This is a genomic window from Streptomyces sp. ISL-10 (assembly GCF_018614575.1).
In the GTDB taxonomy this organism is placed as follows: Bacteria; Actinomycetota; Actinomycetes; order Streptomycetales; family Streptomycetaceae; genus Streptomyces.
The window spans coordinates 1-57671 of sequence record NZ_JAGGOJ010000013.1 but is presented as its reverse complement, the minus strand read 5'-3'; the positions used below and the strand labels follow the sequence as shown (position 1 = coordinate 57671).

Annotated in this window: 39 protein-coding genes; 19 read left to right on the top strand and 20 right to left on the bottom strand. The window is 71.3% G+C overall.

All coding sequences use genetic code 11. The annotated features are described in order from the left end of the window. Positions 1–105: 105 nt before the first annotated feature. Positions 106–300: a hypothetical protein gene (locus J7E88_RS16850; RefSeq protein WP_215181821.1), complete on the top strand. Its 195-nt coding sequence runs from the start codon at positions 106–108 to the stop codon at positions 298–300. An 84-nt stretch (positions 301–384) separates the two neighbouring features. On the opposite strand, the gene J7E88_RS16845 is transcribed toward J7E88_RS16850, so the two are convergent. From J7E88_RS16845 to J7E88_RS16830, 4 genes are all read right to left on the bottom strand, one after another. Next, positions 385–1308, bottom strand: coding sequence for an LPXTG cell wall anchor domain-containing protein (locus J7E88_RS16845; protein ID WP_215181819.1), 924 nt, complete (start codon positions 1306–1308; stop codon positions 385–387). 349 nt (positions 1309–1657) lie between these two features. Continuing rightward, positions 1658–2764, bottom strand: coding sequence for a peptide chain release factor 2 (gene prfB / locus J7E88_RS16840; RefSeq protein ID WP_215181817.1), 1107 nt, complete (start codon positions 2762–2764; stop codon positions 1658–1660). 92 nt (positions 2765–2856) lie between these two features. Next, positions 2857–4128, bottom strand: coding sequence for a serine/threonine-protein kinase (locus J7E88_RS16835; protein WP_215181815.1), 1272 nt, complete (start codon positions 4126–4128; stop codon positions 2857–2859). 170 nt (positions 4129–4298) lie between these two features. After that, the gene (locus tag J7E88_RS16830) at positions 4299–5924 is read right to left on the bottom strand and encodes a serine/threonine-protein kinase (protein WP_215181814.1); all 1626 of its coding nucleotides are present in this window, start codon (positions 5922–5924) and stop codon (positions 4299–4301) included. Between the two features lie 419 nt (positions 5925–6343). On the opposite strand from J7E88_RS16830, the gene J7E88_RS16825 reads away from it, so the two are divergent. The 6 genes from J7E88_RS16825 to J7E88_RS16800 all read left to right on the top strand — a co-directional run bounded on the left by J7E88_RS16825 (position 6344) and on the right by J7E88_RS16800 (position 18980). Continuing rightward, positions 6344–10273, top strand: a complete 3930-nt coding sequence (locus J7E88_RS16825; protein WP_215181812.1) for an FHA domain-containing protein — start codon at positions 6344–6346, stop codon at positions 10271–10273. Positions 10274–10544: 271 nt separating this feature from the next. Then, the gene (locus J7E88_RS16820) at positions 10545–11900 is read left to right on the top strand and encodes an ABC transporter substrate-binding protein (RefSeq protein ID WP_215181810.1); all 1356 of its coding nucleotides are present in this window, start codon (positions 10545–10547) and stop codon (positions 11898–11900) included. Positions 11901–11904: 4 nt separating this feature from the next. Continuing rightward, entirely contained in the window at positions 11905–13251 is a 1347-nt protein-coding gene (locus tag J7E88_RS16815) for a carbohydrate ABC transporter permease (protein WP_215181808.1), read from the top strand. Positions 13252–13348: 97 nt separating this feature from the next. Beyond that, a complete protein-coding gene (locus tag J7E88_RS16810; protein ID WP_215181806.1) occupies positions 13349–14251 on the top strand; it encodes a carbohydrate ABC transporter permease in 903 nt (300 codons plus the stop codon). 142 nt (positions 14252–14393) lie between these two features. Beyond that, positions 14394–16652 (top strand): bifunctional glycosyltransferase family 2 protein/CDP-glycerol:glycerophosphate glycerophosphotransferase, encoded by a 2259-nt coding sequence (locus J7E88_RS16805; protein WP_215181804.1) that lies wholly within the window; start codon positions 14394–14396, stop codon positions 16650–16652. A gap of 63 nt (positions 16653–16715) precedes the next feature. After that, on the top strand, positions 16716–18980 hold the full coding sequence (locus J7E88_RS16800) for a bifunctional glycosyltransferase family 2 protein/CDP-glycerol:glycerophosphate glycerophosphotransferase (protein WP_215181802.1): 2265 nt from the start codon (positions 16716–16718) through the stop codon (positions 18978–18980). Between the two features lie 82 nt (positions 18981–19062). Here the strand turns inward: J7E88_RS16800 and J7E88_RS16795 are convergent, their stop codons facing one another. From J7E88_RS16795 to J7E88_RS16775, 5 genes are all read right to left on the bottom strand, one after another. Beyond that, positions 19063–19434 carry a hypothetical protein gene (locus J7E88_RS16795; RefSeq protein ID WP_251022756.1) on the bottom strand — a complete coding sequence of 124 codons (372 nt, stop codon included), beginning with the start codon at positions 19432–19434 and terminating at the stop codon, positions 19063–19065. A gap of 37 nt (positions 19435–19471) precedes the next feature. After that, positions 19472–21046 (bottom strand): bifunctional glycosyltransferase/class I SAM-dependent methyltransferase, encoded by a 1575-nt coding sequence (locus J7E88_RS16790; protein ID WP_215181800.1) that lies wholly within the window; start codon positions 21044–21046, stop codon positions 19472–19474. Between the two features lie 28 nt (positions 21047–21074). Beyond that, on the bottom strand, positions 21075–22313 hold the full coding sequence (locus J7E88_RS16785; RefSeq protein WP_251022755.1) for a hypothetical protein: 1239 nt from the start codon (positions 22311–22313) through the stop codon (positions 21075–21077). 216 nt (positions 22314–22529) lie between these two features. Beyond that, positions 22530–25955, bottom strand: a complete 3426-nt coding sequence (locus J7E88_RS16780) for a bifunctional glycosyltransferase/CDP-glycerol:glycerophosphate glycerophosphotransferase (RefSeq protein ID WP_215181796.1) — start codon at positions 25953–25955, stop codon at positions 22530–22532. A gap of 284 nt (positions 25956–26239) precedes the next feature. Further along, positions 26240–26857 (bottom strand): TetR/AcrR family transcriptional regulator, encoded by a 618-nt coding sequence (locus J7E88_RS16775; protein ID WP_215181794.1) that lies wholly within the window; start codon positions 26855–26857, stop codon positions 26240–26242. A gap of 121 nt (positions 26858–26978) precedes the next feature. On the opposite strand from J7E88_RS16775, the gene J7E88_RS16770 reads away from it, so the two are divergent. Genes J7E88_RS16770 through J7E88_RS16760 form a run of 3 tightly spaced genes read left to right on the top strand, consistent with a single transcriptional unit; the run spans position 26979 to position 29650 of the window. Next, positions 26979–27902: an ABC transporter permease gene (locus J7E88_RS16770; protein ID WP_215181792.1), complete on the top strand. Its 924-nt coding sequence runs from the start codon at positions 26979–26981 to the stop codon at positions 27900–27902. After that, complete coding sequence (locus J7E88_RS16765; protein ID WP_215181790.1) at positions 27895–28674, top strand: ABC transporter ATP-binding protein; 780 nt, start codon at positions 27895–27897, stop codon at positions 28672–28674. The genes J7E88_RS16770 and J7E88_RS16765 overlap by 8 nt, the downstream gene beginning before the upstream one ends. 43 nt (positions 28675–28717) lie before the next feature. Beyond that, a complete protein-coding gene (locus J7E88_RS16760; RefSeq protein ID WP_215181788.1) occupies positions 28718–29650 on the top strand; it encodes a serine/threonine-protein kinase in 933 nt (310 codons plus the stop codon). A 397-nt stretch (positions 29651–30047) separates the two neighbouring features. Here J7E88_RS16760 and J7E88_RS16755 read toward each other — a convergent pair whose 3' ends face one another. After that, a complete protein-coding gene (locus J7E88_RS16755; protein WP_215181786.1) occupies positions 30048–34982 on the bottom strand; it encodes an NAD-glutamate dehydrogenase in 4935 nt (1644 codons plus the stop codon). 367 nt (positions 34983–35349) lie between these two features. Here J7E88_RS16755 and J7E88_RS16750 point away from each other — a divergent pair, with 367 nt between their 5' ends. After that, on the top strand, positions 35350–35922 hold the full coding sequence (locus tag J7E88_RS16750) for a DJ-1/PfpI family protein (RefSeq protein ID WP_215181784.1): 573 nt from the start codon (positions 35350–35352) through the stop codon (positions 35920–35922). A 48-nt stretch (positions 35923–35970) separates the two neighbouring features. Here the strand turns inward: J7E88_RS16750 and J7E88_RS16745 are convergent, their stop codons facing one another. Next, the gene (locus J7E88_RS16745) at positions 35971–36648 is read right to left on the bottom strand and encodes an HAD family hydrolase (protein WP_215181782.1); all 678 of its coding nucleotides are present in this window, start codon (positions 36646–36648) and stop codon (positions 35971–35973) included. Positions 36649–36705: 57 nt separating this feature from the next. Further along, complete coding sequence (locus J7E88_RS16740) at positions 36706–37212, bottom strand: hypothetical protein (protein WP_215181780.1); 507 nt, start codon at positions 37210–37212, stop codon at positions 36706–36708. Between the two features lie 278 nt (positions 37213–37490). Here J7E88_RS16740 and J7E88_RS16735 point away from each other — a divergent pair, with 278 nt between their 5' ends. Beyond that, a complete protein-coding gene (locus J7E88_RS16735; RefSeq protein WP_215181778.1) occupies positions 37491–37922 on the top strand; it encodes an Rv3235 family protein in 432 nt (143 codons plus the stop codon). A gap of 812 nt (positions 37923–38734) precedes the next feature. Here the strand turns inward: J7E88_RS16735 and secA are convergent. Beyond that, complete coding sequence (gene secA, locus J7E88_RS16730; RefSeq protein ID WP_215181776.1) at positions 38735–41554, bottom strand: preprotein translocase subunit SecA; 2820 nt, start codon at positions 41552–41554, stop codon at positions 38735–38737. A 241-nt stretch (positions 41555–41795) separates the two neighbouring features. On the opposite strand from secA, the gene J7E88_RS16725 reads away from it, so the two are divergent. Together J7E88_RS16725 and J7E88_RS16720 are read left to right on the top strand one after the other, a co-directional pair. Beyond that, positions 41796–42371: a GNAT family N-acetyltransferase gene (locus J7E88_RS16725; RefSeq protein ID WP_215181774.1), complete on the top strand. Its 576-nt coding sequence runs from the start codon at positions 41796–41798 to the stop codon at positions 42369–42371. An 89-nt stretch (positions 42372–42460) separates the two neighbouring features. Beyond that, positions 42461–43399: a DNA glycosylase AlkZ-like family protein gene (locus tag J7E88_RS16720; protein WP_215182157.1), complete on the top strand. Its 939-nt coding sequence runs from the start codon at positions 42461–42463 to the stop codon at positions 43397–43399. Positions 43400–43494: 95 nt separating this feature from the next. Here the strand turns inward: J7E88_RS16720 and J7E88_RS16715 are convergent, their stop codons facing one another. The 7 genes from J7E88_RS16715 to mtnA form a co-directional block, all read right to left on the bottom strand. Next, positions 43495–44250 (bottom strand): response regulator transcription factor, encoded by a 756-nt coding sequence (locus J7E88_RS16715; RefSeq protein WP_215181773.1) that lies wholly within the window; start codon positions 44248–44250, stop codon positions 43495–43497. A gap of 206 nt (positions 44251–44456) precedes the next feature. Then, positions 44457–45146 carry a ribosome hibernation-promoting factor, HPF/YfiA family gene (gene hpf / locus J7E88_RS16710; protein WP_215181771.1) on the bottom strand — a complete coding sequence of 230 codons (690 nt, stop codon included), beginning with the start codon at positions 45144–45146 and terminating at the stop codon, positions 44457–44459. Positions 45147–45490: 344 nt separating this feature from the next. Beyond that, positions 45491–46204, bottom strand: a complete 714-nt coding sequence (locus tag J7E88_RS16705) for a ComF family protein (protein ID WP_215181769.1) — start codon at positions 46202–46204, stop codon at positions 45491–45493. A gap of 83 nt (positions 46205–46287) precedes the next feature. Next, entirely contained in the window at positions 46288–48138 is a 1851-nt protein-coding gene (locus tag J7E88_RS16700; RefSeq protein ID WP_374196288.1) for an LpqB family beta-propeller domain-containing protein, read from the bottom strand. Then, positions 48128–50134 carry an MtrAB system histidine kinase MtrB gene (gene mtrB, locus J7E88_RS16695; protein ID WP_215181767.1) on the bottom strand — a complete coding sequence of 669 codons (2007 nt, stop codon included), beginning with the start codon at positions 50132–50134 and terminating at the stop codon, positions 48128–48130. The genes J7E88_RS16700 and mtrB overlap by 11 nt, the downstream gene beginning before the upstream one ends. 1 nt (position 50135) lies before the next feature. Continuing rightward, positions 50136–50825, bottom strand: coding sequence for a two-component system response regulator MtrA (gene mtrA, locus J7E88_RS16690; protein ID WP_215181765.1), 690 nt, complete (start codon positions 50823–50825; stop codon positions 50136–50138). Positions 50826–50829: 4 nt separating this feature from the next. Continuing rightward, positions 50830–51978, bottom strand: a complete 1149-nt coding sequence (gene mtnA / locus J7E88_RS16685; RefSeq protein ID WP_215181763.1) for an S-methyl-5-thioribose-1-phosphate isomerase — start codon at positions 51976–51978, stop codon at positions 50830–50832. A gap of 180 nt (positions 51979–52158) precedes the next feature. On the opposite strand from mtnA, the gene J7E88_RS16680 reads away from it, so the two are divergent. From J7E88_RS16680 to J7E88_RS16660, 5 genes are read left to right on the top strand one after another with little or no spacing between them, the layout of a single operon-like run. Next, positions 52159–53361: a glycerophosphoryl diester phosphodiesterase membrane domain-containing protein gene (locus J7E88_RS16680; protein ID WP_215181761.1), complete on the top strand. Its 1203-nt coding sequence runs from the start codon at positions 52159–52161 to the stop codon at positions 53359–53361. A 4-nt stretch (positions 53362–53365) separates the two neighbouring features. Continuing rightward, complete coding sequence (locus tag J7E88_RS16675; protein WP_215181759.1) at positions 53366–54055, top strand: DUF4129 domain-containing protein; 690 nt, start codon at positions 53366–53368, stop codon at positions 54053–54055. Then, positions 54052–55263, top strand: a complete 1212-nt coding sequence (locus tag J7E88_RS16670; protein WP_215181758.1) for a DUF4350 domain-containing protein — start codon at positions 54052–54054, stop codon at positions 55261–55263. The genes J7E88_RS16675 and J7E88_RS16670 overlap by 4 nt, the downstream gene beginning before the upstream one ends. Further along, a complete protein-coding gene (locus J7E88_RS16665; RefSeq protein ID WP_215181756.1) occupies positions 55260–56243 on the top strand; it encodes a MoxR family ATPase in 984 nt (327 codons plus the stop codon). The genes J7E88_RS16670 and J7E88_RS16665 overlap by 4 nt, the downstream gene beginning before the upstream one ends. Positions 56244–56251: 8 nt before the next feature. Next, entirely contained in the window at positions 56252–57562 is a 1311-nt protein-coding gene (locus tag J7E88_RS16660; protein WP_215181754.1) for a DUF58 domain-containing protein, read from the top strand. The last annotated feature ends 109 nt before the right edge of the window (positions 57563–57671 follow it).

The following is a 57671-nucleotide window of genomic DNA, read 5'->3' as shown; positions in this document are numbered from 1 at the left end:
TGGCACAGTGGTAGGGGAACAGCGGCGTTTCCCAGTGCGTTGTCGGGAGAGAAATGTGCTGACGGTCCGCGCCTGCGGCTCCGGTGCGCGGGAGGAGGAAAGCGCATGACCTACGACCGATTGGTGTGCGCCAACTGCGCGGCACCCGTTGCAGAGGGCCGCTGCCCGGTCTGCCGGGCCAATCGCGAGCGTCTCCAGCAGGAGGGCCCCTTCGGTGGCGTGAGCCCCGTGATGCTGCTGGCGCTGCTGGTGGCTCTGATAGCGACGGTGGCGATGCTGGCGGCCTACAGGACCGCGTAGCTCCTCCCCGAGGACACAGAAGGGCCCGGGTGCTCGGCACCCGGGCCCTTCATTGCGCTATGCGCTCGTTACGTTGCGTGTCGCTCAGACAGCAGCGCGTCCGCCACCGACGAGGCGCGGCAGCATACGGAAGCCGATGCCACCGGCGATCATCGTCGCGGCGCCCAGCAGCAGGAACGTGGTCTCGGCGGCGCCGGTCTCGGCCAGCTCCTCCTTGGCCTTGCCCTGCTCGGCCGGCTGCGAGCCGGCACTGTCGGTGTCGGTGCCACCGGTCACCGGGGCGTCACCGTCGATCACGCCGCCGTTCGGGTCGGTGTCGTTGCCACCGGTGCCGCCGCCGTTCTCGTTGCCACCGTCGGTGCCACCGTTCTGGTTGCCACCGTTCTCGTTGCCGCCGTCGGTACCACCGTTCTGGTTACCGCCGTCAGCACCACCGTCGGCACCGCCGTCAGCACCGCCGTCCGCGCCACCATCGGCACCGCCGTCAGCACCACCGTCAGCGCCGCCGTCCGCGCCACCATCGGCACCACCGTCCGCGCCACCATCGGCACCACCGTCAGCACCGCCATCGGCACCACCGTCAGCGCCACCATCGGCACCACCGTCAGCACCGCCGATCAGGCCACCGATGACGCCGCCGTCAGCACCGCCATCGGCACCACCGTCAGCGCCACCATCAGCACCGCCGTCAGCGCCACCATCGGCACCACCATCGGCACCACCGTCAGCGCCACCATCAGCACCGCCATCGGCGCCACCATCGGCACCACCATCGGCACCGCCGTCAGCGCCACCATCGGCACCGCCGTCGCCGCCGCCGCTCTGGCAGAGCGTCGGGTCGATCTCGCAGTCGTCGTTGATGCCGGCCTGGACCTCGACACCGCCGACCTCGGCCGAGGCGCCGAAGTCGAAGGCCTGTGCCGCACCCGCGGCGGTCAGCGACGCACCAGCGGCGATCACCGCGCCCGCGGCTATGCGCGCGACACGAACCCGCGTCTTGTTCGTCATATGTTTGCTACCCCCAGTAGCTCATCGTCATCAGGACAGCGTCCGTGGCAGCCGGACCAGGGGTTCGTACCGCTCCCCCGTTCACACGCGCCTCGGAAACACGCATGCCGCGCGCCAGCTTTCCCAGATTTCGCAACAGCGTCAAGGTCGTTGCGGGCGCGATGTCCGAAATACCGTCAGTTGACTGACCTGCGGGGATGCAACTGTGACATAAAAGGGAACTGCCGCCTCGGAGGCGGCAGTTCCCTTGTCGACAAAGCGCTGTTCTACTTCTGACGCTGCTTGCGCCAGCGAATTCCGGCTTCGAGGCTGTGCTGGACGTTCCTCTCGCAGGCCATCCGCAACAGCTCTACTTCTCCTGCTGCTTCCTCCAGCGGATGCCCGCCTCGAGGAATCCGTCGATCTCCCCGTCGAGCACCGACTGCGGGTTGCCCACCTCGAACTCGGTGCGCAGGTCCTTGACCATCTGGTACGGGTGCAGGACGTACGAACGCATCTGGTTTCCCCAGGAGTTGCCGCCGTCGCCCTTGAGGGCGTCCATCCTGGCCTGCTCCTCCAGGCGGCGGCGCTCCAGCAGCTTCGCCTGAAGGACGTTCATCGCGCTCGCCTTGTTCTGGATCTGGGAGCGCTCGTTCTGGCAGGAGACGACGATGCCGGTCGGCAGGTGCGTGATGCGGACCGCGGAGTCGGTCGTGTTGACGCCCTGGCCGCCGGGGCCGGACGCGCGGTAGACGTCGATACGCAGCTCGGACTCGTCGATCTCGACGTGGTCGGACTGCTCGACGACCGGCAGCACCTCGACGCCCGCGAAGGACGTCTGCCGGCGGCCCTGGTTGTCGAAGGGCGAGATGCGCACCAGGCGGTGCGTGCCCTGCTCGACGGAGAGGGTGCCGTAGGCGTACGGAGCCTTCACGACGAACGTGGTCGACTTGATGCCGGCCTCTTCCGCGTACGACGTCTCGTAGACCTCGGTGCCGTAGCCGTGCCGCTCGGCCCAGCGCATATACATCCGCTGCAGCTGTTCGGCGAAGTCGGCGGCATCGACGCCGCCGGCCTCGGCACGGATGTTGACCAGCGCCTCGCGCTCGTCGTACTCGCCGGACAGGAGGGTGCGGACCTCCATCTCGTCCAGCGCCTTCCGCACGGACTCCAGCTCCACCTCGGCCTCGGCGCGGGTGTCCGTGTCGTCCTCGGCCTCCGCGAGCTCGAAGAGCACTTCGAGGTCGTCGATACGGCTGCGGAGCGCCTCGGTCTTGCGGACCTCCGCCTGGAGGTGTGAAAGCTTGCTGGTGATCTTCTGCGCCGCCTCGGGGTCGTCCCACAGGGACGGTGCCGCCGCCTGCTCCTCGAGCACGGCGATGTCTGCCCTCATCCTGTCGAGGTCCAGAACGGCCTCGATCGACCCCATGGTCGAGGAAAGGGACTTCAGCTCTTCGGATACATCGACGACTGCCACGGGTCCAGCGTAACGGCTGAGCGGCCGAACCCGTGCTGGCCCCGGTTCCGCCCTGGTCCCCGGGCCTGCGGGCCCCGGGGACCGGACCTATATCAGGGCTCGGAGGGGGCGGACTGCTGGGTGTCGCGCGGCAGCGGCTCGTTCTCTTCGCCGCCGGTGGCCAGCCAGCCGCCGACGCCCACGGCCGCCGCCACGACGACGGCGGCCACGCCGAGCGTGATACGGCGCTTGCGCACCGAGGCCGACCTGTTGCGGGCGGAGCCGGGGCGGCGCTGGCCCGGGGCGCGGGGCGCACGCGCGGTGCCATGGGCGCCTCCCGCGAGCTCGTCCGGGGCGGGGACCCGCATCGAGGTGTGGGTGTCGCGGTTGGAGTCGGCCGGGGTGGAGCCGGGGACGAGCGGGACCGCGCCGCGGCGGCGGGGCTGGTTCCGCACAGCCGGCGCGACGTCCTCGTACGGCTCCGGTGCGGGCTCCGCGTCAGGCTCGTCGACGTCCAGCGGCGGCATGCCGGCGAGCATCGGCAGCAGGTCGTGCAGCCGGTGCGCCAGCTCCGAGGCGCGCAGCCGGGAGGCGGGCGCCTTGGCCAGGCACTGGACGATCAGCTGCCACAGCTCGTCGGGGATGCCCGGCAGCGGGACCACGGTCTCGGTGACGTGACGGCGCAGGACCGCTCCCGGGTGGCCGCCGCCGAAGGGCGTGAACCCGGCCAGGAGCTCGTACAGGACGGTCGCCAGCGCATAGATGTCGACCGCCGCGCGCGGCGGCAGACCCTCGACGATCTCGGGCGCGATGTAGTCGGGGGTGCCGATGATCCCCGAGGGGTTGGGGGCGTTGCCGCCCGTGGGACGCAGGGCCTTGGTGCGGCGCGGGGTGTCGATCAGCTTGGCGACGCCGAAGTCGGTCAGCAGCGCCGGGTGCGAGCCGGCGGGACCGAGCGGACCCTCCATGTCGAGCAGGATGTTCTCCGGCTTGACGTCCCGGTGCACGACCCCGGCCGCGTGGGCGGCGGCCAGGCCGTCGGCGACGTCCGCGGTGATCGCGACCGCGGCCTCGGGTGCGAGCCGGCGCTCGCGGTCCAGCCGGGTGCGCAGATCGGTCCCGCGGACGAGGTCCATGACCAGCGCGAGGTCGTTGCCGTCGACGACGAGGTCGCGGACGCCGACGATCCTGGGGTGGTCGAGCCCGAGCAGGGCCGTGCGCTCCTGGACGAAGCGGCCGACCAGCTCCTGGTCGCAGGCCAGGTCCTCGCGCAACAGCTTGACGGCGACGGGCCCTTCGGGTCCCTCGCCGAGCCACACCGTGCCGGCGCTTCCCCGCCCCAGGATCTGATGGGCCGTGTACCGGCTGCCGATATTCCGTGCCAAGACTGCTCCCTCAGCGGCTGGCGTTGCCCCTTAACGTACGCGGGAGTCGGGGGCCTGTGTGCCCCGGATGACACCAACCTCCACTTCTGCGGAACAAATCAGCCCGCAGAAGTCGACAAAACGACAGAGCTACCGCTGTTACTGCTGGTTACAGGGCAGGGTCGGCGCGGTTACTGCTGGTTCTGGATCTGGTCGGCGGTGTCCTTCGCCTCGCCGATCGTCGAGATCCAGTCGGTGACGGTCGAGATGCCGTCGCCGAGCGCGTCCCAGTAGCTCTTGCCCTCCGCGATCCAGTCCTGGAGCGGAGTGAGCTCCCAGATCAGCCAGCCGCCGATGAAGAACAGCACGACCATGACCAGGCAGCCCTTGAGGCAGCCGAGCCCGGGGATGCGGACCGGGTTGGCGCTGCGCCGGCGCGGCTCGCGCGGCGGACGCGGGACCGGCTGCTGGGGCGGAGGCGCGTACGGCTGCTGCTGCGGCGCGTACGGCTGGGGCTGGGGGCGCTGTGGCTGCTGGGCGTACGGCTGGGGCTGCGGGCGCTGCGGCGGCCGCTGCTGGCGCTGGGGCGGCTGCTGCGGCGCCTGGCGCTGGGGGCGGCGGCGCAAGGGGTCCTGGTTCGGGTCCAGGTACTGCACCTGGGTCTGCTCGTTGCGGTCGCGGGCGGCCCGCAGCTGCGACTGCCACGGGTGCGGATCCTCGGGCCGCGACGCGTCGCCCGGCGGGACAGGAGGCATCACGGAGGTCGGGTCGGCCCCGCCACCGGGCGGGCCCGTCTGTGGCATGACGCTCGTCGCGGCGGACGGATCGTACGAGGGGCCGCCGGTGTTCGGCAGGACCTGCGTCGGGTCCGCGGCGCCAGGCGCCTGGGGGACGGGCGCCGGGGCCGGGTCGGGCGCGAGCAGCGCCGCGACGCCGAGGGCGGCGTCGACCTGGGCTGCGTTCGCGTGCACGCCGATGCCGGCGGCGACCGTGCGCAGGCCGCGTGCGAGGTTCTCTGCGCTGGGCCGCTCGCCGGGCTCCTTGCGCAGGCAGCGCTCTATGACCGTCCACAGCGGCTCGGGCACGGTGGTGGGGCGGCGGGGCTCCTCGCTGAGATGCCGGTGGAGCACCTCCAGCGCCGTACCGCCCGCGAACGGGGGACGGCCAGTGACCAGCTCGTACAGCAGGATGCCGGCCCCGTAGACGTCGACCGCTGAGGTCTGCGGGCGGCCCTCGGCGGACTCGGGCGCGACATACGCCGGGGTGCCGACGAACTCGTGCGTGCGGGTCAGACCCGGGGAATCGGCGAGGCGCGCGATGCCGAAGTCCGTCAGCATCGGGTGCATCTGGCCGTCGGCGTCGGTCTTCAGCAGGACGTTCGCCGGCTTGAGGTCGCGGTGGACGACGCCGTCGGCATGGCTGGCCGCGAGCGCGTCGGCGATCTGCGCGGTCATCAGGGAGGCGGCGACCGGGGAGAGCGGGCCGCTGTCGCGCAGGTAGCGGTGGAGATCGGGGCCGTCGACCAGGTCCATGACCAGGGCGAGGAGATCACCCTCGACCACCAGGTCGCGCGTGCGGACGATGTTCGGGTGGGTGAGGCGCAGGAGGACCGAGCGCTCCCTCAGGAAGCGCATCACCACGTCCGCGTCGTTCGCGAGCTCCTCCTTCAGGACCTTGATCGCGACGGTCTCGCCGGGCTGTCCCGCGACGGCGGCCTCGGCGCCCGCGGTCTCCCGCTGACGGGCTCGCCAGACGGTACCCGTGGCGCCGCGCCCGAGCGGCTCCTCGAGCAGGTATTTGCTGCCTACCGGCCGCACGTCATGCGCTCCCTGCTGGTCGGTCCTCTGGAACCCGGGCCTGCCGATGATCCTGCGGGCCGCCGGGGTGTCCGACCCACTGTAATGGTGCCGAACGGATCACCGGCGGCGCTCGTCCCGATGCCTTTCGTTCGAAGACAGACGCGGGCATCGTACGGATGGTTGCCGCGCGGAAGTGCAGCGAACCTCACGATCGGTCGCGCGGCCGTTCCGGTTCCTGTCCCAACCAGGCACTTTTGCGCCCAGAGCCGACCATTCAAGATCACTTATGGGCGAGGCCCGGGCGTGTTGTCGGCGGCAGGTGCGAGGATGCCCTCAGCACATGGCCGTGGGAGGGAGCCCGTGGCCCGTGCCGGGCGGGGGGCGATCAGGGCGACTCCCCTGCCGGGTACCCCGCGCAGAAGGGATTGCTGACGGCGATGCAGATCCGGCTGACTGTGCTTGCGCCGCGCGGGGGATCGTCCGCGACCGCGGGGCGCCCTTGCGATGTGCTGGTCACCGCGCCCGCGGGGACCGCGCTGGCCGCGGTGGCCTCCGGTCTGGCCGCCGCCGTCTCCGGCCCGGAGACCTCGGGCGCCGTCGTGCTCTACGCGGGGCAGGAGCGGCTCGATCCGCAGCGGCGCACGCTCGGCGAGCCACCGCTGGTGGACGGCGCCGTCCTCGCCCTCCAGTCCCCCGTCGACGACGACTCGCACGGCGTCCAGGCGACGGCCAGGCTCCATGTCGTGGCCGGGCCGGACGCGGGCGGCGTCCATCTGCTGCACGGCGGCCGGATAGACGTCGGCCGCTCGGCCGACGCCGATGTGCCGCTGGACGACCCGGACGTCTCCCGGCTGCACTGTGCGGTCACCGTGACGGACGACGGCCGCGTGACGGTCGCGGACCTGGGCTCGACGAACGGCACGACGGTCGACGGCGAATCCGTCGACACGCGCCCGGTCCGCCTCCCGGCGGGGGCGCTGCTGCGCCTTGGTGAGTCGAGGCTGCGCCTGACGGCTGCGCCGCCGCCGGAGCCGCTGACGACGACACCGGACGGCGAGGGCCACCTGCGGGTGTCCCGCCCGTCCGAGCCCCGTCCCATACCGGACGGCCCTTCCGGTACGGGCTCGCCCACCGGCCGGCCCGCATCCGCCGCGGGCGGCCCGCCCGGCGGCGGGAGCACGGATTTGCGCAGCCCGGGCGACGCGGGCACGCAGGGCGCAGGTCCGCTGGGTCCCGGCGGCGACCGGGCTGCGGATGGGCAGGGCGCGGGCGGTCGCAGGCCGCAGTGGGCCGGACAGGCCGACACGTACGGCGCGACCGGCGCGTACACAGAAGAGGCAGTCGCCCCTGGCGCGACCACAGGCCGCCGGGACACGTGGCCAATGGCCCCGGGCTCGCGAGGGCCCGGCGGCACCGGCGCGGGCAGCGCCGGGGCTGAGGACGCGCGAGGCGCGGGTTCGCACGGGCCGGACAGCGCGGCCGGCGCAGACACGGCGGCCGGCGCAGACACGGCGGCCAGCGCAGACACGGCGGCCAGCGCGGACGCGGCGGGCACGGGCGGCCGCGGACCCGGGTGGGCCGAACGGCCGGACTCGTACGGACTCGGCGCAGACGGGGAACGCGCGGGCACTCAGGACCCGAGCGGCCACCGACCCCAGTGGGCCACTGACCCGTACGGCACCGGCGACACCGCCGGCTCCGGCACCCGCAGCAGCCAGTCCGGCCCGCACGCACAGGACGAGGGCGGGCCGCACTGGCCGGACCCGGCGGACCCGTACGGGCGTCGGGAAGCCGACGGCACCGGCAGCCGCGCGGGCGCGTGGCCCGAGCCGACCGACCCGCACCGGTCAAGCGGCGCAGGCGGTGCGGGCAGCCGTGGCGACGCGTGGCCCGAGCCCGCCGACCCGCACGGACAGGGCGACGCACACGGTGCAGGCAGCCGTGGCGACGCGTGGGGCGATCCACACCGGGACAGCAGCGCAGGCAGCCGTCCTCAGGCGGCCGGCCCGGGCGAAGGGCCCGGGCAGTTCGGCGGGCGCGGCGGGTCGCAGACCTTCCGTGCCGACGGGGGCGAGGCCGAAGCGCGAGGGTCGCAGACCTACCGCGCCGACGTCACGAGCCCGCGCGTCCCCGCGCAGTACGTCCCCACGGGCGGCCACACCCACGCCCGGGCGCTCGACGCCTCCGGTGGGGAGCCGGTCCGCAGCCGGACCCCCGAGGGGGGCACGGCCCGGCGCCGCGGCATCGGGGCCTGGGCCCGTCGACTGACCGGCGGCCGCGACGCGCGCGTGGTGGAGCAGTCCCAGCCGGGCGGGCCCGCGGTCGCCGCGGGGCCGCCCGCGGTCGAGGCATGGCCCGACCCCGCGACCGTGCTGCTCACCGCGCTCGGCCCCGGCCCGCGGCTGTGGGAGCGAGGCTCCGGGCACCCGGAGTCCCTCGTCATCCGGCTCGGTACGACGGACCGCGCCGAGCTGCCCGCCGTGCCGGTGACCGTGGCGCTGCGCGAGGCAGGCTCCCTAGGGCTGGCCGGTCCGCGGGCGCGGCTGGCCGGACTCGCGCGCTCCGCCGTCGCCCAGCTCGCCGCGCTGCACTCCCCGTCCGATCTGGAGATCGTGCTGATCAGCACGGACCGCGCCCGCAGCCGGGAAGAGCGCCTGGGCGAATGGGCGTGGCTCGGCTGGCTGCCGCATCTGCGCCCCGCGCACGGCCAGGACTGCCGGCTCCTGCTCGCCTACGACCGCGATCAGGCCACCGCCCGCACCGCCGAGCTGACGCGCAGGCTGGACGAGGGGCCGCTCGGTCAGGGCTGGCCGAGCGCCGACCACCGGGCCGTCGCGGACGCGGCCGACCGGCACACGGGCCCGCGTACGGTCGTGATCGTCGACGGCGACCCGGGGTCCGCCGCGCTTCGTGAGACCACCGCGCGGCTCGCCGGAGCGGGCCCGGCCGCGGGGATCCATCTGATCTGTCTGGCCGAGACCCCGGCCGCCTCCCCTCTGTCTCCCGTGGCGGCGACCTACGAGTCCGCGTGCGCGGCGTCGCCGGCGTTCCGCGAGTGCGGTGCGGTCGCGATGCTCAGCGGTGACGTGGCGACAGCGCTGCGGCTGATGCGGGTGGCCGGCGGCCGGCCCGTCGGCCATGGCACGGTCGGCGCGGTGGACGCGGTGTCACCGGCGTGGGCCGAGCGTTTCGCGCGCGCGCTCGCGCCTCTGCGCGCCGAGGGTGCTTCAACGCATCAGGGACGAGTTGCGGCGCTGCCGCAGTCGGCCCGGCTGCTGGACGAGCTGGAGCTCGCCCGGGCCACGCCCGCCTCGCTGATGGCGCGTTGGGCCACGGCGGGCGACGGCACGGTTGTCCTCGGCGCCGGGCCCCGCGGCCCGCTCGTCGTGGATCTCACCGAGGAGGGCCCGCACCTGTTGATCGAGGGCCCGGCGGGCAGCGGCCGCACGGAGCTGCTGCGCGCGGTCGCCGCGTCCCTGGCCGCCGCCGCCCGCCCGGACCGGCTCGGTCTGCTGCTGGTCGACGGCGCGGGCGGCGAGCGCGGCGAGGGCCTGGCGGCGTGCACGGAGCTGCCGCATGTCACCGAGCACTTGGTGGCAAGCGATCCGGTCCGCATGAGGGTGTTCGCGCAGGCTCTGGGCGCCGAGCTGAAGCGTCGCGCGGAGCTTCTGGACGGGTCGGACTTCGCCGAGTGGCAGGCGCGGCGCGAGGTCTCGGGCCGAATAGTCGGCCAGCGCGGCCCGAGCCCCGCCGAGCAGCGCGGCGATCTGGAGTCGCCGCCCTCCGGGACCCTGCGGCTGCGCCCCGGCGGGCGTACGCAGAGCCAGGAGCCGGACCCCCTGCCCCGGCTCGTGGTGCTGGTGGACGACTTCGACGCGCTGGTGGCCCCCGCGCTCGGCAGCGCCGGCCGGCCGGCCGCGGGTTCGGTCGTACGGGCCCTGGAGGCGGTGGCCAAGGACGGCGAGCGGCTCGGCGTGCATCTGGTGGCGACGTCCTCGCGGCCCGACCGGACGGCGGACACGCGGCTGGCGGAGGGCGCGCGGCTCCGTGTGGTGCTTCAGGCGCCGCCCGTGGCGCCGGGGCCGGACGATCCGGCACCCGGCCGGGGCAGGCTGGGGCATCCGGACGGCCGGGTGACACCGTTCCAGAGCGGCCGTGTCACGGGGCGCATACCGCGGACGGCGACTCTGCGTCCCACGGTCGTCCCGCTGGAGTGGGAGCGGATGGGCGATCCGCCGACCCGCCGCCCCGTCCGCGAACTGGGCAACGGGCCGACGGATCTCGCCCTGCTCGCGAGCGCGCTGCAACGGGCCGCCCAGTCGGTCAACGCAGGCCCGGTCCCGCCCCTCATCCCGGCGCAGACCTGACCCACCCTCACTTCTCATCCCGGCCCAGGGCCTGACGCGCGCCCACTCCTCACCCCGGCACAGCCTGACGCGCGCCCACTCCTCACCCCGGCGCAGGCCTGGCCCGTGCCGCCGCGCCGCCCGCCACCCCCCGTGAGCCATACGCCTGACATCGCGTCACAAGGCCATCACGAAAGGTCGGTGGTCGCCGGGGGCGGTATTGCGACACCCGGAGCTCGGGCGTAGACCTGGCTGTCACGGGACAGCAGCGCACGGGAGAGACGGGGCAGCAATGCGCACAACTCTTCGTACGAGCAGGGCCGCGGTGACGCTCGCCGCCATCGGCGCGCTCACCCTCGCCGGATGCGGCGCCGACAGTGACGCCGGGGAGCCGAAGGGCAAGCAGACCACCGAGGCGCCGACGACCGTCCAGCTGCCCAAGCTGGACGGCGAGAGCATCCAGGTCGCGGCCGTCTGGAGCGGCCCGGAGCAGGAGAACTTCACCAAGGTCCTGAACGAGTTCGAGAAGCGCACGGGCGCGAACGTCACCTTCGTGCCCGCCCAGGACCCGATCGTCAACTTCCTCGGAACGAAGATCGCCGGCGGCAGCCCGCCGGACGTGGCGATGCTGCCGCAGGTCGGCGCGATCCAGCAGGCCGTGCAGCGCAAGTGGGCCAAGCCGGTCGGCCCGGAGGCCAGGGAGCAGCTCGCGAAGAACTACTCGAAGGGCTGGCAGGACCTGGGCGCGGTGGACGGCACTCAGTACGGCGTGTATTACAAGGCCGCCAACAAGTCCCTCATCTGGTACAACAACACGGTCTTCGAGAACGCGGGTGCGAGTGCGCCGAAGACGTGGAAGGACTTCATGGCGACGGCGGAGACGATCTCCGCCTCGGGTGTCACGCCGGTCTCGATCGCGGGCGCGGACGGCTGGACTCTCACCGACTGGTTCGAGAACGTGTACCTCTCGCAGGCCGGTCCGGAGAAGTACGACCAGCTGGCCAAGCACGAGATCAAGTGGACCGACCCTTCGGTCAAGGACGCGCTCACCACGCTCGGCCAGCTGTTCGGCAAGCCGTCGCTGATCGCGGGCGGCACGGACGGCGCGCTGCAGACCGAGTTCCCGGCGTCCGTCACGCAGACCTTCAGCGGTGGCGACCAGCCGAAGGCCGCGATGGTCTTCGAGGGCGACTTCGTGACGGTCAACATCGCCCAGACGGACGCGAAGATCGGGACCGAGGCGAAGGTCTTCCCGTTCCCCGCGGTCGGCGAGAAGGCACCCGTGGTGACGGGCGGTGACGCGGCCGTGGCACTGAAGGACAGCAAGGGCGCGCAGGCGCTGCTGACGTTCCTCGCCTCGCCCGACGCGGCGGCGATCTCGGCGGCGGCGGGCGGCTTCATCTCGCCCAACAAGTCCCTTGACGCGGCCGCGTACCCGAACGACGTGCAGCGCGACATCGCCAAGGCGCTGATCGCGGCCGGCGACGACTTCCGCTTCGACATGTCGGACCAGATGCCGCAGTCGTTCGGCGGTACGCCGGGCAAGGGCGAGTGGAAGGCGCTCCAGGACTTCCTGAAGAACCCGAAGGACGTCGCGGGCATCCAGCAGAGGCTGGAGGCCGACGCGGCCAAGGCCTACAAGAGCTGAAGTCGTGGCGGCCGCGACCGCGGGGGGGCCGGCCCGTCCGGCGCCCCCCGCCGACAAGCGCAAGAGCGTGACAGGCACACGTAAAGTCGTGGCGGCGGGATTCCTGCTGCCGGCTCTCGTGCTGCTGGGCGCGCTCGTGGTCTACCCGATCGGGTACTCGCTCTACCGGTCCTTCTTCGACCAGCCCGGCACCGGTTTCGCCGGGCTGGACAACTATGTCGAGATCTTCACCGACGACACCATCCTGACCGCGGTGAAGAACAACGCGATCTGGGTGGTCGTCGCGCCGACGGTCTCCACCGCGCTGGGGCTGATCTTCGCGGTGCTCACGGAGCGGATCCGCTGGGGCACGGCGTTCAAGCTGGTTGTCTTCATGCCCATGGCGATCTCGATGCTCGCCGCGGGCATCATCTTCCGGCTGGTGTACGAGCAGGACCCGGAGCGCGGCGTCGCCAACGCGGTCTGGGTGGGCGTGCACGACACGTTCAGCGAGTCGGCCGGTTTCCCCAAGGCGCATCCGCTGCCGGTGCATCCGCTGAAGGCGGGCGGCGGCGGTTCGTTCGTCACCAAGGAACCGGTCACGGCCGGGAAGAGCGTGCAGTTGCCGCTGGTCGGGGTGGCTCCCGCGAAGATGCCGTCGGACGCGCAGCCCGCGAAGACGCCGGAGGCCGAGCCGGGCGAGATCACCGGCACGGCGTGGCTGGACTTCACCCGGGGCGGCGGCGGCAAGCCGAACGCCGTCGACCCCAAGGAGCTCGGGCTCAAGGGCATCAAGGTGGAGGCGGTCAAGGACGGCAAGGTCGTAGCGGAGGCGCGGGCCGGCGCGGACGGGCGGTTCACCCTGCCCGACTCGGCGGACGGCGCGCTGCTGCGGCTGCCGGCGGAGAACTTCCGTGAGCCGTACAACGGCGTGAACTGGCTCGGTCCGAACCTGGTCACACCCGCGATCATCGGCAGCTATGTGTGGATGTGGGCGGGCTTCGCGATGGTGCTGATCGCCGCGGGGCTGGCGAGCGTGCCGCGCGAACTGCTGGAGGCGGCACGCGTGGACGGCGCGAACGAGTGGCAGGTCTTCCGCAAGGTGACCGTGCCGCTGCTGGCGCCCGTCCTCGCGGTGGTGCTGGTGACGTTGATGATCAACGTGCTCAAGATCTTCGACCTGGTGTTCATCATCGCGCCGGGCTCCTCCCAGGACGACGCGAACGTGCTCGCGCTCCAGCTGTACCGCTCGTCGTTCGGCACCGACGCGAATCTCGGACTCGGCAGCGCGATCGCCGTGCTGCTGCTTCTGCTGGTGCTGCCGGTGATGTTCTTCAACATCAGGAGGATGCGGAAGGAGGCAGGGCGATGAGGTCTGGCCGCACCACGCCCGCCCCCTGCCGAGGGTCCGGGGCTCGCCCCCCGGACCGGCTCAGCAACAGCAGGAGGACGCGGAAGGGGGCAGCACGATGAGCACCGTGAGCAGCAGGACCGGCACCAGCGCCGTGCCCGTCAAGGCGAAGCAGTCCCTCGCCGCCCGCGTCGCCGCCCGCACCGGCGGCGGCGTGCTGCGGGTCTGCCTCGTCCTCGCCGCCCTCTTCTGGCTGATGCCGACCGTCGGTCTGCTGCTCTCCTCCCTTCGCAGCCCCGGTGACATCGCCGAGAGCGGCTGGTGGAAGGTCCTGACCGCGCCCGCCGAGCTCACCACCGAGAACTACTCCCGCCTCCTCCAGAACGAGGCGATCACCGACTCCCTCCTCTCCACCGTCCTGATCACCGTTCCGGCCACCGTGCTCGTCGTGGTGATCGGCGCGCTCGCCGGGTACGCCTTCGCGTGGATGGAGTTCCCGGGCCGCGACTGGTGGTTCATGGTCGTCGTCGGCCTCCTCGTCGTCCCCGTGCAGGTCGCGCTCGTGCCGGTGTCCGAGCTGTTCGGCGTGATCGGCATCTTCGAGACGACGATCGGCGTGATCCTGTTTCATGTCGCCTTCGGGCTGCCCTTCGCGATCTTCCTGCTGCGCAACTTCTTCGCGGAGATCCCGAGGGAACTGCTGGAGGCGGCCCGGCTCGACGGGGCGGGCGAAATCCGTCTGTTCACCCGCGTCGTGATGCCGCTGGGCGGGCCGGCGATCGCCTCGCTGGGCATTTTCCAGTTCCTGTGGGTGTGGAACGACATGCTGGTCGCGCTGATCTTCGCGGACTCCGAGTCCGCGCCGATCACGGTCGCGCTCCAGCGCCAGGTACGGCAGTTCGGCAACAACATCGACGTGCTCGCGCCCGGCGCGTTCGTATCGATGATCATCCCGCTGATCGTGTTCTTCGCCTTCCAGCGGCAGTTCGTCTCCGGCGTCATGGCAGGCGCCGTCAAGTGACCGTACGGCCGTGGAGGCGGCCCGGTTTCCCGTAACCGGGCCGCCTCCACGCGTTCGTCCCCCGTATGCCACGTGCGGCGTAACCAAGTCACCCCATTGGCCGTTCTCGGACCATCTGTCCGCGCCGACCCATGGATGTGCCGTGCCCCGGTTCAGCGTCATCGTGCCCGCGTTCAAGGTCCAGGCGTACCTGCATGAATGCCTGGATTCGGTGCTGACTCAGAGCTTCGACGACTTCGAGCTGATCGCCGTCGACGACGGCTCCCCCGACGCCTGCGGTGCGATCATCGACGAGGTCGCGGCGCGCGATCCGCGCGTGCGGGCCGTACACCTGCCGCGGAACGTGGGCCTGGGCCAGGCGCGCAATGCCGGACTCGCCCGCGCCGCCGGCGAGTACATCGTCTTCCTCGACAGCGACGACACCCTCGTGCCCGGCGCACTCCAGGCGATCGCCGACCGCCTCAAGCACACGGACGAGCCCGACGTCCTGGTCTACGACTACGCCCGCACCTACTGGACGGGCGAGAGCCGGCGCAACAAGTGCGCCGCGCTGCTGACCGAGCAGGGCCCCGCGACGTTCCGCCTGGCGGACCGGCCCGGGCTGCTGAAACTGCTGATGGTGGTCTGGAACAAGGCGTACAAGCGCGAGTTCGTCGAGCGCGAGGGCCTCGCCTTCCCGCCGGGCTACTACGAGGACACCCCGTGGACGTATCCGGCGCTTCTGGCGGCCTCCACGATCGCCGCGCTGGACCGGGTGTGCGTGCACTACCGCCAGCGCAGGCAGGGCGGCAACATCCTCGCCACCACGAGCCGCAAGCACTTCGACATCTTCGACCAGTACGACCGCGTCTTCGCGTTCCTCGACGCACGGCCCGAGCTCGCGCGCTGGCGGCCGGTCCTCTTCTGCCGCATGGTCGACCACTTCTCGACGCTGGCGACCACCCGTGGCCGGCTCCCCCGTGGCAGCCGCGCCGAGTTCTTCCGCCGCGCCCGCGCGCACTGCGCCCGCCACCACGCGCCGGGGGTGCGTCCCTCCCTGCGCGGGCGGCTGCGGCATGTGCTGATGCGGCACGGCTGCCACCGGACCTACCGGCTGCTGTGGACGACGGACCTGCTTTTCGCTCGGGCCCGCGGCGCGGCGGGAGCGGGCCGACGCGTGCTTCGCACCGCCGCGGTGCGGCTGCACTACCGCATCCAGCTGCGGCTGCCCGTGCGCCGGGACCTGGCTGTGTTCTCCGCGTACTGGAACCGCGGCTACGCGTGCAATCCAGCCGCGATCGAGGCGAAGGTCCGCGAACTCGCCCCGCACATCCGCACCGCCTGGATCGCGGACCAGGCTCACCGGCACACGCTTCCGGCGCAGACCCGGTGGCTGCGCCCCGGCTCGTTCGCGCACTGGTCGGCGCTCGCACGCGCCAAATATCTCGTCAACAACGTGAACTTCGACCGCCGGATGGTCAAGCGCCCCGCCCAGGTCATGCTCCAGACCCATCACGGCACCCCGCTGAAGACCATGGGCATCGATCTTCAGGAACGCCCGGCCGCGGCCCGTGACATGGACTTCGAGCAGCTGCTCGCGAACGCCGACAAGTGGGACTACTCCCTGTCCGCCAACCGGCATTCGACGCTCGTCTGGGAGCGCGCCTACCCCTCCGTCTGCACCGTCCTCGAATACGGCCATCCCCGCAACGACGTCTTCCACCACGCCAAGCCCGCCGACGTGGCGCGACTGCGCGCCTCGCTCGGTGTGCCGGAGGGCACCACCGCGATCCTGTACGCCCCGACCCATCGCGACTACCGCCGCGCCCAGCATCCGTCCCTGGACCTGGCGCGGTTCGCGGCCGCGCTCGGCGACCGCTTCGTCGTGCTCGCCCGCGCGCACTACTTCGCCGACGCCGGCGCCTTCGGCGCGGCTCACCGGGTCGTCGACGTCTCCGCGCATCCGAGCGTCGAGTCCCTCGCGCTCGCCTCGGACGCGCTGGTCACCGACTACTCGTCCCTGATGTTCGACTACGCGGGCCTGGACCGCCCGATCGTGCTGCACACGTCCGACTGGGAGGCGTACCAGGCGGCCCGCGGCACGTACTTCGACGTGCGCACATGCCCGCCCGGCGCGGTTGCCGGCACGGAGGACGAACTGATCGACATCTTCACCACGGGCCACTGGCGCAGCTCGCGCTCGGCGCAGCTGCGGGCCGCGTTCCGGGAGCGGTTCTGCCCGTACGACGACGGGCATGCGGCGGAGCGGGTCGTACGGCGGGTCTTCCTGGACGAGACCGGCGGGCTTCCCGCCTTCGTCCCGCCGGCCGAGCGGACTCCGGTCCCCGCGGCCGGGCCCGCACCGCAGCTCCCCATCGCGCGACGCCCCGTCGACGACCCGCTCTCCGTCCGTCCCCTCTGACCGGGGTGCCGGCCCGGCTGGCCGGCACCCGGTGCACCTGCCCGAGTACGAGAAAGAGTGTCCATGCCCCGCCTGAGCATTGTCGTCCCTGTCCGTCGCGTGCGCGGAAGTCTGCGCGCGTGCCTGGAATCGGTGCTGGCCCAGTCGTTCGCCGATATCGAGATCATCGGGGTCGCCGACGGATCGCCGGACGGCTCGGGGCAGTTGCTCGACGAGATCGCCGCCCGCGATTCCCGCGTGCGCGCCGTGCACCTCGCCGAACCGGCGGGCTCGGACGGCCGCCGCACCGCGGGCGCCGAGCGTGCGACGGGCGACTACCTGCTGTTCCTGGAGGGCTCCCATGTCCTGCTGCCCGGTGCGCTGCAGCGGATCGCGGACCGGCTGGATGCGGCGAAGGACCCGGATGTGCTGCTGTTCGGGCATGTCCGCAGGCCGTTCCGGGGCCTGCCGCAGGAGAGCCGTTCACTGCGACTGCTGACGGCGATGGGCGGCACGGACCTGTGCACGCTCGCGGAGCGTCCGGAGCTGCTCGGGGTCGCGGCCGTGTGCTGGAACCGCGCCGTCCGCCGCGATTTCCACGAGCGCGGCCAGGTGTCCTTCGCCCCCGGGGCGTACGGGGACCGGATGTACGCGCTCGGCATGCTCGTGACGGCGGAGACGATCGCGGCGCTGCCCGTCCCCTGCGTCGAGCACCGTCAGCAGCGCTGTCTGCCCGGCCTCGACGAGCCCGAGGACACGGTCCGGCCGCACGACGTGGTCGAGCAGTTCAGCGAGCTGTTCGGCACCCTCCAGGGGACCGCGCGTTTCGACGCCGTGCACAGCCCGCTGTTCCAGCTGGCCTCGCAGCAGCTGCTGGAGACGTACGCGGAGGTCTCGCGCCGCCGGCGCGCCTATGTGCGGGCCGTGGCCGCCTTCCACCGGGAGTACCGGCCGCGCGGACACCGTCCGCCCGCCGGCATCGCCGCGCTGCGGCTGCGGCTTCTCGGCCGTGGCCGGCCGGCCGCGCTGCGCGGCTTCGACGCGGCGCTTGCGGTGCGGCGGAGGCTGCTGGAGGCGGCGGCCGGGGCGCGGGCCGGGCTGGCGCGCAGGGTGCTCCCCGTGCTGTACCGGCTGCACCGGCTGCGGCCGCTGGACCGCCGACTCGCCGTGTACAGCGCGTACTGGAACCGTGGCATGAGCTGCAATCCGGCCGCGATCTACCACAAGGCCGCCGAACTGGCGCCCGGTGTACGCGGGGTGTGGGTGGTGTCGCACAAGGCGGCCGCTTCCCTGCCGCCCGGCGTGGACCACGTCGTGCCGGGCTCGCGCCGCTACTGGGCGGTGATGGCCCGCGCCACGTACTTCATCAGCAACGTCAACTTCCCCAACCAGGTCGTCAAGCGCCCCGGTCAGGTCCATGTGATGACCCATCACGGCACGCCGCTGAAGGTGATGGGCATGGGCCAGTACCCCTACCCGGCGGCCGCACAGGGCCTCAACTTCAAGGACCTGCTGCACCGGGTGGACCGCTGGGACGTCAGCCTGTCGTCCAATCCGCACTCCACCGAGGCGTGGACGAGCGCCTATCCGAGCGCGGTGCGCCATCTGGAAACCGGCTATCCGCGCAACGACGTTCTGGTGAACGCCACGCCCGAGCAGGTCGCCGCCGTCCGTGCCTCGCTGGGCATCCGCCCGGAGCAGCGCGCCGTGCTGTACGCCCCGACGTTCCGCGACCACGAGCGCGGCTACACCTGCCGGCTCGACCTGTCCCGGGTCGCGCGGGAGCTGGGCGAGGACACCGTGCTGCTGATCCGGGCCCACTACTTCCACGACGGCAGCGGCCTCGGCGTGCTGCCGGGCATCGTGGACGTCTCCGGCCATCCGAGCACCGAGGAGCTGTGCCTGGCGGCGGACGCCCTGGTCACGGACTACTCCTCCGTGATGTTCGACTACGCCAACCTGGACCGGCCCATCGTGATCCACGCCCCCGACTGGGAGATCTACAGCGCGGTGCGGGGCGTCTGCTTCGACCTGCTGTCCGGGGCGCCGGGGGACACCCCCGGCGCGGTGACCCGCAGCACCGACGAGCTGATCCGAGTCTTCACGGACGGCACCTGGAACAGCGCGGCGAACGCCGAACTGCGCGCCGCCTTCCGGGCCCGGTTCTGCCCGTTCGACGACGGCCGGGCGGCCGAGCGCGTGGTGCGGCACGTGCTGCTGGGTGAGCGCGAGCTGCTGCCGGTGGCGCCGCCGGAGGAGCGGGGCGGCGCGGTGGCGCTGCCCCGCCAGGCGGCGCAGCAGAAGGAGGAGCCCCAGGAGAGGCAGGAAGCGGCCGGCACGGCGGTGTAGGCGTCATGGTCGCTCGCCTCTGACCGGCAGGGGAGCGGCTCCGGGCCTCGGCCGGAGCCGCTCCCACCGCTCCCGCAGCCGGTCAGCTCTGCCCCGCCATGACCGTGACCAGGCCGGCCACCACCATCAGCGAGCCGCCCCACGTCCACAGCGACGTCCGCTCGTGCAGCACGGTGGAGCTCGCGAGCACGATCAGCAGATACCCCAGAGCGTTGAAGGGGTACGCGATGTTCAGCGGCACCCGCGCCAGGGTCGACATCCAGGCCACGGCCGAGACGGCGAAGACGACCAGGCCGATGACGACCCACGGGGTCGTGGCGGCGCGCATCAGCAGCGAGCCGCCGCCGTGCTGGGCGGCCGCGGCGGCGGAGCGCATGCCGTGCTTGAGCATGATCTGCCCGCCCGCCGACGAGAACACCGCGAAGAGCAGCAGCAACAGGCTGGACAGCGTCAAGATCTTCCTCCTGCGACGCGGTGGCCCGGGCTCCGGCTCAGATCGCGGCACCCACGCGACCGGCCCGCTCGGCGGGGTCGTACTGGCGGTTGAGAATGTCTTGGACATCGACGTGCTCCCCGGCGATGATCGTCTGTGCCGCATGCGGGGTGAGCACTGCGACGTACTGGTAGCCGAAGAGTGTCGGCCGTACACGGGTCAGCAGCCGGGAGGCCCGGCCCAGGGCCTTGGCCACGGTCCCCCCGCCGAGCACGGACCAGAACGGCGCCCCCGTGGCGGTCAGCCGCAGTTCGTCGTAGCCGGCCGCGCGCACCGTGCGGCGCAGGCTGGCGCGGGTGAAGAAGCGCAGATGCGTCTCGTCGAGGATGCCGCGCCGGTCGTAGCCAAAGGCCCCGAAGGCGACACGCAGCCGTGCGTACCAGTGGCTGAAGTTCGGTACGGACAAAAGGAGATGCCCGCCGGGGCGCAGGACGTCCCGCAGTTCGCACAGGATGCGTTCGGGCCGGGAGAGATGCTCGATGACGTCTCCGGCGACCACGTAGTCGTAGTCGGCGGCGATGCCGGCGGGCAGGCCCTCCTCCAGATCGGCGAGGAGGAAGTGCGTGCAGCGCTCCCGCACCCCCGGCACCTCGACGAAGTCGAGTCCGGTCACGGTGTGGCCGAGCGCTTCGAGGCGCTCGGCGAACAGTCCGCCGGAACAGCCGACGTCGAGGACGCGGCCGGGCGGCATCGTGCGCATGAGGCGCAGGATCGCCGCGTGCGAGGAGCCGTCGCCCTCCTTGAAGGCGTACTCGACGGGCTTGGGGATCCACGGGCAGGTGCCGAAGCCCTTGAGCGCGAGCCGGTATTCGAGGACGTCCTTGACCACGTCCTTGGCGTAGCGCATGCCGTTGACGTAGCAGATCTCGTCGCCGTAGTACGTGGGGATGGGGATCTCCCGGATCCGCATGCCCGCGTCGATCATCTGGACGATGATCTGGGTGTCGAAGTCGAAGGCGTCGGTATTGCGGTCGATGGGCAGCCGGCGCAGCGCGGCGACGCTGTAGGCGCGGTAGCCGGAGTGGAATTCGCTGAGCCGGGAGCCGAGCAGCGCGTTCTCGAAGCGGGTGAGGACACGGTTGCCGAGCCACTTGTAGAACGGCATGCCGCCCCGCAGGGCGCTGCCCGGGTCCATCATCCGGGAGCCGAACACGGCCTCGCACTCGCCGCTCTCGATGGGGGCGATCATCTCGGGCAGCAGTTCGGGGGCGTACTGGCCGTCGCCGTGCAGCAGGACGACGATGTCGAGTCCGCGTGCGGCGGCCAGGGCGTAGCCCGCCTTCTGGTTGCCTCCGTAGCCGAGGTTCTTGGTGTGCCGCATGACGACGGTCGGCGGCATGCCCTCCAGCTGGGACCAGCGGCAGCCTGCGGTGAACGTCTCGTCGCTGCTCGCGTCGTCGAGGATGAGGATCTCGGCGATGCGGGACCGGAAGTCCTTCGGGATGCGGTCGAGCGTCTTCTCCAGCGTGGCCTCGGCGTTGTACGCCACCACCAGGACGCCGATCCGCGGCCCCGGGCCGGACGGCGGGCCGTCCACGCGGACGGCCGGCGAGCCCTCCAGTGTGCTCTCCATCACCAGCGCTTCTCTCCTCTCCGTGGGTTCACTGTTGGTTGACAGGGGATGAGGGGGCGGCGGGTGTCCTCGTCCGGGGGCCCACGACGGGCGGCGTGCGGTCCGGGGACGCCAAGGGCGGCTCGGCGAGCACGCGGCGCAGACCGGTGACGATCCCGGCGGCGAGCAGCAGCCAGCCGAGAGCGGCGAGGTTCAGGGCCCAGTCGTTCCAGCGCACGGCGCTGGCCCCGGAGTAGACGAAGACGGTGACCACGCCGACGAGGACGCCGAACGCGGCCCCCTCCCAGAGGCCGAACAGACAGAGACCGACGACCGGCCAGGCGAGGTACTGGACGGCCGAGCCGGTGCTGAGCAGGAGCAGCAGCGTGAGCGACAGGGCCACCGCGTAGGCGGGGGCGGTGGGGCGCACCCAGGCGAGCCAGGCGCCTGCCGCCATGCACACCAGCACGAACACGAGGTGGAAGTCGCTGTGCAGCGCGGTGATGAACTCGTCGGACGCGCCCATCCAGTCCGCGAACCGCACGAAGCCCCACAGCCGGGCCCGGCCGCCCTTGTATTCCAGGACCTTCTGCCGCAGCGGCTCCGGCACGGTCATCAGCACCGGTCCCCACAGCGCCAGCAGTACGGCCGCGAGGCCGGCGCCGAAGCGTACGAGGGCGGGTCGCCCGGCCCGGAACGCGGTCACGGCCAGGGCGGGGATCGCGACGACGGGGATGAGCTTGATGCTCACCGCCACGGCCGCCGCGACACCGGCGGCGAGCGGGGCGCGGCGGTCGACGAGGAGCCAGGCGGCGAGGACGGCAAACATGACCGCGACCGAATCGGTGTTGCCGTGATATCCGGACGTGGCGAAGAGAACGGGGCTCAGGGCGCATACGAGGGCGCACGCCCTGGCCGTTCCGGTGGACCTCCGGCGACGGAGAATTTCGAATACGAGCAGGGCCGATACGAAATCGGCGAGGCAGGCGGGCGCGCGGATCAGACTGCCGAACGGAATTCCCAGCTGCTCCAGTTCGTCGAGCCCGAGAAGCATCCAGCTCGCGAGAGGCGGATGGTTGTAGACGGGCAGGTGCGGCATCGGGTGTTCGTAGATGCGCAGGGGCCCGGCCTGGGCGATCCCGCGCGCGAACGCGTTGAAGATCCGGACGTCGGCGGGACCGCGCGACTGAGCCGCGTAGACCATCTTGGCGACGAAGGCGAGTGCGGACACGGCGACGACGACGGCTCTCGCCCGGCGCACATCAAGCGTTCCCGTTTTCGTTCGCATTCGCAGGTCCATGGCCGCCGAACGTAGCAATCGTCCACGTCGACGGCTCGCACCGATAAACACACTTAAAGGCTGGACAGTTGACTGTGCTGCGATCTTTGGCAAAGTTCCGGCACGCGAATCACCCGTAAGGTCCATGCCGGGGTGAACCGAACGATGCCGGCACCGGTTTCCACCGACCTTTTCGAAACCGCAGAACCCCGGTCTTCTCGACGGTCAGACCCCGGCCTCCTTCAGGATGCGGTCGGCGACCGTGACGGCGGCGTTCGCGTCGTCGAGGTCGCAGAACACCTGGCGGAACGCCGCGTACGCCTGCTCGTGGCCGGCGGTCGCCGCGGCGGGATCGCGCAGCGCCGCGATCAGCTCGGCGCCGTCGGGGACGAGCGGTCCCGGTGCCTGCTTCTCGAAGTCGAAGCAGAAGCCGCGCAGGGTGTCCCGGTAGTGCTCCAGGTCGTAGGTGTGGAACAGCATGGGGCGGCCGGTGTGCGCGAAGTCGAACATCAGCGAGGAGTAGTCCGTGACCAGCACATCGCTGACGAGCATCAGCTCGGCGACATCGGGGTAGCGCGAGACGTCACGGGCGAAGCCGCCGGTGTCGGGCAGCCGGTCGTTCACCAGGTAGTGGCGGCGGACGAGCAGCACATGACTGTCGCCGAGGGCGGCGCGTGCCGCGGCCAGGTCGAGCCGGAGGTCGAGGGCGTAGCGGCCGCCGCCCTTGGGACGGTCCTCGCGCCAGGTCGGGGCGTACAGCACGACGGTCCTGCCGTCCGGGATGCCGAGGTGCTCGCGGACGCTCGCGGCCACCTTGGCCCGGTCCTCGGCGTGCAGCAGGGCGTTGCGCGGATACCCGGACTCGACGACCTCGCCGTCGTAGCCGAAGGCGCGGCGCAGGATCGGGGTGGAGAAGCGGTTGGGCGAGACCAGCACGCTCCACTGCGCGGCACGGGCGGGCAGGGACTCGATGTAGGGCCGGTTCGCCTGAGGGGTGCCCAGCAGGTCCCGGCCGATGCGCTTGAGCGGTGTGCCGTGCCAGGTCTGCACCACGAACTGGCCGGTGCCGCGCTCGAACCACTCCGGCAGCTGGGTGTTGGTCACCACCGCCCGGGCGGTGGCCAGGGCCTCGTGCCACTCCGCGCCGCCGTACGGGACGGCCCGCACCCCTGCGGGCAGCCTCGCCTGCTGGTCGCGCACGGCCCACACAGGCTCCAGCGGGCTCTCACGGCGCAGCAGTTCCTCATGGACGGCGCGCGGCGAGTCGGAGAACTGGCGTCCGTCGAAGCTGCTGAACAGGACCGTGTCGCGGCGCGGACCGACGCGCAGGGCGGCGGCGTGCTCGCGCATGCGCCGCTCGGCCACGCCGCCGCGCTCGTGGGCGGCCAGGACCGGCCTCGACTCCAGGAGGAGCTGGTCGTGATAGCGGCGGTCGAGCGCGAAATCGCGTCCGTGCACGTGCTCCACGGCGGGTACGGCAGCGTGCTCGGCGGGCGCGAGGCGCAACGGTGTGTAGCGCGCCGGGTCGCTCTCGCCGCGCTCGCGGAGGAACAGGAACCACCGGCCCTCGGCGAGCGGCAGTTCACCGCCGGGCCCGTCGACCGCGGCGGGGGCGATCACGGCACGGAAACGGCCGTCCCGCAGCTCGTGGGGGCAGACGGCCTCCTCCTGGCAGCCGCTGTGCTGGAGCACCAGCTCGGGCCGGCGCAGGGCGTGCCGGGGGAAAGCGCCCTCGATGACGAGTTCGCCGGAGATCGCCCACGCGAAGGTGTCGACGAGGGGCTGCGGGATCTGGTCGTTGAGTACGAGGTTGCCGGACGCGCCCCGGGTGACGGCGAGTTCACGGGCCGGATCGCCGAGCTGGTATTGCCCGGGAGCGGTCGTACGGGACACGGCCACGGGCACGCGGCTGCCGTCGGCGCGGACGAGGCGGACGGTCCAGGCCGAGGTGCGCGGTGCCTCCGCTCCGCTGCTCCCGAGGACGATGTCGGCGGCGAATCCACCCGACGGCCCGACCACGACGGGGACTTCACGCTGCTCCTGCGTGTGGCGGTTGTGCAGCAGCAGCGCCTTGGGGGCCGGGCCGGTCGTGGTCCCCTCGATCCGCACGCCGCCGTCCGTGGCCCGGTGGGCGGTGAGCCGGGCCACGACCCGTTCCGCCTTCAGACGCAGCTTGTTGCCGGACAGGTGGGGCACGATGCGCAGGTCGTCGCGCACGTCGTGGACGGCAGGGGCCGCCCGGTTGCCGAGCAGGCGCAGGGGACCGCGGCGGAAGATCCCGCCCGCGAGGATGCCGACCTCGAGGTTCCACGTGCCGGTCCGCAGCCGCGCCGGGTCGACGACGGTCTCGAACCCCGCCCGTTCGTAGGAGTGCAGGCTCTGCCGCGAGTCGGCGCTCGCCTCGGGAACGCCCGCGGGGCGCAGACGCAGCGGGATCACGCGCCTGCGCCCGGACCGCAACCAGCCGAACGTACGCGGCCGTCGCTCGCCGGCCGGGTGGTTGCGGACGTACGCGTACCCCTTGAGGTGCAGCTTTCCGTCCCGCCACACCGCCTCGGTGAGGTCGGAAACGACCGGCAGGTCGGCGGGGCCGGGCCGGTCGACGCCACGGGGGAGGGGTGCGGTGAGCGGCGGGTACACGGCGCGGCGGGCGCGCGGGCCTTGCACGCGGAACACGTCGCGGCCCTCCTTCTTCTGGAAGGCGAGGAAGGCCAGCAGCTCGGCGAGGCGCCCCTCGCGCACGAGTTGCCACGCGACGCGCAGATGCAGCGCGAGCCCGTCCAGGACGTGCCGGGGCACGCTGTTCACGAACTCCCCGGCGTGCCGCAGGAAGGCGTCGTGGTACGCCTCGTCGCCGTCGGGGAGGGCGTCCATGAAGAGCATCAGGTCGCTGGCGAGCACGCTCGCCTCGTAGCGCCGCCGCGCCTCGCCGCCGAGGAGGTCGCGTGCCGCGGTGACGGAGGCGACCCGGTCCCGCACAGCCGCGGGCCGCGCCCTGCGGGTCGTGATCGACCCGTCGCGGTCGCGCCACAGGTAGACCGTGTCGTGCAGGACGTCGACGGAGCGGGCGAGGAAGTGCGCGGGGACGATGACGGGGATGTCCTCGAAGAGGACGCCTTCGGGGAATGCGAAGGAGTTCCGGTCCCAGAACTCCCTGCGGAAGACCTTGTTGCAGGCGATGCGGTCGTACAACAGCGCCCAGTGCCTGGTGACGTGGGTGGCAATACGGGACGTGGCCATCGGTTCGCGGAACATGGGCGACTGCTGCGTCCTGCCGCCGGCCCGCAGCCGGTGGACGTTGCCGGTGGCGAAGTCCGACCCCGAGGCGTCGAGTGAGCCGACCATCTTCTCGTACGCGTCGGGGGGCACGACGTCGTCGCTGTCGACGAACGCGAGGAACTCTCCGGACGCCCGTCTGATCCCGGCGTTGCGCGCGGCCCCGAGGCCGGCGTTCTCCTGTGAGACCAGCGTGAAACGCTGATCGTCCGCGACGAAGCGCCGGGCGATGTCACCGCTGCCGTCGGTGGAGCCGTCGTCGACCATGACGACCTCGATGTCCCGCAGACTCTGCTCGGCGAGGGAGCGCAGACACTCCTCGAGATAGTCCTCCACGTTGTGGACGGGGACGACGACGCTGAGCCGAATCGGCATGGTGGGCACGTCCGTTCAAGAGCGCATGGTTGCTGCGGAGCACAACCGGCCCGTCGCCCGGGGGTCACCACGCCATGAGCCGAACGGGTGACCCCGGGGGCGCGCACGGGTTCGCGCGCGCCGACGGCGGACACGTGTCCGCGCCATGCGCCCCCACGCCGCACACCTCGGCGCCAGGCGCCTGCGCGTCACGCACCCGGGCACCACACATCTTCGCGCCACGCACGCCGACGCACCCGGGTGCCACGCACCGCCACGCACCGCCGCGCGCTCCTGCCGCGGTGTCAGGACTTGAGCGCCGCCACCGCCGCTCGCGCCAACTCGTCCAGGTATCCCTTCGGCAACCCGCCCCGCACCACCGCCAGCCGCCAGTACAGCGGCCCCACGATCAGATCCAGCGCCCTGTCGGGGTCCGTGTCCTGCGGGAGTTCTCCTCTGGCGACCGCCTCGCGGACGACCACCGCCGCCACCCCTTGCTGGCTGTCCAGCAGCGCCGCCTTGATCGCGTCCGAGATCTCGGGGTTGCGCGCCGACTCCACCAGCAGGTCCGGGATCACCTGCGACGCCACCGGGTGGCGCAGTGCGTGCGCAGCGACCTCCAGCAGCGCCCGTACGTCCCCGTGCAGCGATCCCGTCGACGGCGCGGGCAGGCCCTGGACCGCGACGGCCGAGACCAGGTCCAGCACGAGCGACAGCTTCGACTTCCAGCGCCGGTAGACCGCCGTCTTGCCGACGCCCGCCCGCCGGGCGATCCCTTCGATGGACATACGCGCGAAGCCGACCGCCGCCAGTTCCTCGAAGACGGCCTTGCGGATCGCGTCGGTCACGTCCTCGCGGAGCACGGCGGCTCCTGCGGGGGCGCGGCGCGGGGTTCCGGAGTCCGTAGGCATGGCCGGAATCATACCCGTGACGACGAAACGGTTGCGTTCCGACGCGAGGGGGTCCTACCCTCGCCGTAGCGACGATACGGTCCCGTTCCATTGAAGACTGCTGTCCGCCGTCACCACGAAAGCGACCACCCGCGTGATCACAGCCACCGCCTCCCGGCCTCCCGCCGGCGCCCCTGCCGCCGCCCCGCCCACCGACCTGGCCGCGCTCGCCGCGCGCCACGGCCTCACGGTCAGCGGCGCGCGCCCCGCCCTCGGCGCGTACATCCGTCAGCTCTGGTCGCGGCGGCACTTCATCACCGCCTTCGCCACCGCCAAGCTCACCGCCCAGTACAGCCAGGCCCGCCTCGGCCAGGTCTGGCAGCTCGCGACCCCCCTGCTCAACGCAGCCGTCTACTACCTGATCTTCGGCCAGCTGCTCGGCACCGGCGACGACGTGCCCGACTTCGTGCCGTTCCTCGTCACGGGTGTGTTCATCTGGACGTTCACAGCGAACTCGATCACGGCCGGCACCCGCGCGATCTCCGGCAACATCGGGCTCGTCCGCGCACTGCACTTTCCCCGGGCCGCCCTGCCCATCGCACTCGCCCTCCAGCAGTTGCAGCAGCTGCTCTTCTCGCTCGGCGCCCTCGTCGCCATCCTGTTCTGCTTCGGCGAGTTCCCGAGGCCCTCCTGGCTGCTGGCGGTCCCCGCGCTCGTCCTCCAGGCCATGTTCAACACCGGCCTGTCGATGGCCATGGCCCGGATCGCCGCCCGCACCCCCGACGTCGCGCAGCTGATGCCGTTCGTCCTGCGCACCTGGATGTACGCGTCCGGTGTGATGTGGTCCATCGACAAGGTCCTCGGCAGCGACCGGGTGCCCCACCTGGTGGCCGCCGTGATCCGGTACAACCCGGCCGCGCTCTACATCGACCTCGTCCGCTTCGCGTTCATCGAGTCCTTCACCGCCGACCGGCTGCCCCCTCATGTGTGGGCCGCCGCCCTGCTGTGGGCCGTAGTCCTCGGCGCCGGCGGTTTCGTGTACTTCTGGAAGGCAGAGGAGCAGTACGGCCGTGGCTGACCCCGAGGAGCCCGTTCCCACCGTCGTCGTCGACGGCGTCCACATCACCTACAAGGTCAACGGCGCCCGCACCGGCCGGGGCAGCGCCACTTCCGCCCTCAGCCGGCTCGTCTCCCGGCGCGCCACGCCCGGCGTACGCGAGGTGCACGCGGTCAAGGGCGTCAGCTTCGCCGCGTACAAGGGCGAGGCGATCGGCCTCATCGGCTCCAACGGCTCCGGGAAGTCCACCCTGCTCAAGGCCATCGCCGGTCTCCTGCCCACCGCCGAGGGCAAGGTCTGGACCCACGGCCAGCCGTCTCTCCTCGGCGTCAACGCGGCCCTCATGTCCGACCTGACCGGCGAGCGCAATGTCGTCCTCGGCGGTCTCGCGATGGGCATGACCCGCGAGCAGATCCGCGAACGGTACGACGGCATCGTGGACTTCTCCGGGATCAACGACAAGGGCGACTTCATCTCGCTGCCGATGCGCACGTACTCCTCCGGCATGGGCGCCCGGCTGCGCTTCTCCATCGCCGCTGCCAAGAGCCACGACGTGCTGCTGATCGACGAAGCACTTTCCACCGGTGACGCCCGCTTCCGGCGCCGCAGCCAGCAGCGCATCGACGAGCTGCGCAAGGAGGCGGGCACGGTCTTCCTGGTCAGCCACAGCAACTCGACGATCACCGAGACCTGCGACCGCGCGATCTGGCTGGAGGCGGGCGTCCTGCGGATGGACGGGCCGGCGAAGGAGGTCGTGGCGGCGTACGAGGAGTTCACGGGCGGGAGGAAGTGACGCCGGCCGGGTAGGCTCCCCTGCCGTCGGCTAGGGGGTCGGGATGGGTGGCACGCGGGGGCCGGAGCCGTTGCGGGAGGAGGATCCGCGCCGGATCGCGGGGTACGCCCTGCGGGCGCGGATCGGCGAAGGCGGCATGGGCACCGTGTTCCTGACGCGCACGCGTGGTGACGCCCTGCCCGTCGCGCTGAAGCTGATCCGCCGCGAACACGCCGAGAACGAGAAGTTCCGGCGCCGTTTCGCCCGTGAGGTCCAGGCGGCGCGCACGGTGCAGGGCCGCCATCTGGTGCCCGTCGTGGACCACGACGCGGAGGCGGAACGGCCGTGGCTGGCCACTCGTTACGTGCCGGGGCTGCCGCTCGACGAGGCGCTGCGCGAGTTCGGCCCGCTGCCGCTCGCCTGCGTCCTGCAACTGACGGCCTGCGCGGCGCACGCGCTGAGTGCGGTGCACGCGGCCGGGCTGATCCACCGGGACGTGAAGCCCGCCAACCTGCTGCTGACGGCACAGGGGCCCTGGCTGCTCGACTTCGGCATCGCGCGCGCCGCCGACGGCACGTCGGCGCTGACCACGGTGGGGCGGATGGTCGGTACGCCGAAGTACATGTCCCCCGAGCACGCGCTGGGGCGCGAACTGACGCCCGCGTCCGACGTGTTCACGCTCGGCCTCATCGCCGCGGAGGCGGCGACGGGACGCCACCCGTACGGCGAGGGCGGCGGCCTGGTCGTCGCAACCCGCATCGCGGGCACGGCCCACGAACCCCCCGACCTGAGCGCCCACCCCGAACCTCTGCGCCACCTCCTGACGGCAACGCTCTCCCCCCGCCCGGAGGACCGCCCGTCGACGAACGAACTGGCGTCGCTGTGCACCCCGACGCACAACCTCTCGACCTGGCTCCCGCCGGCTGTGTCGACGGCCGTCACGTCGGTGGAACGAGCCTCCGCCCTCCCGGACCCCCGCACTTCCCGCTGGCCCTGACGGCTCCACCGGCGGGCGCTCCCAGGACCCGGGAGGCCAAGGTGGTGGGGACGGCACGCGGCCTCCTGACGTCAGTCCGGCCACGCCCCCGCGGCACGAAGCCGCCGCCCTGGGGCATCGGCCCCCCGCCCCCGCACGGCCAGAGATCAGCGGTCCGAGACCACGCTCCCGGGCCGGGCACGCCCGCGGCGCGAAGCCGCCGCTCCGGCGGACACGGCCTCGGCACCCAGCCTGCGGGACGGACACGCGCGCACAGGGCCACGCCCGCGGCGCGAAGCCGCCGTTCCAGGGGGCTGGGGGTCAGCCCCCACCACCCAGGGGTCCGGGGCGCAGCCCCGGTTACGGGAAGGGGCGGGGCGGGGCGGGGGGCAACCCCCGCCCCGCCCCACTCGTCCCGTCAGTGATGCGCCCGCAGCAACTGCCGCATCGTCCTCATCGCCACCGACAGATTCGCCAGATCGAACGTGTCCGAGCCCTGGATCTCGTCCAGCGTCGACCGCGCACGCCCCAGCAGCGCCGCGTTCTTCTGCTCCCAGGACTTGAAGCGCTCCTCCGGCGTCGCGCTGCCGTTGCCCACCGACAGGACGTCCGCCGTCAGCGCCGCGTGGGCCGCGTACAGGTCCTCGCGGATCGAGGCGCGGGCCATCGACTGCCAGCGGTCCGCCCGCGGCAGCTCGATGATCCGGTCCATCAGCTGCGTGATGGAGAGCCGGTCCGCGAGGTCGTAGTACACCTCGGCGACCGCCAGCGGCTCCTGCCCCGTACGGTCCGCGATCGCGACGATGTCCAGCGTCGGGAACGCCGACGAGAAACCGGCCACCCGCAGCGCGAGGTCCTCGGGCACACCCGCCCCGGTGAGCTCGTCCAGGATGCCCTGGTACCACTCGAGGTCCGCGCCGCGCAGCATCTTCGGCAGCGAGGCCCACACCTCCTCCACCCGCTCGGAGAAGAACTCGATGGTCTCCGCCAGCTCCAGCGGCTGCGGCCGGTTGCCCAGCAGCCAGCGCGTGCCGCGCTCGACGAGCCGGCGCGAATGCAGCCGGATACGCGTCTGGACTTCGGCCGCGACCTGGTTGTCCAGCGCCTCCACGGCGTCCCAGACCCCGCTCAGACCGAAGATCTCGCGCGCCGCGGTCTGCGCCCGCACGACCTCCTCGATCGACGCGCCGGTCTCCTCCCGCAGACGGTGCAGGAAGGTCGAACCACCGGTGTTCACCGTGTCGTTGACCAGCACGGTCGTGACGATCTCGCGCCGCAGGGCGTGCGCGTCGATCGCGTCCGGGAACTGCTCGCGCAGCGGCTTGGGGAAGTACGCGTGCAGCAGCCGGCGCAGGTACGGGTCGTCCGGCAGCGACGTACGGATCAGCTCGTCGGCCACCGTGATCTTGGTGTACGCCAGCAGGACGGCCAGCTCCGGCTGGCTGAGCCCCTTGCCGGCGTTCAGCAGCTCACGGATCTGCCGGTCGTGGGGCAGGAACTCCAGCGCCCGGTCCAGGTGCCCGTCCCGCCCGAGGCGCCGCATGAAGCGCTGGTGGGCGTGGAGCAGGGACGGCGACTGGGCGACCGCGTTGGCGAGGGCGGTGTTCTGCGCGTAGTTGTTGCGCAGGACGAGCGCGCCGACCTCGTCGGTCATCTTCGCCAGCAGCTGGTTGCGCTGCTTGACGGTCATGTCGCCGTCCGTGACCAGCCCGTTGAGCAGGATCTTGATGTTCACCTCGTGGTCGGAGGTGTCCACACCGGCGCTGTTGTCGATCGCGTCCGTGTTGACCTTGCCGCCGTGGCGGTCGAACTCGATGCGGCCCAGCTGGGTCAGGCCCAGGTTGCCGCCCTCGCCGACGACGCGGACGCGGAGGTCCTCGCCGTTGACGCGGATCGCGTCGTTGGCCTTGTCGCCGACGTCGGCGTGCGACTCGGTCGACGCCTTGACGTACGTACCGATGCCGCCGTTCCACAACAGGTCGACCGGGGCCTTGAGGATGGCCTGCATCAGCTCGGCGGGCGTCATCTTGGAGGTGCCCGGCTCGATGCCGAGGGCCTCGCGCATCGCCGCGTTGAGGGGGATCGACTTGGCGGTGCGCGGGTGGATGCCGCCGCCATGGGACAGCAGCGCCGTGTTGTAGTCGGCCCACGACGAGCGCGGCAGCTCGAAGAGCCGGCGGCGCTCGGCGTACGAGACGGCCGCGTCGGGCGTCGGGTCGATGAAGATGTGGCGGTGGTCGAAGGCCGCGACGAGCCGGATGTGCTCGCTGAGCAGCATGCCGTTGCCGAACACGTCACCGGACATGTCTCCGACGCCGACGACGGTGAAGTCCTGGGTCTGGGTGTCGTGGCCCAGCTCGCGGAAGTGCCGCTTGACCGACTCCCATGCGCCGCGGGCCGTGATGCCCATGCCCTTGTGGTCGTAGCCGGCCGAGCCGCCGGAGGCGAAGGCGTCGCCCAGCCAGAAGTTGTAGGCGACGGCCACCTCGTTGGCGATGTCGGAGAAGGACGCGGTGCCCTTGTCCGCGGCGACGACCAGGTAGGTGTCGTCCTCGTCGTGCCGGACGACCTGGGCCGGCGGGACGACCTCGCCCGCGACCATGTTGTCGGTGATGTCGAGCAGCGCGGAGATGAAGGTCCGGTAGCAGGCGATGCCCTCGGCGAGCCAGGCGTCGCGGTCCACGGACGGGTCCGGGAGCTGCTTGGCGACGAAGCCGCCCTTCGCGCCGACCGGCACGATCACGGTGTTCTTGACCATCTGCGCCTTGACCAGGCCGAGGATCTCCGTACGGAAGTCCTCACGCCGGTCGGACCAGCGCAGACCGCCTCGCGCGACCTTGCCGAAGCGCAGGTGCACGCCCTCGACGCGGGGCGAGTACACCCAGATCTCGAAGGCGGGGCGGGGGGCCGGCAGGTCGGGGATGGCCTGCGGGTCGAACTTCATCGACACGTAGCCGTGCTGCTTCCCGCTCTGCGCGGCCTGGAAGAAGTTGGTGCGCAGCGTCGCCTTGATGACGGTGAGGAACGACCGCAGGATGCGGTCCTCGTCCAGGCTGGCGACCTGGTCGAGCGCGCCGTCGACCTCCTCGAGGAGGCCGTCGATCAGCTCGGTGCCCGCCCGCTGGCGGTCCGGCGACATCCGGGCCTCGAAGAGGGAGACGAGCAGCCGGGTGGTGTGGACGTTGTTGCGGAGGGTGTCCTCCATGTAGTCCTGGCTGAACGTCGACCCGGCCTGGCGCAGGTACTTGGCGTACGCACGCAGCACCATCGCCTCACGCCAGTTGAGCCCGGCGCCGAGGACCAGCGAGTTGAAGCCGTCGTTCTCGGCCTCGCCCGTCCACACGGCGGCGAAGGCGTCCTGGAACCGCTCGCGGGCGTCGTCGGCGAGGTAGTCGCCGTTGCCGCCGGAGCGTGGCATGCGCAGACCGAAGTCGTAGATCCAGGCGTGCGTACGGTCGGCGCAGCGCAGCTCGTACGGACGCTCGTCGACGACCTCGCAGCCGAGGCGCTGCAGGACCGGCAGCACGGCGGACAGGGAGACCTGCTCGCCGGTCCGGTAGATCTTGAAGCGGCGCTCGCCCGGGGCCGCGCCGACCGGCTCGTACAGCGAGAGGGCGAAGTCCTTGTCGGAGTGGGTGAGCTCCTCCATGCGGACGAGGTCGGCCACGGCGGAGCGCGGCGTGTGGTCGGCCTTGTAGCCCTCGGGGAAGGCGTTCCCGTAGCGGCGCAGCAGCTCGGCGGCGCGTTCCTCGCCGAATTCGGCGTTCAGCGCCTCGCCGAAGCCGTCGGCCCAGGAGCGGGCCGCCTCGACCAGCCGGGCCTCGATGCGTTCGGTGTCGGCGTCGGTCAGGTCGGGCAGCACGGTGCCGGCCGGGACGCGGACGACGAAGTGGAGCCGGGACAGGATCGATTCGGTGTTCCACGCGGTGAAGTCGACGCTGGTGCCGCCGAGCTCCTCCTTGAGGATGTCGATCAGACGCAGGCGGACGCCGGTGGTGTAGCGGTCGCGCGGCAGGTAGATCAGGGCGGAGTAGTAGCGCCCGTACTCGTCCTGGCGCAGGTACAGCCGCAGCCGGCGGCGCTCCTGGAGGTAGAGCACGCTGGTGACGATCGACCGGAGCTGGTCGACGGGCGTCTGGAACAGCTCGTCGCGCGGGTACGTCTCCAGGATCTGCAGCAGGTCGCGGCCGTCGTGGCTGTTCGGCGAGAAGCCGGCGCCCTCGAGGACCTCGTCCACCTTCCGGCGGATGACGGGCACGCGGCGCACGGACTCTGTGTACGCGGCGGAGGAGAACAGACCGAGGAAGCGGCGCTCGCCGACGACGTTGCCCTCGGCGTCGAACTTCTTGACGCCGACGTAGTCGAGGTAGGAGGGCCGGTGCACGGTGGCGCGGCTGTTGGCCTTCGTCAGCACGAGCTGCTTGTGCTCGCGGGCCTTGGCGCGGGCATCGGCGGGCAGCCTGCTGAAGGACGGGCTGACCGGGTGCGCCTCGTCCTCGCTGTGGTGCGGGTCGGAGCGCAGTATGCCGAGGCCGGTGCCGGGGACGGCGGCGAGCGCGTCGCCGTTGACGAGCTCGTACTCGCGGTAGCCGAGGAACGTGAAGTGGTCGGCCGCGAGCCAGCGCAGCAGCTCACGGGCCTCCTCGACCTCCTGCTCGCGCAGGTCGTCGGCGGTGGGCTCGTTCGGGAGCTCGTCGGCGATGCGCAGCGCGCTGTCGCGCATCTTCTCCCAGTCCTCGACCGCCTCGCGGACGTCGGACAGGACACGCAGCAGGTCGGCGGTGATCTGCTTGAGGTCGGCGCGGTCGGTCTCGCGGTCCATCTCGACGTGGATCCAGGACTCGACGAACGCGTCGTGCGGCAGGTCCTTGGTGCTCGCCTCGGCCGGCAGCACCTCGATGAGCCGGCCTGTCACATCGCGGCGGACGACGACCTGCGGGTGGATCACGACATGGATGCCGCGGCCCTGCCGGGAGAGCTCATTGGTGACCGAGTCGACCAGGAAGGGCATGTCGTCGGTGACGACCTCGACGACGGAGTGGCTGCATGTCCACCCGTTCTCTTCCACGGTCGGGGTGTGCACGCGGACGTTCGCCGTGCCCTGCGGGCGGTTTTCGGCGAGCCGGTAGTGGGAAAGTGCAGCACCGAAGACGTCGACCGGGTCACGGTCGGCCAGGTCCTCCGGAGCGGTGTGCAGGTAGTAGCGCTGGAGGAACATGAGCAGGGTGTCCCGGTCGGGACGCTTTCCCTGCTCGTCCCCAGTCGGAAGGTGCCCCCCGACCGGGCTGTTCTCAGCTACCCGGGCGGCCCGTGCGAGCAGCTCGGCCTTGGCTTCGTCCAGCTTGGTCTGCATGTCCTCTGGCTCCTGTCGCGCGCCGTTGCGTGACGTAGGTGAAAGATGCCGCGACGCAACGCCACGACGCGGGGTGTCCGGTCGCAGTCGACGTTATGACGCGATGAGAGAAGTCCGGTCCGTTATCAGCCGAATAGGGCGGGAAGGCCGGACAGAGAAGATCAGGTATCGCCCGGGCGCTGTGGCGCTCCGGGCGCAGGCCGGGGGCTTCGCTGCCCCCACGGCGTATCGCGCTGATCACGCCCCCAGGCTATCGCCCCTGACCCCCGAACCGTCATGAGCCGTATGTGTACAAAAGAGTGCCCCGAAGTTTGACACTCTGGACAGCGACACAGGCCCTTCTGGCAACCACTCACCGGGAGCAGCCATGACCACGAAGATCCTCATCGTCACCGGGGACGCCGCCGAATCGCTGGAAGTCCTCTATCCCTACCAGCGGCTGCTGGAGGAAGGGTACGAGGTGCACATCGCGGCACCCACCCGGAAAAAGCTCCAGTTCGTCGTGCACGACTTCGAGCCGGGCTTCGACACGTACACCGAGAAGCCGGGCTACACCTGGCCCGCCGACCTGGCCTTCTCCGAGGTGGACGCCGGGGCGTACGCCGCCGTCGTCGTCCCCGGCGGGCGCGCCCCGGAGTATCTGCGCAACGATGCCGAGCTGCGCAAGATTCTCAAGGCCTTCTTCGACGCGGACAAGCCCGTGGCGCAGATCTGTCACGGCCCCTTGCTCACGGCGGCGATCGGCGGCCTGGAGGGCCGCCGGGTGACCGCCTACCCGGCTCTGGAGCTGGACATGCAGGCGGCCGGAGCGTCGTTCAAGGACGCGGAGGCCGTCGTCGACGGCACCCTCGTCTCCTCGCGGGCCTGGCCGGACCACGCGGCGTGGATGCGCGCCTTCCTCAAGGTGCTGCGCGAGAAGGCGCCCCTGGTCCGGGACTGACCGGAGCCCCTGAAGGCTGCCCGGCCCGCCGCCCGGCCGGCCGGGCGGCTATGCCGCCGAGACGAGCTCCTCCGCCACGGCCACGGCCTCCTCCAGTGAGTCCACCACCGGCGCCCCCGCCTTCTCCAGACTCCCCCTGCTGTGCGATCCGCCGGTGTACAGCACGGCCTTCGCCCCGACGTGGCCGGCCGCCACGGCGTCGTCCGCCGCGTCACCGATGACCACGACCCGGTCGGGCGCAACGCCCTCCAGCGCGGACAGGTGGCGCACCATGTGCTCCGCCTTGCCCGTGGCCGAGGCGCCGAGCCGCCCGTCCACCCGGACGAACCGCTCCTCGATGCCGTGCCGTCGCACGATCGGTATCAGATGCTCATGGGGTGCCAGCGACAGCAACGACTGCGTCAGCCCGGACTCCTGCCGCCGTACGAGCAGCTCGGCCGCGCCCGCCGCGAGGCTGCACGCGTCGGCCCTCGCCCAGTAGTGCTTGTGGAAGGCGGCGTCCATGACGAGCCACTCGTCGTCCGTGGGCAGCCGGCCCATCAGCCGCTCGTAGAAGCGCGGGACCGGCACGCAGTACAGCTCGCGGTAGCGCTCGAGCGTGATCTGCTCGAGGCCGATCTCCGCGAAGGCGGCATTGGTCGCGTCGATGACGGCGCCGATGTCGTCGAGCAGTGTGCCATTCCAGTCCCACACCAGGTGGGCGCTGTGGTTCCCCGAGATCCCCATGCCGACAAACGGTACCGGCCGGGTAGGACAACGCTGCCCGGCCCCTGCCCCGTGTGCTCAGCCGACGATGTTCGGGATCTCCTGCACTCCGTACCAGAGCAGCTCGTGGTCCTCGGCGCCGTCGACCGTGAAGCGGGCGTCGTCGTCGCCGTGATCGGCGGCCCCGAGCGCGTCCACCGCCGCGGTCACGTCCGCCACTGCGTCGTCGGCGTCGACATGGACGGCCGCGGCCTTGGACATCGGCACCGCGGCGCCGATGCGGACCTCACCGAGCGCGCTCGCGTCGAGCACGCTGTCGGGGTCGGCCACCGCGTCCTGGTCCCGTACGTCGACGGCGACGACGACCCGGCGCCGGGCCGCGGACGGAGCGCCTGCCAGCAGGCGCAGAGATGCGGCGGCGGCGCGGCTGAGCGCGGCGTACTCCAGCTCCTCGATGTCGTCCGAGACGTACCACTCGCGCAGTCCCGGGGTGACGGCGTACGCGGACAGCGGGCCGGGACCCAGCTGACCTGTCCTGTGCGCCTCTGCGAGACCGGGAAGGGTCAGGGGGACGTAGACGCGCATGGCTGGCCGCTTTCGTAGTCGGAAATGCGCCCTCAGGATACGTGCGGCGTACCCCTTCGAGCGTGCGCCTGCCCCCTCTCGGACCGTCCACTTCGGTCCCCGCGGAGGCCTTGTGCACCCAGTCGCGGCCAGGGCCGGGTCACCCGGATAGGTGATTCCCGCCGGGGCGTCCGCGGACGACTGGGGCTGTTGCAGCCGGTGGACCCGCGCCGTAGAAGTTCCCCGTCGAAGCTACTTCCCGGTACGGAGCCGGGACAGGCACATCGGGGGCGATCTGCATGGACAGGACCCGGCCCGCAGGCCGACGCGACCAGCGAAGGCCCGCCGCGGCGGCGGCCACGGCACTGGCCCGCGCACGGGGCAGGCAGCACAAACCGCACTACTGGTTCGCCGACCGCCTCCTCGCGGTGCTGAGCGGCCAGCGCCCGGTGCACTGGATGCTCGGGCACACGATCGGCGAAGCGTACGAACAACTGATCCGGCTGGCCCCTGGAGCACCGCTGCGCCCGGCGGACCGGGTGATGCCGGTCGTCCGCCACTGCGGCGAGTTCCACCCGGGCCCGGGCGTGATCGAGGCGTTCGCCCGCATCGGCTCGGGCGACCGGGTCAGCGCGATGGCGTTCCGCCTCGAACAGGGCTCCGACCACCGCTGGCGCTGCGCGGCGGTGGAACTGGGCGGCGAGCGCAACCCGGTGGACAGCGGCGCATGAGCCGGAGGTGGCGAGCACGGGCACCACCTCGGCGGGGTCCGCATGCGGGGGCAGGGCCATCAGGCACGCGCCCGCCGTCCCGCGCCACAAGGCTGCCGCATCGGGGCTGCACTGCGGTGTTGGGTGGCTCGTGGGCCGGTGCGGGCACCGCTGTACGGCGGGGCTGCAGGGCTGGCGCTGGCCGCGTGCCGGCCCGGTACGGGGCCGCTGGACGCCATCCCGCAGGTTCTGCCGAGCATCGGGGCCTGCCAAGCACGCTCAGCCAGACAGGCCACGCCCGCGCGGAAATCAGACCGGCCTCGCGGCACGGGGGCTCCCAGCCTCATGGGATGAAGCCCGGAAGGCGCGTGCCGCCTGGCGGTCGGCACAGGCCGCAGGAACGAGCGTGGACGCTCGCACCCTGAGCGGCTGAGCGGCTGAGCGGGAGGCGGCCGGCTGAACGCCATGTCGCCGGCGACGGCACGCAGGAGGGCAGGAAGCCCGCCCATGGCTCCACAGCTCCTGCGGAGGCCCCGTACCCGCCCTGGAAGCCCGCCAGACTTGTGTGGGCCAACGAGGCGTCCCACCCCCCCTCTGGCGGCTTCAGGTGACACCACGCGCGGGCGCGCCCCGGCCAGGGACGCCCGCACGGCAGACACCGCGCTCCGCAGGGTGCGCCCTGGCCAGGCGGAGGGCGTGCCACCACCGGGCCAGGGCGTCCATTGCCGCCCATGCACGGCCCCGAAGGCCCACCGGCCCCCACGCGCACGGCAACGCGGCCGGGGCCGGACACCACCCTCGGTGTCCGGCCCCGGCCGCGTTGTCCCATGCCCTTACTTCTTGCGGCGGCGACCGCCGCTCTTCGCCGCCTTGCGCCGCTCCGCGCGCGTCATGCCGTCCGTCTCCGACCGCGCCTGTCCGCCGTCGTTCTCGAAGTCGCCCTCGACGATGCCGCCCTCGCCGTCCACCGTGGGCGCCGAGAAGTGCAGCCGGTCCGGACGCTGCGGGGCCTCCAGGCCCTTCGCGCGGATCTCCGGGCGCCCGGCGCCCGCCGGGATCGCCTCCTCCTTTGCCAGCGAGGGCTTCTCCGCGGCGTCCTGCACCGGGACCTCCTCGACCTGCTGCTCGACCTGGACCTCCAGGTTGAACAGGTAGCCGACGGACTCCTCCTTGATGCCCTCCATCATGGCGGTGAACATGTCGAAGCCCTCGCGCTGGTACTCGACCAGCGGGTCCTTCTGCGCCATCGCGCGCAGGCCGATGCCCTCCTGGAGGTAGTCCATCTCGTAGAGGTGCTCGCGCCACTTGCGGTCCAGCACGGACAGCACGACGCGCCGCTCCAGCTCACGCATGATCTCCGAGCCGAGCTGCTTCTCGCGCTCGTCGTACTGCGCGTGGATGTCTTCCTTGATCGACTCGGCGATGAACTCGGCGGTGATACCGGCCCGGTCGCCCGCCGCGTCCTCCAGCTCCTCGACCGTGATCTTCACGGGGTAGAGCTGCTTGAACGCGCCCCACAGCCGGTCGAGGTCCCACTCCTCGGCAAAGCCCTCGACGGTCTCGGCCTGGATGTAGGCGTCGATGGTGTCGTCCATGAAGTGGCGCACCTGCTCGTGCAGGTCCTCGCCCTCCAGGACGCGCCGGCGCTCGCCGTAGATGACCTCGCGCTGGCGGTTGAGCACCTCGTCGTACTTGAGGACGTTCTTACGCGTCTCGAAGTTCTGCTGCTCCACCTGGGACTGCGCGGAGGCGATCGCCCGGGTCACCATCTTGTTCTCGATCGGGACGTCGTCGGGGACGTTCGCCATCGCCATGACGCGCTCGACCATCTGGGCCTTGAACAGACGCATCAGGTCGTCGCCCAGCGACAGGTAGAAGCGGGACTCGCCCGGGTCGCCCTGACGACCGGAACGACCGCGCAGCTGGTTGTCGATACGGCGCGACTCGTGCCGCTCGGTGCCCAGCACATACAGCCCGCCGAGCTCCGTGACCTCGTCGTGCTCCGCCTTCACGGCCGCCTCGGCGCGCTCCAGCGCGGCGGGCAGCGCCGCCGCCCACTCCTCGACGTGCTCGACCGGGTCGAGACCGCGCTGGCGCAGCTCCGCCTCCGCGAGGTCGTCGGGGTTGCCGCCGAGCTTGATGTCCGTACCGCGGCCGGCCATGTTCGTGGCGACGGTGACCGCGCCGCGGCGGCCGGCCTGGGCGACGATCGTCGCCTCACGGTCGTGCTGCTTGGCGTTGAGCACCTCGTGCTGGATGCCGCGCTTGTTCAGCTGCTGCGAGAGGTACTCGGACTTCTCGACCGAGGTGGTGCCGACGAGGATCGGCTGCCCCTTCTCGTGCTTCTCCGCGATGTCGTCCACGACGGCCGCGAACTTGGCGACCTCTGTCCGGTAGATCAGGTCCGACTGGTCCATGCGGACCATCGGCTTGTTGGTCGGGATCGGCACGACGCCGAGCTTGTAGATCTGGTGGAACTCGGCGGCCTCGGTCATGGCCGTGCCGGTCATGCCGGAGAGCTTGTCGTAGAGGCGGAAGAAGTTCTGCAGGGTGATCGTGGCGAGCGTCTGGTTCTCGTCCTTGATGTCCACCCCTTCCTTCGCCTCGATCGCCTGGTGCATGCCCTCGTTGTAGCGGCGGCCGGCGAGGATACGGCCGGTGTGCTCGTCGACGATCATGACTTCGCCGTCGATGACGACGTAGTCCTTGTCCTTCTTGAACAGCTCCTTGGCCTTGATGGCGTTGTTCAGGTAGCCGACGAGGGGTGTGTTGACCGACTCGTAGAGGTTGTCGATGCCCAGCCAGTCCTCGACCTTGGCGACACCCGCCTCGTGGATGGCGACGGTGCGCTTCTTCTCGTCGACCTCGTAGTCGCCGGTCTCCTCGATGCCCTTGAGCGGGTTGCCCGCCTCGCCCTTGGTGAGACGGGTCACAAGCTTGGCGAAGTCCCCGTACCACTTGGTGGCCTGGTCGGCGGGACCGGAGATGATCAGCGGCGTGCGCGCCTCGTCGACGAGGATCGAGTCGACCTCGTCGACACAGGCGAAGTTGTGGCCGCGCTGAACCAGCTCGTCCTTGGACCACGCCATGTTGTCGCGCAGATAGTCGAAACCGAACTCGTTGTTCGTGCCGTACGTGATGTCGCAGTTGTACTGCTCGCGGCGCTGGGCGGGCGTCATGTTCGCCAGGATGCAGCCGACGGTCAGGCCGAGGAACTTGTGCACCCGGCCCATCAGCTCCGAGTCGCGCTCGGCGAGGTAGTCGTTGACCGTGATCAGGTGCACGCCCTTGCCGGACAGCGCGTTCAGATACGCGGGCAGGGTGCCGACGAGGGTCTTGCCCTCACCGGTCTTCATCTCGGCGACGTATCCGAGGTGAAGGGCGGCGCCGCCCATCAGCTGCACGTCGTAATGGCGCTGGCCGAGAACGCGCTTCGCGGCCTCGCGGACGGTGGCGAACGCCTCGGGAAGCAGGTCGTCCAGGCTCTCACCGTCGGCGTGGCGCTCCTTGTACTCCTCGGTGAGCGCCCGCAACTCGGCGTCGGAGAGGTTGACGAAGTCCTCTTCGATGGAGTTGACCTGGTCCGCGATGCGGTGCAGTTTGCGCAGGATCTTGCCTTCGCCTGCACGCATGAGCTTGTTGAAGACGGACACTGAGGTTGGTCTCCTTGCCGGTCGGGCCTGGCACTGGGTCGTGTGACGGACACTGGCGCGGGCACGGCAGGTGGTCCCCACCGCATCGGCCATCGTAAGCGAGGACACCGCCGCGCCGGGAGGTCCATCGTCACGCGGGCCTGCCGTCCGCCATACAGGAGAACGCACGGGAAGGGCCGAAGGTGCCGGGAAGCCGCCAAAAGTGCTCGCATCGGGCGGCTGGCATGACCACAATCCCGGCATGGAGCCGATCACACTCACCACCGAGCGCCTGCTGCTGCGTACGTTCACGGCCGAGGACACCGACGCCGTCTACCAGTCCTGCCAGGACGCGGACATCCAGCGGTGGACGACGGTTCCGTCGCCGTACGAACGCCATCACGCCGTCGAATTCACCGAGCACATGGTCCCGGACGGCTGGCGCAACAGCACCATGTGCACCTTCGCCGTGCTGCCGCGCGCAGGGGGGCCGCTCATGGCGTCCGTCGCGGTCACTCTGCGTACCTTCTCGGGCACGTGGGAGATCGGCTTCTGGACCGGCAAGGAGCACCGGGGGCGCGGGGTGATGGCAGAGTCCGTCGCCGCCGTATCGCACTGGGCGTTCATGCGGCTCGGCGCCACCCGGCTGGAATGGCGGGCCGAGGTGGGCAACGAGGGCTCCCGCGCGGTCGCCGAGAAGGCCGGATTCCGTATGGAGGGTGAGCTGCGCGCCGCGCTGCTCAACAAGGGCACGCTCCGGGACGTATGGGTCGGCTCACTCCTTCCCTCCGACATCGGGCTCACGAGCCCGCAGCCCTATCTGCCCGCCCGGCGCTGACCTGCGGCCTGACCTGCGGGCCGGCCGCATGCCTGAACCGAGGCCAGGACCGGTTGTCAGTGGCGGCCTCTAGGGTGCCCATCATGACCATGCCGCCCCCCGCCCTCGACCTCTCCGCCGACGACGCGCGCCGCATCGCGCTGCGCGCCCAGGGACTCCTCGGCGCCCCGGACCGGCGCGGCGGCGTCCGCGGCGTGCTGCGCCACCTCGGCGCCGTGCAGCTGGACACGATCTCGGTGCTGGCGCGCTCCCACGAGCTCATTCCGTACGCGCGACTGGGCGGCGTGGGCCGCAGGACCGTCGAGGAGGCGTACTGGACGCAGGGCCACAGCTTCGAGTACTGGTCGCACGCCGCCTGCATCCTCCCCGTCGAGGAATGGCCGCACTTCGCCTTCCGCCGCCGCGCCTACCGCTCCCGCCCGCACTGGTCCCACGACCTGCCCGACGGTGCGTACGACACGGTGATCAAGCAGCTGCGGGCCGAAGGCCCGCTCACCGCGACCGAGTTGGGCGGCGCGAAGAACGGCGGCGAGTGGTGGGACTGGTCCGCCTCCAAGGTCGCCGTCGAGCGCGCGCTGATGCACGGGGAAGTGGTGTGCACCGAGCGGCGCAGCTGGAAGCGGGTGTACGACCTCGCCGAGCGGGCGATCCCGGACGCCGTCCTGCACGACGACCTGGATGACACCGAGTGCCTGCGCCGTCTCGTACGGCTGGCCGGGCAGGCGCTGGGTGTGGGCACGCGCGCGGACATCGCGGACTACCACCGTCTCAAGGGCGAGCAGTTCGACGCGGTGGTCGCGGTTGCGATGCCCCTGCTTGCGGGCGGGCGGCTTCTCGGCCGTGTCGATCCGGCGCGCGAGGGCCGGACACTCGTGGCCCGCCAGGTGTCCCTGGACGGCCCCAGGGCCGTCGCCCCGATGGCGCAGGCCCTGCGGGAGGCCGCGGAGTGGGTGGGCTGCGACTCCGTGCGCGTCGAGCGGATCGACCGTCCCGAGCTCACCGCGGACCTGGTCAGGGCGCTGGGCTGACGCCCCGGGGCGCACGGGTCCCGTTCGGCGCCCGCTGAGTGGCCCCTGGATCCCGACCGGCTGCCCGGCCGAGGGCCCGCGTGAGTGCCCGCCCGTCAGCGGATCTCGAGGATCTTCTCCCGCATCGCGTAGACCACGGCCTCCATCCGGGAGTGGAGCTGCAGCTTCTCCAGGATGTTGCGGACGTGGTTCTTCACGGTGTTCTCGGAGATGAACAACTCCTTGGCGATGTCACGGTTGTTCATCCCCGTGGCGACGAGCTTGAGCACCTCCAGCTCCCGGTCGGTCAGCCGGGGCGCGGGCACGAGCCTGCGCTCGTCGGTGCGCTGGATCATCGACTTGAACTCGGTGAGCAGCTTCGAGGCCATCGACGGGCTGATCTGCGACTGCCCGTCGGCGACCGCGCGGATGGCCGTCGCGACCTCGTCCGTGGAGATCTCCTTGAGGAGATAGCCCGTGGCGCCCGCCTTGATCGCCTCGTAGAGGTCGGCCTCCTCGTCGCTGATCGTCAACATGATGATCTTGGCGCTGGGGGCCACCTCCTTGATGGAGGTGCAGGCCTCGATGCCCCCGCGCCTGGGCATCCGCACGTCCATCAGCACGATGTCGGGGAGCAGGTCCGCGGCCTTGTCCACCGCCTCGGCCCCATCACCGGCCTCGCCCACGACCTGGATGTCCTCCTCCTGCTTGAGGACGATCTCCAGCCCTCGACGGAAGAGCGCGTGGTCGTCCACCACGAGGACCCGGATCGGCTCCGCCGTGCGGCAGTCGGCCGTCTTCTCCGCCTCGGTGTCGACGACTGCGGGGTGGCCGCCCGCTTCGCTGTGCACCGGCCCGAAGCTGTCCGCCATCGTTCCTCCCCCTGAAGGCCGTGGCCCGAAGATCATGTCTGGTCTGCCAACATCAGTGCGACGCACATCGGTTGGGCTTGCCACGCCATGCTTTCATGCCCGGACGACAGAGCGGTGATCCTGCGGTCGCACGGTGGTGCCCCTGGGGGCGCACACGGCGCTCCAGGGGCACCACTTCCGCTGACGGGGCTCAGTCCGCGCCGGGGTCAGCCGCCCAGCGCACCCCCGGCTCCGCCTGCCTCGGACCCGGCCAGTGGGTCGGTCTCCAGGCGGATGACGCCGTAGTCGTAGGCGTGCCGCCGGTAGACGACACTGGGCTGCTTCGTCTCGGAGTCGACGAAAAGATAGAAGTCGTGGCCGACCAGCTCCATCTCGTAGAGAGCCTGGTCGAGCGTCATCGGCGCTGCCGTGTGCAGCTTCTCGCGGACCACCAGCGGCCCCTCGCCCTGTACTTCGAGCGATCCGATCCTGGTGGTGGGAATCGATTCCGTCGCCTCTTCGACAAGAGACTTTCCATTGGCGTTCCACTCGGCGACGCCGGGCACCACGTCTGCCACCTCTGCTGCCGACAGCCGGCCGGTGCCGCGCCGGGTGTGGCGCTTGTCGTGCTGCTTGCGAAGCCGTGCCTCCAGCTTTCCGGTGGCAAGGTCGAGCGCTGCGTAGGGGTCGGCGGCAGCTGCCTCCGCCCGGATCACCGGCCCGCGCGAGCGGAGCGTGATCTCCACGCGGTCGGAACGGTCTGCCTGCCGCGGGTTGTGCTCCTTGGACACCTCGACGTCGAGGCTGATCACCTTGCCGTCGAGCTTCTGGATCTTCTCCAGCTTCAGCTTCTCGGCCACGTGCTTGCGGAACCGCTCGGGCACCTCGGTCTTGCGGCCCTTGACGACGATGTCCACGCAGAACTCCGTTCCCGGATCACTCCGCCGGCTCACCGGCCGCGGAGCATCTCCCTCTTGCACCAGGCTCCGGTGATCACCGGGGCCTCGGACTTGGCGACTTTCACCTCCTCCTCCCCAGTCGACAAGATCCCCACCCCACCCATTTTCGAGGGTGCCCCTGTACCGAATCCCCAGCCGAGAATTCGGCAGCGCACTCGGTGAGGTTCGGGCATCGCCATTCCTCACAACCGAACATAGCTCGATTGGACGGTTGTCGGCACCTGCTACCCGAAGGTACCTCCGATCAGGCGCTTTTGCCCTCTCACTAGCTGCAACGATGCAAGTTTCTCCTCAGTTCCGGTTTATCGGAAAGACAGCGCCGGAACGGCGACGACCGCTGCGTTCGGCCGTTCGGATCCACCGCGGTCACCCTCCTGCACGGCACTCAGTGCCCGCGCCGCCTCCACCAACGAAGCACCGGTCGTCATGAGGTCGTCCACCAGCACTGCTGTACCGCCCTTCAGCAAGCTCTCCGCCCCCGGCCGCAGCCGCAGTGCCGCGGAGAGGTTCACGAGCCTCTCCCGGGCGGTGAGGCCCGCCTGGTCGGCCACCTGGCGGTGCTGGCGCAGTACCGGCAGCACCTGCGCCGGGCGTCCCGTACGCCGCAGCTCTCCCGCCGCCGCCAGCGCGATCCGGCGCAACGGATCATGTCCCCGTGCCCGCACCGCCCTGCGCGCGGACGGAACCGGCACCAGCAGCACGGGGCCAAGTCCTGCGCCCCGGGCCGGGGCGGACGCCCGCACCGCCCCGGCGAGTGCCCGGCCTAGCGGACGCGCCAAGCCCATGGCACCGCGCTCCTTGTGCGCCAGCAGCAGAGCCCGTACGGCGTCGCTGTACGCGGCGGCGGCATGCACCACGGGCAGGCCCTCGGGCTCCGGCACGGGTCTCGCCCGCCGCGCGGCCCAGCCGTACAGCGCGAGCGCGCATTGCTCGCACAGCTCGGTACGCGGCCTCCCGCAGCCTCCACAGGCCACCGGCAGCACCAGACCGGAGATCTCCCGCCACCACCCCCGCACGGCAACCACTGTGCCGCCGGCGCCCGCGCGCGACCACCCCTGTGGACAACGCACGCACACAACGGCCCGACCGGGCGGGGAAGTCACCCCGGATAGACGGGCGAGGACCCCTTCTTGACCAGCGTCTGCCAGTTGGCACCGGCGGGCAGACGCACGATGCCGTCCTCCTCCGAATACGCGATGAGCGGACTGCTCTCGTCGTCCGACGCGGCGACGGCCTTGACCTGGTTCAGGCCGGGCAGGATCGCGTTGGGGGAGGTCGATCCGTCGGTCTGGATGTAGCGCACCTGCTGGACACCGCCGGACTCCTTGCCGACGACCACCAGTCGGCTGGGCCCCGCCCAGGAGACCGCGGTGACGGTCTCCAAATGGGGGGCCGCGAGACGCAGTTCGGTGATGGTCACGGCGAGGTCGTCGCTCGGGCCGTGCCGCTCCACGCGCCCGATCTTCAGGGTCGTCCTGCCGTCCTTCGTCAGCAGCAGTGCCACACGGACACCGTCCGCCGAAACCTTCACCCCCTCGATCCGGGCACCGTCCAGGCCCGGCACGATCCTGACGTCCTGAGGGGTCTCCTCGCCGCGGGGGACCCGCATCAGCGCCGGATCGGCCCCGTCGCGGTCCGCGACCCAAAGGTCACCCCTGCCGTCCCAGCTGGGGGCGGACAGGCGGTTGTCGGCCCCCTTGCCACGGCTGGTCACCATCGGGCCGTCCAGCTCCGTGCCGGAAGCGATGGACGCCACGTACAGCCGGCTTCGGTCCTTGGACACCGCGGCCGCGCTGCGCTCGTCGCGGGCCACCGCGACCGTGCTCATCGGCAGCGTGCCGTCGCCGAACGGTCCCGGCACGTTCTGCGGGGCGCCGACCTCCTTGGTGCCGGCCGCCAACAGCGCGAGGCGGTCCTTCTCGTCGACGAAGTACTGGTTGTCGTACGTTCCCGAACCGTGGTCCGGGGCGTACTCCTCGGCCTGCCCGGCGGGGAGCACGCACAGCTGACTGCCGTCCGACCGCTGCAGCTCCACCTGCTCGGCGCGCGCGGACGACAGGTCCTTGAGCGTGAAGAGGATCTGAGCCGCCATCTTCGTGCACTGCGTCCTGCCGACGCCGGACGCCTTGGCGTTGAGCGGGATCTTCAGGCCGTTGCCGTCGTCGAACGACAGGGACCTCGTACCGTCCTTCAGCGCCGTACCCGTCGGGAAACTGGACTCCACCACCGGCTTGAGCCAGTTCGTGGGGCCCTCCAGCAGCGCGGAGACGGCCTGCGTGACAGGATCCTGCCGGGTCACCGGGTCCTGCCGCTGCCGGATGTAGACGGGGTCGGCCACCATGACGCTCCGGCCGGATGCGAAGTAGTACTTGTTGACCGAGACGTAGTTGCGCTCGAAGTCGGACGCGCCGAGCAGCAGCCCGGGAGGCAGGCTGTCGATCCGCCACTCCTTGCCGTCCGGACCGCTCTGCTGCGACAGATGAATGGTCCTGCGGTAGTCCGCCGGCGTCACCGGCTGATACGCGCGCTGGGCGTCGACCGTGGCGATCTGCCGACCGAACAGCGGATAGTTCATGCCCGGGTTGTCCCGGCCGCCGAGGACCGGCGATCCCGGGACGGGCGCCGCCTCCAGGACGGTCGTGCTCGCCTCGGGCCGCCACTTCTGGGACGTCTCCGGCGTGAGGTACGAGCGGGCCGTGGCGAAGTTCGAGTCGTCACTGGTCATCGCCTCGAGGAAGCCCGTGACGATCTCGTCGGGCGTGGCGCCCTTGCGCGGCTGCACCGCGTACACCCGCACCTGCGAGTCGCCGCGCTGCGACGCCTTCACCGCATGCACGTCGCCGCTGTCGGGCATCGACGCACACCCGGCGAGCAGCACACCGCTCGCACCGAGCAGCGCCGTCACACGCGCCCCACCCGCGCGTCCCTGACGACGGGAATCAGCGCCCACGACCGGTGTCCTCCCGCTCCGTCGAAATCCGTCCTGCGGCCTCGTCGCTCCGCTCACCGGCGGGCCGCGCCACAACGCGGGCACCGCTGCCCGGCAGCGCCGCCGGATCGACTCCCCGCGGTGCCGCGGCGCGCACCTGCGCGGGCAGCGGCGAGAAGTCCGCCCCCGACTGCACCGGCACGGACGTCAGCCGGTGCCCGCTCGCCGACGAGTCGCCCGAACGGGCACGCTCGCGGTTCTGCCGCGAGTCCGCGGGCTCGAGCGGTATCGGCGAACCGCGCAGCGGCTCGTCCGCCGTACGCGGCAGCGTCAGCCTGAACTGCGAACCCCCGCCCGGCTCGCCCCACGCCTGCAGCCAGCCCCCGTGAAGACGGGCGTCCTCGACGGCGATCGACAGGCCCAGGCCGGTCCCGCCCGTCGTGCGGGCACGCGCCGGGTCGGCGCGCCAGAACCGGCTGAACACGCGGGTCGCCTCGCCCGGCTTGAGCCCCACTCCGTAGTCCCGCACGGCGATGGCCACGGCCCCGCCGGCGGCCGCCATGCGCACCACCACGTCCCTGCCCTCGCCGTGCTCCACGGCATTGACGACGAGGTTGCGCAGCACGCGCTCCACACGACGGGCGTCCGCCTCGGCCACGACGGGCTGCTCGTCGCCGACGACCCGTATCCGGGAGCCCTTGCGCTCGGCCAGCGGCTCGGCACCGCCGATGACCCGCCGCACCACCTCACGCAGGTCTATCGGCTCCGCCTCCAGCGCTGCGGCGCCCGCGTCGAACCGGCTGATCTCCAGCAGGTCGGACAGCAGTGACTCGAAACGGTCCAGTTGGTCCCCGAGAAGCTCGGCGGAACGCGCCGTCACGGGATCGAAGTCGCTGCGCGCCTCATGGATGACATCGGCCGCCATCCGCACCGTCGTCAGTGGTGTCCGCAGCTCGTGCGACACGTCCGACACGAAGCGGCGCTGCATCCGGGACAGCTCCTCGAGCTGCTGGATCTTCAGCTGGAGGTTCTGCGCCATCTTGTTGAAGGCCTCACCCAGTCTGGCGATGTCGTCCTCGCCGGTGACCTTCATACGCTCCTGGAGCCGCCCGGCGGCGAGCCGCTCGGCGATCCCGGCGGCCATGCGGACGGGCGTGACGATCTGGCGCACCACGAGCCATGCGATGGCGCCGAGGAGCACCACGACGAACAGCCCGGCTGTTGCGAGCGTCCCCCGGACCAGGTTGAGCGACTGCTCCTCCTGGGCCAGCGGGAACAGGTAGTACAGCTCGTACGGCTGCCCCTCGATGTCGTTCAGCCGCGTGCCCACGACCAGCCCGGGCTCCGGATCGAGGGCGTTGTTCCAGTACTGGATGCTGACGTACGTCTCGTACGTCCCACTGCCCTGGCCCACGGCGTCCCGCAATGCCTGCGGAATGCTCGCGGGATCCACCAGGCCCGACGTACGCGGCGCGCGGCCTGAGCCGTCCCGTTCGGAGTCGGCGCTCAGAGCGACCACGTTGTACGAGCCCTGACCGCCGCTGGCGAGCTGCACGACGAGATCGGACCGCCATGAGTTGGCGTTCCTGCCGCCCGACGCCGGACCGTCCGGGCCCACGGGTCCGACCGGTGCGCTGGCCTGTTCCCGCGCGACGGCGAAACCGCCGGCCGCCTGACTCTGCGCAGCCTTGCTCTTCGCGTCGAGCAGACCGTTGCGTACCTGCCCGATCACGACGAAACCGAGGAGCAGCACCACACCGAGCGACATCAGCAGTGTGGTCACCACGACCCGGAGCTGGATGTTCCGTCGCCACAGCCGGACAGCGGGCAGCAGCGGACGGCGCAGCCAGCGCATCACGAGTCGAGGCACCGGCCCGCCGGACGCGGCCCCGTCCGGGAGCAGCAGACTCCCCTGGAACAGGCGGCCGAATCGCGCGGGCTTGCGCCCCGGTCCGGCAGCCCGCCCCGTACGGACTCCCGGCTCCCCGGGCTTCGGAGCAACGCTGCCACTGGACATGTCAGCTCGGCCCGGCCTTGTAACCGACACCACGGACGGTCACCACGATTTCCGGCCGCTCCGGGTCCTTCTCGACCTTGGAGCGAAGCCGCTGCACATGGACATTGACCAACCGGGTGTCCGCGGCATGCCGGTAGCCCCACACCTGCTCGAGGAGCACCTCACGGGTGAACACCTGCCATGGCTTGCGCGCGAGCGCGACCAGCAGATCGAACTCCAGCGGCGTCAGCGCTATCGACTGCCCGTCCCGCTTCACGGAGTGACCCGCCACGTCGATCACCAGATCGCCGATCGTCAGCTGCTCCGGAGCAGGTTCCTCCGACCTCCGCAACCGCGCCCGGATACGGGCGACCAGTTCCTTCGGCTTGAACGGCTTGACGATGTAGTCGTCGGCCCCGGACTCGAGGCCCACCACCACATCGACGGTGTCGCTCTTGGCCGTGAGCATCACGATCGGCACACCGGACTCCGCACGGATGAGCCGGCACACCTCGATGCCGTCCCTACCGGGCAGCATCAGGTCCAGCAGCACCAGATCCGGCTTGGTCTCCCGGAAGGCGGCAAGTGCCTTGTCACCGTCCGCGACGAACGACGGCTCGAAACCTTCTCCACGCAGCACAATCCCGAGCATCTCGGCCAGCGCGTTGTCGTCATCGACGACAAGGACTCGTCCCTTCATATTCGACATCATCCCATTAGCTAATCGTTACCTGGCGTGACCTGGCACACAGCTCTGCTATTCCGGCCCTCGTGACCGGCGACAACACACCTTCCTCGGTGACGACGGCCGTGATCAGATCGGGCGGCGTGACGTCGAACGCGGGGTTGTAGGCCTGGGTTCCGAGCGGGGCCACGGACACCCCACCACCAGCTTCCGCCCCTGCCACCCCCGCCTGCGGCGATGTGACCTCCGTCACCTCACTGCCGGGCCGCTGCTCCACCTCGATCGAGGCACCGTCCGGGGTGCCGAGATCCACCGTCGTCGTCGGCGCCACGACGATGAACGGCACATGGTGGTACTTCGCCAGCACCGCGAGCGGGTAACTGCCGACCTTGTTGGCGACCGATCCGTCCGCGGCGATCCGGTCCGCGCCGATCAGCACCGCGTCCACCTCCCCCGCTGTGAAGAGCGAGCCGGCCGCATTGTCCGTCAGCAGGCTGTACGGCATGCCGTTGCGCGACGCTTCGTACGCCGTGAGCCGGGCACCCTGCAAAAGCGGCCTTGTCTCGTCCACCCACAGCCTCCGCAGCTCACCGGCACGGTGTGCGGCCAGCACCACCGCAAAGGCCGTGCCCTCGCCGCCCGACACCAGCGCCCCGCTGTTGCAGTGTGTCAGGATCCGGTGCCCCCCGCCGGGCAGGAGCTCCCCCAGCAGCCTCAATCCGTGCTCGGCCATCCGGCGGCTCGCCTCCGCGTCCGCGCGGTGCAGCTCCCGTGCCGATGCGAGCGCCGCGGCCGCCGCCTGCTCCGCGCCCGCCCCCGCGTCCACAGCAGCCCGATACGCGGCGGCCGCCAGGCGCACCCCATACCCCAGGTTCACCGCCGTGGGACGCGCGTTCTCGAGCAGCTCCGTCGCTTCCTCGACGTCATAGCCCCGCGCTGCCGCAAGGGCCACACCGTAGGCCCCTGCGATGCCGAGCAGGGGCGCCCCGCGCACGGCCAGCGTCCGGATCGCCCGGACCAGGGCCGGCACATCGGTGCAGACCAGTTCCACCTCTTCGACCGGCAGCCTGGTCTGGTCGAGAAGCACCAGTACGGGACCTTCGGGCGGCTCGTCCCAGCGCAGCACCGGAAGCTTCGGCGGAGCCGTTCCGACCGGGTTTTGTACGTACTGATCAGCCATCCGCCCAGTCTGCACGGTGAGGATCCCACAATGAAGGTGCGAAGGTGACCGATGCCCCCGCCCACCGGGGACTTCCGCGTGGCACGATGGCTGCCACAGCCGCCCTCCCGGGCGGACGGGCACCGTGAACATGCCGACTCTGCGAGCCGGCCCCGCGACCAATGCATGAGGTGGACCACCGTGAACGACACTCCGGGCTGGGCATCGCCCGGATCGGCTCCCTCCAACGGAGAGAGCTCGGGCGTGCCGCAACCCGCCGAGCCCGTCGACGGCGCTTCGTCGAAGTGGTCCCAGGTGCAGCCGCCCCCCGGGCAGTGGTCCGCACCGACGGGTCCCGGCCCTGTTCCGCCCGCCCCCGGCTGGGGCGGCGGCGGAGCACACGGCAATTGGGGCCGTCCTCCTGCGGCGAAGCCGGGAGTGATTCCCCTCCGTCCCCTCGGCGTCGGGGAGATCCTCGACGGCGCGGTGTCGACGCTGCGCGCCCACTGGCGCACCGTCCTGGCCGTGACGGTCAGCGTCTCCGTCGTCACCCAGATCGTCAGCATCCTCGTCGAGCGCTATCTGCTGCCCGAGCCGCCGGAGGTCGACCCCAACGCGACCCCCGAGGAGGCGCTGCAGCAGTCCGTGGAGTCTCTGCAGGCCAGCCTGATCGCCATGGGCCCGGCGCTGCTCATCACGCTCATCGGCACACTTCTGACCACCGCACTGCTCACCGTGGTGATCAGCCGCTCCGTCCTGGGCCGCTCCGTGAACCTCCCAGAGGCCTGGCGAGAGGCCCGGCCCCGGCTGCCCCACCTGCTCCTCCTGATCCTCCTGCTGCCGGTGGGCAGCGCACTGATCATGTCGGTGGGCATCCTGCCCGGCGTGCTGATCGGCGGAGCCGGAGTGTTCCTCTCCGTCCTCGGCGGCATCGCCGCCATCGTGGTCGTCATCTGGCTGATGGTCCGCTTCGCTCTCGCACCGCCCGCGCTCGTACTCGAACGCCAAGGCGTCATCGCCTCGTTGCGGCGCTCCGCCAAACTGGTCCAGGGTGCCTGGTGGCGCATCTTCGGCATCAGCCTGCTGACCATCCTGCTGGCCTTCCTGGTGAGCATGGTCATCGCCATCCCGTTCACGATCATCGCGTTCGCCGTGGACGGCGTCGGACTCAGCGACCTCTTCAGTGGAAACGGACCCGAGTTCGGCTGGGCCTTCCTGATCATCACCGGTATCGGCTCCGTGATCGCCTCCTCGGTCACGTACCCGATCTCCGCCGGCGTGACCGCTCTGCTCTACGTCGACCAGCGCATCCGCCGCGAGGCACTCGACCTCGAACTCGCCCGCGCAGCAGGCATCTCCGGCTACGGAGACCAGCCGCGCGGCAACCACTCCGCCGGGGGCTGATGCGGTGCTGAGTGCGGGGGGCGCAACGGCAGCTGAGCCGCTGATCCGAGCGAGCGACGACGTACCGGTGGACATTCCACGTGCCCCCGCCCGCGAGGCGGCGGAACGTGAACTGTCCGAGCCGGTGTACCACGAGAACGATCCCAACCTGCTCGAGCGGGCACTGAACAGCTTCTGGGACTGGATCGGCGGCCTCTTCGAGGGCGCCGCCGGCGCGGGCATCGGCGGAACGGCCGGACTGGTCGTGCTCGTCCTCGTCGTCATCGCCCTTGCCGCAGCACTGTGGTGGCGTCTCGGCACACCGCAGCGCACACCCAGGGCGACGGACTCCCTTTTCGAGGACGGCCCGCGCAGCGCCGCCCAACACCGCACCACCGCCGGAGCACATGCCGCAGCAGGACGCTGGAACCAGGCCGTCCAGGAGCGAATGCGCGCCATCGTCCGCTCCCTGGAGGAGCGAACCTTTCTCACCCCCCGCCCGGGGCGCACCGCAGACGAGGCCGCGGCTGAAGCCGGCCGTTCCCTTCCTTCCCACGCCGACGAGCTCCGCGCAGCCGCCAGGGCATTCGACGACATCACATACGGAGGCCGTGCCGCGGACCAACGGATGTACGAGCGCCTGAGCGACCTGGACGTCGAGCTGGAACGTGCCAAGCCCCGGCGGGCCGAGGCCGCCCAAGGAGCCGCCGAATGACCGGGGCCGCCACCACGTCCTTGTCCCCCACCGCGCGCCAGGTGTGGACGCGCACCCGCGGCATCCTCGTCGTCCTCGCCCTGCTCGTCGCCGCGGGCATCGTCATGGCCGCCATGCGCTCCGGTGACCAGCACGGCCGTCTCGATCCCCGGTCCGCTGACACGTACGGCAGCCGTGCGGTCGCCGAGCTCCTGAAGGACCAGGGTGTGTCCGTCCGGGTCGTCACCAGGCTCGACGCGGCAGGCGCAGCCGCCGGCCCCGACACCACTCTTCTCGTCACCGAACCCGACCTGCTGACCAGTGCCCAGCAGGACGCCCTCCGCTCGGCAACGTCGCACTCCGGCGGGCGAACGGTGCTCCTGGCCGCAGGCGATGCCTCCATCGACACCCTGGCCCCCGGTGTCCGTGCCGACGTCCCGGCACGGGTCGCGGCCCGCACCCCGCAGTGCGCCTTCCCGCCCGCACGCCGGGCGGGCAACGCCGATCTCGGCGGCGAGCGTTACAGCACCGAGGTCCCGGGTGCCGACAGCTGCTACCCGAGCGACGGGCTGCCGTCCCTTGTCCGTGTCGACACCCCCGCCGGCGGCGACACCGTCCTGCTCGGCACCCCGGACATCCTCTACAACGACCGTCTCGACGAGCACGGCAATGCCTCCCTCGCTCTCCAACTCCTCGGGTCGCGACCCGAGCTGGTCTGGTACATCCCGTCACTCAGTGACCCCTCCGCCGACGACACCGCCGAAGAGAACGGCGGCGGAGAGGCCGAGGAAGAGGAAAGCGGCTTCCTCGACCTGATTCCGTCCGGCTGGCTCTGGGGCACGCTGCAACTCGCCGTCGCTGCCCTGCTCACCGCCATCTGGCGTGCCCGCCGCCTCGGCCCGCTGGTGACTGAACGGCTTCCCGTCGCCATTCGCGCCTCCGAGGCCACCGAAGGCCGCGCCCGGCTCTACCGCAAGGTCAACGCCCGCGACCGCGCTGCCGCCTCCTTGCGCTCTGCCACCCGGGCCCGCCTCGCCACGGTCCTCGGCCTGCCGCCGGCCGAAGCCCACTCCCCCGATGCACTGACCACCGCGGTGTCCGCCCAACTGCCCGACATCGGGCGGGACATCCGCGACCTGCTCTTCGGCCCTGCCCCCGCCGACGACGCCGCTCTTGTCCACCTCGCAGATCAACTCGACGCCCTCGAAAGAGAGGTACGCACCTCATGAGCGCCCCGACCCCCGAGACAGCTGAGAACTCGGACCGCGCCCGCACCTCCCTGGAGGCCCTGCGCAACGAGATCGCCAAGGCCGTTGTCGGCCAGGACCCTGCTGTCACCGGGCTCGTCGTGGCCCTGCTCTGCCGCGGCCATGTCCTGCTCGAAGGTGTTCCCGGAGTCGCCAAGACGCTGCTGGTCCGCGCACTTGCCGCCTCCCTCGAACTGGACACCAAGCGCGTCCAGTTCACCCCCGACCTGATGCCGAGTGATGTCACCGGCTCACTGGTCTACGACACCCGCACCTCCGAGTTCTCCTTCCAGCAGGGCCCGGTCTTCACCAACCTCCTTCTCGCCGACGAGATCAACCGGACCCCTCCCAAGACGCAGTCCTCTCTGCTGGAAGCGATGGAGGAACGCCAGGTCACGGTCGACGGAACCCCGCGTCCCCTCCCCGAGCCCTTCCTCGTCGCCGCAACGCAGAACCCCGTCGAGTACGAGGGCACCTACCCCCTCCCCGAGGCGCAGCTCGACCGCTTCCTTCTCAAGCTCACCGTCCCCCTCCCCTCCCGCGAGGACGAGATCGACGTCCTCACCCGCCATGCCGAGGGCTTCAACCCTCGTGACCTCGAGGCTGCCGGAATCCGACCCGTAGCCGGCCCCGCCGACCTGGCGGCGGCCCGGGCCGCCGTCGCCAAGGTCTCGGTGTCGGCCGAGATCGCCGGCTATGTCGTCGACATCTGCCGCGCCACCCGCGAGTCGCCGTCGCTCACCCTGGGCGCCTCACCTCGCGGCGCGACGGCCCTGCTGTCCACCGCCCGCGCCTGGGCCTGGCTCACAGGACGGGACTACGTCATCCCGGACGATGTGAAGGCGCTCGCCCTGCCGACCCTGCGTCATCGGATCCAGCTGCGCCCCGAGGCGGAGATGGAAGGAGTCACTGCTGACTCCGTCATCACCGCGATCCTCGCCCACGTCCCCGTCCCCCGCTGAGGCGCGCCATGGCCCTCACCGGACGGACGGCACTCCTCGCCACTCTCGGCTCTCTCCCCGTCGGCATCCTCGCCCCAAGCTGGACGGGAATGCTCGCTGTCAATGCGCCTCTGACACTCGCAATCCTGTGCGACTACGCCCTCGCCGCGCCAGTGCGAACGCTCCGTTTCACCCGAACCGGTGATACATCAGTTCGACTCGGTGACGCGGCACAGGTCGAGCTGACCGTCACCAACTCGTCCAATCGGCCGCTGCGCGCCCTTCTCCGGGACGCCTGGCCGCCCAGCACCTGGGCTGCGGGGACCGAGCAAGCCGCATCCAGGCACCGACTGAAGGTGCCCGCAGGGGAACGCCGTCGAGTCACCGCCGTGCTCACCCCCACCCGACGAGGCGATCGTCACGCCGAGCGCGTCACCGTCCGTTCTTACGGCCCGCTGGGCCTAGCCGCCCGTCAGGGCAACCACCACGTCCCCTGGACCGTACGCGTCCTGCCACCCTTCACCAGTCGCAAGCACCTGCCCTCACGTCTGGCAAGACTTCGGGAGCTCGACGGCCGGACGAGCACCCTGATCCGCGGACAGGGCACGGAGTTCGACAGCCTCCGCGACTACGTTCCAGGTGACGACACCCGCTCGATCGACTGGCGTGCCACTGCCCGCAGGACCACCGTCGCCGTCCGTACATGGCGCCCGGAGCGGGACCGACACATTCTCGTGGTCCTGGACACGGGCCGTACCTCGGCAGGAAGGGTCGGCGACGTACCGCGCCTCGATGCCGCCATGGACGCTGCTCTGCTCCTCAGCGCCCTGGCTTCGCGTGCCGGCGACCGCGTAGGCCTGCTCGCCTACGACCGGCGGGTCCGGGCCCAGGTCCAAGGCCGCTCCGCCGGGGACATCCTGCCCGCCATGGTCAATGCCTTCGCCCCGCTGGAACCGGAACTCATCGAAACCGACGCCCGCGGACTCAGCGCCGCCGCATTGCAGAACGCACCGCGCGGCTCACTCGTCGTCCTTTTCACCAGCCTCGACGCGACTCCGATCGAGGAGGGACTGCTGCCGGTCCTGCCACAGCTCACCCGCCGGCACACCGTGCTCGTCGCGTCCGTCGCCGACCCCCACGTCGAGCAGATGACCACAAGGCGCGGAAGCCCCGAAGGCGTCTACGAGGCAGCAGCCGGCACACAGGCCCGCATCCAGCGGCGACGCACAGCGGAGCAGCTTCAGCGGCACGGAGTCACCGTCGTCGACGCGACACCCGACAAGCTCGCGCCTGCACTGGCGGATGCGTACCTGGCGTTGAAGGCCGCCGGTCGCCTGTAACCCACTGGTCAAATGAGGCAACAACGCGCTCGGGTGCGGCCAGACCTTGGCCCGGCCGGCCGCACGACCGATTGCCTCCACTGAAAAACGACCCCGAAACGCAGAAAAG

Coding starts and splice junctions, on each gene's coding strand:
- J7E88_RS16850 (WP_215181821.1), top strand. CDS start 106: ATGACCTACGACCGATTGGTGTGCGCCAACTGCGCGGCACCCGTTGCA.
- J7E88_RS16845 (WP_215181819.1), bottom strand. CDS start 1,308: ATGACGAACAAGACGCGGGTTCGTGTCGCGCGCATAGCCGCGGGCGCG.
- J7E88_RS16825 (WP_215181812.1), top strand. CDS start 6,344: ATGCAGATCCGGCTGACTGTGCTTGCGCCGCGCGGGGGATCGTCCGCG.
- J7E88_RS16820 (WP_215181810.1), top strand. CDS start 10,545: ATGCGCACAACTCTTCGTACGAGCAGGGCCGCGGTGACGCTCGCCGCC.
- J7E88_RS16810 (WP_215181806.1), top strand. CDS start 13,349: ATGAGCACCGTGAGCAGCAGGACCGGCACCAGCGCCGTGCCCGTCAAG.
- J7E88_RS16800 (WP_215181802.1), top strand. CDS start 16,716: ATGCCCCGCCTGAGCATTGTCGTCCCTGTCCGTCGCGTGCGCGGAAGT.
- J7E88_RS16790 (WP_215181800.1), bottom strand. CDS start 21,046: ATGGAGAGCACACTGGAGGGCTCGCCGGCCGTCCGCGTGGACGGCCCG.
- J7E88_RS16785 (WP_251022755.1), bottom strand. CDS start 22,313: ATGCGAACGAAAACGGGAACGCTTGATGTGCGCCGGGCGAGAGCCGTC.
- J7E88_RS16780 (WP_215181796.1), bottom strand. CDS start 25,955: ATGCCGATTCGGCTCAGCGTCGTCGTCCCCGTCCACAACGTGGAGGAC.
- J7E88_RS16775 (WP_215181794.1), bottom strand. CDS start 26,857: ATGATTCCGGCCATGCCTACGGACTCCGGAACCCCGCGCCGCGCCCCC.
- J7E88_RS16760 (WP_215181788.1), top strand. CDS start 28,718: ATGGGTGGCACGCGGGGGCCGGAGCCGTTGCGGGAGGAGGATCCGCGC.
- J7E88_RS16755 (WP_215181786.1), bottom strand. CDS start 34,982: ATGCAGACCAAGCTGGACGAAGCCAAGGCCGAGCTGCTCGCACGGGCC.
- J7E88_RS16750 (WP_215181784.1), top strand. CDS start 35,350: ATGACCACGAAGATCCTCATCGTCACCGGGGACGCCGCCGAATCGCTG.
- J7E88_RS16745 (WP_215181782.1), bottom strand. CDS start 36,648: ATGGGGATCTCGGGGAACCACAGCGCCCACCTGGTGTGGGACTGGAAT.
- J7E88_RS16740 (WP_215181780.1), bottom strand. CDS start 37,212: ATGCGCGTCTACGTCCCCCTGACCCTTCCCGGTCTCGCAGAGGCGCAC.
- J7E88_RS16735 (WP_215181778.1), top strand. CDS start 37,491: ATGGACAGGACCCGGCCCGCAGGCCGACGCGACCAGCGAAGGCCCGCC.
- J7E88_RS16725 (WP_215181774.1), top strand. CDS start 41,796: ATGGAGCCGATCACACTCACCACCGAGCGCCTGCTGCTGCGTACGTTC.
- J7E88_RS16720 (WP_215182157.1), top strand. CDS start 42,461: ATGCCGCCCCCCGCCCTCGACCTCTCCGCCGACGACGCGCGCCGCATC.
- J7E88_RS16715 (WP_215181773.1), bottom strand. CDS start 44,250: ATGGCGGACAGCTTCGGGCCGGTGCACAGCGAAGCGGGCGGCCACCCC.
- mtrB (WP_215181767.1), bottom strand. CDS start 50,134: ATGTCCAGTGGCAGCGTTGCTCCGAAGCCCGGGGAGCCGGGAGTCCGT.
- mtrA (WP_215181765.1), bottom strand. CDS start 50,825: ATGATGTCGAATATGAAGGGACGAGTCCTTGTCGTCGATGACGACAAC.
- mtnA (WP_215181763.1), bottom strand. CDS start 51,978: ATGGCTGATCAGTACGTACAAAACCCGGTCGGAACGGCTCCGCCGAAG.
- J7E88_RS16670 (WP_215181758.1), top strand. CDS start 54,052: ATGACCGGGGCCGCCACCACGTCCTTGTCCCCCACCGCGCGCCAGGTG.
- J7E88_RS16665 (WP_215181756.1), top strand. CDS start 55,260: ATGAGCGCCCCGACCCCCGAGACAGCTGAGAACTCGGACCGCGCCCGC.
- J7E88_RS16660 (WP_215181754.1), top strand. CDS start 56,252: ATGGCCCTCACCGGACGGACGGCACTCCTCGCCACTCTCGGCTCTCTC.